The sequence below is a fragment of the Bradyrhizobium sp. INPA03-11B genome, assembly GCF_040446015.1.
GTDB classification, from domain to species: domain Bacteria; phylum Pseudomonadota; class Alphaproteobacteria; order Rhizobiales; family Xanthobacteraceae; genus Bradyrhizobium; species Bradyrhizobium macuxiense_A.
In genome coordinates, this window is sequence record NZ_JASGSR010000071.1 from 1 (window position 1) to 41,410 (window position 41,410).

36 protein-coding genes and 1 pseudogene are annotated in these 41,410 nt (G+C 65.3%); 17 read left to right on the forward strand and 20 right to left on the reverse strand.

Annotation, left to right across the window (positions count from 1 at the left end; all coding sequences use genetic code 11):
* The 4 genes and pseudogenes from QMZ05_RS26140 to QMZ05_RS26155 form a co-directional block, all read right to left on the reverse strand.
* Positions 1 to 496: pseudogene (locus QMZ05_RS26140) on the reverse strand (O-antigen ligase domain-containing protein); the annotation flags it as partial.
* Positions 497 to 645: 149 nt separating this feature from the next.
* The gene (locus tag QMZ05_RS26145) at positions 646 to 2,190 is read right to left on the reverse strand and encodes an undecaprenyl-phosphate glucose phosphotransferase (protein ID WP_353703369.1); all 1,545 of its coding nucleotides are present in this window, start codon (positions 2,188 to 2,190) and stop codon (positions 646 to 648) included.
* A gap of 115 nt (positions 2,191 to 2,305) precedes the next feature.
* A complete protein-coding gene (locus QMZ05_RS26150; RefSeq protein ID WP_353703370.1) occupies positions 2,306 to 3,445 on the reverse strand; it encodes a glycosyltransferase family 4 protein in 1,140 nt (379 codons plus the stop codon).
* A gap of 3 nt (positions 3,446 to 3,448) precedes the next feature.
* Positions 3,449 to 4,075, reverse strand: coding sequence for a polysaccharide biosynthesis/export family protein (locus QMZ05_RS26155; RefSeq protein ID WP_353703371.1), 627 nt, complete (start codon positions 4,073 to 4,075; stop codon positions 3,449 to 3,451).
* 175 nt (positions 4,076 to 4,250) lie between these two features.
* Between QMZ05_RS26155 and QMZ05_RS26160 the strand changes: the two genes are divergently transcribed.
* Complete coding sequence (locus QMZ05_RS26160; protein ID WP_353703372.1) at positions 4,251 to 6,587, forward strand: Wzz/FepE/Etk N-terminal domain-containing protein; 2,337 nt, start codon at positions 4,251 to 4,253, stop codon at positions 6,585 to 6,587.
* An 88-nt stretch (positions 6,588 to 6,675) separates the two neighbouring features.
* Here QMZ05_RS26160 and QMZ05_RS26165 read toward each other — a convergent pair whose 3' ends face one another.
* Entirely contained in the window at positions 6,676 to 8,004 is a 1,329-nt protein-coding gene (locus tag QMZ05_RS26165) for an MFS transporter (protein WP_353703373.1), read from the reverse strand.
* A 354-nt stretch (positions 8,005 to 8,358) separates the two neighbouring features.
* On the opposite strand from QMZ05_RS26165, the gene QMZ05_RS26170 reads away from it, so the two are divergent.
* Entirely contained in the window at positions 8,359 to 9,297 is a 939-nt protein-coding gene (locus QMZ05_RS26170; RefSeq protein WP_353703374.1) for a LysR family transcriptional regulator, read from the forward strand.
* An 18-nt stretch (positions 9,298 to 9,315) separates the two neighbouring features.
* On the opposite strand, the gene QMZ05_RS26175 is transcribed toward QMZ05_RS26170, so the two are convergent.
* Positions 9,316 to 10,509 carry a GNAT family N-acetyltransferase gene (locus QMZ05_RS26175; RefSeq protein WP_353703375.1) on the reverse strand — a complete coding sequence of 398 codons (1,194 nt, stop codon included), beginning with the start codon at positions 10,507 to 10,509 and terminating at the stop codon, positions 9,316 to 9,318.
* Between the two features lie 153 nt (positions 10,510 to 10,662).
* On the opposite strand from QMZ05_RS26175, the gene QMZ05_RS26180 reads away from it, so the two are divergent.
* Positions 10,663 to 11,727, forward strand: a complete 1,065-nt coding sequence (locus QMZ05_RS26180) for a polysaccharide deacetylase (RefSeq protein ID WP_353703376.1) — start codon at positions 10,663 to 10,665, stop codon at positions 11,725 to 11,727.
* 88 nt (positions 11,728 to 11,815) lie between these two features.
* On the opposite strand, the gene QMZ05_RS26185 is transcribed toward QMZ05_RS26180, so the two are convergent.
* Entirely contained in the window at positions 11,816 to 12,025 is a 210-nt protein-coding gene (locus QMZ05_RS26185) for a DUF2842 domain-containing protein (protein ID WP_074128835.1), read from the reverse strand.
* Between the two features lie 103 nt (positions 12,026 to 12,128).
* Between QMZ05_RS26185 and QMZ05_RS26190 the strand changes: the two genes are divergently transcribed.
* Positions 12,129 to 13,214: a COX15/CtaA family protein gene (locus QMZ05_RS26190; RefSeq protein ID WP_353703377.1), complete on the forward strand. Its 1,086-nt coding sequence runs from the start codon at positions 12,129 to 12,131 to the stop codon at positions 13,212 to 13,214.
* Between the two features lie 21 nt (positions 13,215 to 13,235).
* On the opposite strand, the gene nadC is transcribed toward QMZ05_RS26190, so the two are convergent.
* The 8 genes from nadC to QMZ05_RS26230 all read right to left on the reverse strand — a co-directional run bounded on the left by nadC (position 13,236) and on the right by QMZ05_RS26230 (position 21,147).
* Entirely contained in the window at positions 13,236 to 14,087 is an 852-nt protein-coding gene (gene nadC / locus QMZ05_RS26195; RefSeq protein ID WP_353703378.1) for a carboxylating nicotinate-nucleotide diphosphorylase, read from the reverse strand.
* Positions 14,084 to 15,634: an L-aspartate oxidase gene (locus QMZ05_RS26200; protein ID WP_353703379.1), complete on the reverse strand. Its 1,551-nt coding sequence runs from the start codon at positions 15,632 to 15,634 to the stop codon at positions 14,084 to 14,086. The genes nadC and QMZ05_RS26200 overlap by 4 nt, the downstream gene beginning before the upstream one ends.
* On the reverse strand, positions 15,631 to 16,617 hold the full coding sequence (gene nadA / locus QMZ05_RS26205) for a quinolinate synthase NadA (protein WP_353703380.1): 987 nt from the start codon (positions 16,615 to 16,617) through the stop codon (positions 15,631 to 15,633). Before nadA ends, QMZ05_RS26200 begins: the two co-directional genes overlap by 4 nt.
* Positions 16,618 to 16,671: 54 nt before the next feature.
* Positions 16,672 to 17,628: a hypothetical protein gene (locus tag QMZ05_RS26210; RefSeq protein ID WP_353703381.1), complete on the reverse strand. Its 957-nt coding sequence runs from the start codon at positions 17,626 to 17,628 to the stop codon at positions 16,672 to 16,674.
* A 14-nt stretch (positions 17,629 to 17,642) separates the two neighbouring features.
* Positions 17,643 to 18,047 (reverse strand): hypothetical protein, encoded by a 405-nt coding sequence (locus QMZ05_RS26215; protein WP_353703382.1) that lies wholly within the window; start codon positions 18,045 to 18,047, stop codon positions 17,643 to 17,645.
* Positions 18,048 to 18,205: 158 nt separating this feature from the next.
* Positions 18,206 to 19,486, reverse strand: a complete 1,281-nt coding sequence (locus QMZ05_RS26220) for an O-acetylhomoserine aminocarboxypropyltransferase (RefSeq protein WP_353703383.1) — start codon at positions 19,484 to 19,486, stop codon at positions 18,206 to 18,208.
* Positions 19,487 to 19,632: 146 nt separating this feature from the next.
* Complete coding sequence (locus QMZ05_RS26225; RefSeq protein ID WP_146985649.1) at positions 19,633 to 20,217, reverse strand: CoA-binding protein; 585 nt, start codon at positions 20,215 to 20,217, stop codon at positions 19,633 to 19,635.
* A gap of 102 nt (positions 20,218 to 20,319) precedes the next feature.
* Entirely contained in the window at positions 20,320 to 21,147 is an 828-nt protein-coding gene (locus QMZ05_RS26230; RefSeq protein ID WP_353703384.1) for an enoyl-CoA hydratase, read from the reverse strand.
* Between the two features lie 70 nt (positions 21,148 to 21,217).
* On the opposite strand from QMZ05_RS26230, the gene QMZ05_RS26235 reads away from it, so the two are divergent.
* The 5 genes from QMZ05_RS26235 (at position 21,218) to QMZ05_RS26255 (ending at position 24,485) form a co-directional block, all read left to right on the forward strand.
* Positions 21,218 to 21,646: a PaaI family thioesterase gene (locus QMZ05_RS26235; protein ID WP_050422551.1), complete on the forward strand. Its 429-nt coding sequence runs from the start codon at positions 21,218 to 21,220 to the stop codon at positions 21,644 to 21,646.
* A gap of 152 nt (positions 21,647 to 21,798) precedes the next feature.
* Positions 21,799 to 22,263, forward strand: coding sequence for a 50S ribosomal protein L13 (rplM, locus tag QMZ05_RS26240; protein ID WP_021079117.1), 465 nt, complete (start codon positions 21,799 to 21,801; stop codon positions 22,261 to 22,263).
* Positions 22,263 to 22,739 carry a 30S ribosomal protein S9 gene (gene rpsI / locus QMZ05_RS26245; RefSeq protein WP_028333930.1) on the forward strand — a complete coding sequence of 159 codons (477 nt, stop codon included), beginning with the start codon at positions 22,263 to 22,265 and terminating at the stop codon, positions 22,737 to 22,739. Before rplM ends, rpsI begins: the two co-directional genes overlap by 1 nt.
* A gap of 247 nt (positions 22,740 to 22,986) precedes the next feature.
* On the forward strand, positions 22,987 to 24,204 hold the full coding sequence (locus QMZ05_RS26250; RefSeq protein ID WP_353703385.1) for a GGDEF domain-containing protein: 1,218 nt from the start codon (positions 22,987 to 22,989) through the stop codon (positions 24,202 to 24,204).
* 44 nt (positions 24,205 to 24,248) lie between these two features.
* Positions 24,249 to 24,485, forward strand: coding sequence for a hypothetical protein (locus tag QMZ05_RS26255; RefSeq protein ID WP_353703386.1), 237 nt, complete (start codon positions 24,249 to 24,251; stop codon positions 24,483 to 24,485).
* Positions 24,486 to 24,619: 134 nt separating this feature from the next.
* Here the strand turns inward: QMZ05_RS26255 and QMZ05_RS26260 are convergent, their stop codons facing one another.
* Positions 24,620 to 25,768, reverse strand: coding sequence for an AI-2E family transporter (locus QMZ05_RS26260; protein ID WP_353703387.1), 1,149 nt, complete (start codon positions 25,766 to 25,768; stop codon positions 24,620 to 24,622).
* A 279-nt stretch (positions 25,769 to 26,047) separates the two neighbouring features.
* Here QMZ05_RS26260 and QMZ05_RS26265 point away from each other — a divergent pair, with 279 nt between their 5' ends.
* From QMZ05_RS26265 to QMZ05_RS26290, 6 genes are all read left to right on the forward strand, one after another.
* Positions 26,048 to 26,818 carry a gamma-glutamyl-gamma-aminobutyrate hydrolase family protein gene (locus tag QMZ05_RS26265; RefSeq protein WP_353703388.1) on the forward strand — a complete coding sequence of 257 codons (771 nt, stop codon included), beginning with the start codon at positions 26,048 to 26,050 and terminating at the stop codon, positions 26,816 to 26,818.
* 476 nt (positions 26,819 to 27,294) lie between these two features.
* On the forward strand, positions 27,295 to 29,568 hold the full coding sequence (locus QMZ05_RS26270) for a PAS domain S-box protein (protein ID WP_353703389.1): 2,274 nt from the start codon (positions 27,295 to 27,297) through the stop codon (positions 29,566 to 29,568).
* Between the two features lie 90 nt (positions 29,569 to 29,658).
* Positions 29,659 to 30,309 carry a glutathione S-transferase family protein gene (locus QMZ05_RS26275; RefSeq protein WP_353703390.1) on the forward strand — a complete coding sequence of 217 codons (651 nt, stop codon included), beginning with the start codon at positions 29,659 to 29,661 and terminating at the stop codon, positions 30,307 to 30,309.
* 87 nt (positions 30,310 to 30,396) lie between these two features.
* Positions 30,397 to 31,545 (forward strand): IS110 family transposase, encoded by a 1,149-nt coding sequence (locus QMZ05_RS26280; RefSeq protein ID WP_353703391.1) that lies wholly within the window; start codon positions 30,397 to 30,399, stop codon positions 31,543 to 31,545.
* A gap of 441 nt (positions 31,546 to 31,986) precedes the next feature.
* Positions 31,987 to 33,045 carry a dipeptidase gene (locus QMZ05_RS26285; protein WP_353703392.1) on the forward strand — a complete coding sequence of 353 codons (1,059 nt, stop codon included), beginning with the start codon at positions 31,987 to 31,989 and terminating at the stop codon, positions 33,043 to 33,045.
* Between the two features lie 102 nt (positions 33,046 to 33,147).
* Positions 33,148 to 34,215, forward strand: a complete 1,068-nt coding sequence (locus QMZ05_RS26290; protein WP_353703393.1) for an extracellular solute-binding protein — start codon at positions 33,148 to 33,150, stop codon at positions 34,213 to 34,215.
* 219 nt (positions 34,216 to 34,434) lie between these two features.
* Here QMZ05_RS26290 and QMZ05_RS26295 read toward each other — a convergent pair whose 3' ends face one another.
* Together QMZ05_RS26295 and QMZ05_RS26300 are read right to left on the reverse strand one after the other, a co-directional pair.
* On the reverse strand, positions 34,435 to 35,664 hold the full coding sequence (locus tag QMZ05_RS26295) for an ABC transporter substrate-binding protein (RefSeq protein WP_353703394.1): 1,230 nt from the start codon (positions 35,662 to 35,664) through the stop codon (positions 34,435 to 34,437).
* Between the two features lie 186 nt (positions 35,665 to 35,850).
* Positions 35,851 to 36,828: a helix-turn-helix domain-containing protein gene (locus QMZ05_RS26300; RefSeq protein WP_353703395.1), complete on the reverse strand. Its 978-nt coding sequence runs from the start codon at positions 36,826 to 36,828 to the stop codon at positions 35,851 to 35,853.
* Positions 36,829 to 36,980: 152 nt separating this feature from the next.
* Here QMZ05_RS26300 and QMZ05_RS26305 point away from each other — a divergent pair, with 152 nt between their 5' ends.
* Positions 36,981 to 37,244, forward strand: a complete 264-nt coding sequence (locus QMZ05_RS26305; RefSeq protein WP_146985659.1) for a tautomerase family protein — start codon at positions 36,981 to 36,983, stop codon at positions 37,242 to 37,244.
* Positions 37,245 to 37,423: 179 nt separating this feature from the next.
* Here QMZ05_RS26305 and glnA read toward each other — a convergent pair whose 3' ends face one another.
* Together glnA and QMZ05_RS26315 are read right to left on the reverse strand one after the other, a co-directional pair.
* Complete coding sequence (glnA, locus tag QMZ05_RS26310; RefSeq protein WP_074127279.1) at positions 37,424 to 38,833, reverse strand: type I glutamate--ammonia ligase; 1,410 nt, start codon at positions 38,831 to 38,833, stop codon at positions 37,424 to 37,426.
* Positions 38,834 to 38,983: 150 nt separating this feature from the next.
* Positions 38,984 to 39,322 (reverse strand): P-II family nitrogen regulator, encoded by a 339-nt coding sequence (locus QMZ05_RS26315; protein ID WP_011441447.1) that lies wholly within the window; start codon positions 39,320 to 39,322, stop codon positions 38,984 to 38,986.
* Positions 39,323 to 39,677: 355 nt separating this feature from the next.
* On the opposite strand from QMZ05_RS26315, the gene QMZ05_RS26320 reads away from it, so the two are divergent.
* A complete protein-coding gene (locus tag QMZ05_RS26320; protein WP_353703396.1) occupies positions 39,678 to 41,177 on the forward strand; it encodes an NAD(P)H-hydrate dehydratase in 1,500 nt (499 codons plus the stop codon).
* Positions 41,178 to 41,410 lie beyond the last annotated feature (233 nt).

Consider the following 41,410-nt stretch of genomic DNA (forward strand, 5'->3'; position numbering starts at 1 on the left):
AGGTGCCGCGGGCGCGATCATACAGCGTCAGCAGGTCGTAGCCGCCGGGCACCAGATGGAAGTAGCCGGCGATACCCGCGAGCGAGGCGATCATCGCGCCGACGATCAGGCCGCGGCGCAGCATGTCGAGCCGCGCCTCGGTGTCTTCCGACATCACCATCGCGAAGAAGATGACGGTGACGGCCATGTACCAGGAGGTGAGGACCCAGTTCACCACCTCCGGCTTGTCGAGGAACGGCACCGCGCCGATGCTGTAGCCGACATTGAGCACGATCAGCGTGAACAGCAGCGGCATGAACACCAGCTGCATGCGCAGGCCCGTGGCGAAGAACAGCACGCAGGCGGTCAGCGTAACCAGTTCATACGGGCTCGGCTCGATGAACACGATGGCGATCGACGCGCCGGCGAGCCATACCAGCGCCCGCTGCAGCGCCAGCACGCCCGGCGGCGCCGATGTCAGCGATTGGGACGTCCCGGCTGTCGCCGCATAGGCCATCGGATACTCACGCAACGCGATACAAACACTGGCTCCGTCCCTCCGTCATTGCGAGAAGCGAAGCGACGAAGCAATCCATCTATCCCCGAGCTGCAGCGTGGATTGCTTCGCTGCGCTCGCAATGACGCGCGGTCCGATTCCCGCCAATCTCAGTACGCGTTCTCGTTCTTTGTAATCAGCGAGAACGGGGTCTTGAGCAGGATGTAGAGATCGAACAGCACCGACCAGTTCTCGATGTAGTAGAGGTCGTATTCGACACGCTTCTGGATCTTCTCGTCGGTGTCGACCTCGCCGCGCCAGCCGTTGATCTGCGCCCAGCCGGTGATGCCGGGCTTGACGCGGTGGCGGGCGAAGTAGCCGTCGACGGCCTCGTCGAACAGGCGGTTCTCCAGCTTGCTCTGCACGGCGTGCGGGCGCGGGCCGACCAGCGAGAGATTGCCCTTGAGCACGACGTTGAACAGCTGCGGCAATTCGTCGAGCGAAGTCTTGCGGATGAAGCGGCCGACGCGGGTGACGCGCGGATCGTTCTTGGTCACGACCTTGGAGGCGGTCGGATCGGCCTGGTGGTGGTAGAGCGAGCGGAACTTGTAGACGTCGATCCGCTCATTGTTGAAGCCGAAGCGCTTCTGGCGGAACAGCACCGGGCCGGGGCTGTCGAGCTTCACCGCGAGTGCCACCAGTCCCAGCACCGGGAGCGCCGCAAGCAGCGCGAGGCCGCCGACCACGCGGTCGAACAGCCATTTCAGCACCAGGTCCCAGTCGGTGATCGGCGCCTCGAACACGTCAAGCGTCGGCACCTTGCCGACATAGGAATAGGAGCGGGGCCGGAAGCGCAGCTTGTTGGTATGGGCCGACAGGCGGATATCGACCGGCAGCACCCACAGCTTCTTCAGCATTTCCAGGATGCGGGTCTCGGCCGAGATCGGCAGCGCGAACAGCACGAGGTCGACGCGGGTGCGGCGGGCGAACTCGACGATATCGTCGACCTTGCCGAGCTTCGGCGAGCCGGCACAGGTCTCCATGGCGCGGGCGTCGTTGCGATCGTCGAACACGCCGAGCAGGTGGATGTCGGTGTCGTCGTCGGCGTTCAGCGCCTCGATCAGCTTCTCGCCGTTCTGGTCGGCGCCGACGATGATGGTGCGGCGGTCAAGCCGGCCGTCATGCGCCCAGGCCCGCACCATCGAGCGCAGCGCCAGCCGTTCCGCGATCAGGACCGCAAGGCCGACGCAGAAGAACGACGACAGCCAGACCCGCGACACCTCGCCGCCGAGCTTGACCAGGAAGGAGACGCCGATGAACAGCAGGAACACGAAGGCCCATGACGAGATCATCCGCGTCATCTGGCGGAGCTGGCCACGGAAGATCTGCACCTGGTAGATGTCGGCGGACTGGAAGCAGACCACGGCCGCGGCCGACATGCCGAGGATCGAGGTGATGTATCCCCAATGGATGCCGCCGCCGGCGAGCGGCCTGACATAAGCCAAATAGAGCCCGACGCCGACGAGGCTCAGCAGCACGAAATCGGCGAGGCGAACCACGCCCGCGATCACGACCGGCGAGTAGGCGCCGCGAACTTTCTGATTGGTAACGGCGAGTGCGGCCGGCGACAGGCGGCGGCGGCGTTCGACCTGCGGCTGAGCAGCCGTCGCAGACGCAGCGGCATCCAGCATCGAGCGTGCGTTAAACGGTTCCACGAGTCCACGTCCATTCCTGCGCCTGCAGATGGGCATCCGCGCGCAGCAGCGAAATTCCCCCGGACGTGACTTAAGGGGACAAATCGGAAGAAACGGTTACGTGTGCAAGAAGTGGTTAACGTTTGGCAAATGCATCGCGATAGCCGGCCAGCACGCCTTCGACCATCGCGCTCTGCGAGAAATGTTCGGAAATCCGCTCGCGCAGTTTTTGCGCGCGCGTGGCGGTCGCGGCGGGATTGTCGAGCGCCGCCTTGATGGCATCGGCCATCGCAGCGGCATTGCTCGGTGCGAACAGGGCGTCGCTGTGGGTATCGAAGATCTCGGGGATGCCGCCGACATTGGCGGCGATCATCGGAATTCCCGCAGCGCCGGCTTCGATCACCACATAGGGCATCGAATCGCCGCGCGAGGGGACGACCAGCAGGCTGCCTTTGGAGAAGCCGAAGCGCGCCTTGACGTGCCCGATGAAGCGGACGGCATCGCCGAGCGACAGCCGCTTGACCTGCTCCTTGAGCCGTTCGAACTCTTCGCCGTCGCCGCCGAGCGTCAGCGTCACCGGCTTGCCGTCGGCGCGCAGCTTGGCGACCGCGTCGATCAGCAGATCGGCACCCTTGATGCGGCGGAATTCGCCGACATAGGCGACGTCGGTGGCGTCGTCGGCCTTGGCAACCGGTTCGAATTCCTCCGAGGTGACGCCGTTGAAGACGCAGCGGACGAGGCCTGAGGGCTTGCCGACGGTGCGCTGATAGGTGTCACGGGCGAACGCGCTCTCGAACAGGAACAGGTCGGTGCTGTTCATCAGCGTGCGCTCGAGCTGGCTATAGAAGCGGCCCTTCCAGGTGTCGAGCGGGTAGTGCAGCGAGCCGCCATGCGGCGTGTAGACCCTGATCACCTTGTTCGAGCGCCGCCGCAGCCGGACATAGGCGCCGGCCTTGGCGCCATGGCCGTGCACGACATCGGGTTGCAGCTTGCGGATCAGACCGGCGATATGCGCCCAGACCATGAAGTCGGCAAAGCGCGGCTCGCGGCGGATCGCGACCCGGTGGACGCCGAGCTTGAGGCGCGGCTCGATCTCGGCGAGCACCGCGTCAGCGCGCGTGCCGCCGGTCAGGCTGTCGGCGACGATGCCGACATGGTGGCCGCGCTCGATCTGGCCGTTGGCGACGTCGAGGATGTGACGGATGATGCCGCCGACCGGGGCACGGACGACATGCAGGATGCGGAGCGGCTGGTCCTGATTGTGATCCTGCGCCATCGATCAGAACCAGCGTTCGCCGACGAACACGGTGTCGCCGGGACCGATCGGCGTGCCCAAGGGAGCGACGAAGCGGCCGGCGCGCGATGCATCGGTGTGGGTGAGGGTGACCTCGTCGCGCCGGGCGCGCGGCGAGAAGCCGCCGGCGATCGCCACCGCGCTCTCGACAGTCATGTTGGGCACATAGGGATATTGGCCGGGGGCTTGGACTTCACCGAGAATGAAGAACGGCCGGTAGGATTCGATCTCGACCGCCACCGACGGCTCGCGGATGAAGCCGTTGCGCAGCCGTGCGGTGATCTCGGCGGCGAGCCTGGCAGGCGTGCGGCCGCGCGCTGGCACCGAGCCGATCAGCGGCATCGTGATCGCGCCGGCCGCATCGATCGCATAGGAGTTGGTGAGGCCTTCCTGGCCATAGACCACGACGCGGAGCTTATCGCCGGGGCCGAGATTATAGGCCTCGCGCGTCGGCGCGGGCTCGGCATAGGTGACCGGCCCGGCAAAGGAGGGCTGCCCGTACGCCATCGAATCGAGGGCCGGGTCGCCGGCAATCGGCGAGGTCCGGCCCATGCAGCCCGACAGCGCGAGCGCAGCAATCAGACAAACAAGGGGAGCGCGCAAATCGCGCATGTGAGGAATCCCACGAAATTACCGGCCCCGATTAACGGCACTCGTGGTTAACAAAGCATGACGGAACGGTGGTGGCAGCCGCATCCGTCAACCGCGCCGATTAACCCGGCAGCAACCTTAATGGACTGTAATCGCCCGCATTGAGGTGGAATCGCGGCGTCCGCGGGAGTTCGTTATGCGTTTTGCATTCTGGCGTAGAGGCAACGAAAAGGCCGCCGTGCAGCGGGCGCTGCCGAAGTCTGCGCCCGTCGCCGACGAGGCCGTTGCGAAGACAGCTTTGCCGATGTCAGCTCCTGACGAGTCGGCGCGTGCGGCGCCGGCAACCGATCTCCATCTGCATGTGCTCGGGCGCGCGCTGTCGCGCAAGCGAAGCTGGATCGTCGTGCCGACCGTGCTGGTGTTCGCTCTGTCGCTCGCTGCCGTCAACGTCGTGACGCCGCGCTACAAGTCGGAAGCGCGAATCCTGATCGACAATCGTGAGAACGCCTTCCTGCGCCCGAACGGCGAGCGCGACCTCGAACGCACCTCGCTCGATGCCGAGGCCGTGACGAGCCAGGTGCAGCTCGTGATGTCGCGCGATCTCGCGCGCGACATCATCAAGAAGAACAAGCTCGCCGAGCGTCCGGAGTTCGATCCGGTGCTGCGTGGCTTCTCCCCGGTGAAGTCGCTGCTGGCGCTGTTCGGCATCGGCCGCGATCCGTTCAGCCTGACGCCGGAAGAGCGGGTGCTCGACGCCTTCTATGAGCGCTTCCAGGCCTATGCGGTCGACAAGTCGCGCGTCATCGTGATCGAATTCCAGTCGGAGGATCCTGATCTCGCCGCCCGCGTCGCCAACTCGATCGCGGACGGCTATCTCGTGCTGCAGCAGGCGGCACGGCAGGATCAGGCCAAGTCTGCCAGCACATGGTTGCTGGGCGAGATCGACAAGCTGCGCACCAAGGTCGCCGACGCGGATTCGCGTGTCGAGGAGTTCCGCTCCAAGTCGAGCCTGTTCGTCGGTACCAACAACATCCCGCTGTCCAACCAGCAGATGGGCGAGCTGAACACGCAGCTCAACAACGCCCGTGCGCTGAAGGCGGATGCCGAGACCAAGGCGCGGCTGATCCGCGAGATGCTTCAGAGCGGCAAGCCGATCGAGGCTTCGGAAGTGCTCAATTCCGAGCTGATCCGCAGGCTCGCCGAACAGCGCGGCACGCTGCGCGCCCAGCTCGCCGAGCAGTCGTCGACGCTGCTCGACAACCACCCGCGCATCAAGGAATTGAAGGCGCAGATCTCCGATCTCGACCGACAGTTGCGCGAGGAGGCCGGCAAGATCTCGCGCTCGCTCGACAATGATGCCCGCGTCGCCGATGGACGTGTTCAGGCATTGCAAGCGAGCCTGGACCAGTCGAAGAAGCAGGCCGCATCGAGCAATGGTCAGGATGTGCAGCTGCGCGGGCTGGAGCGTGAAGCCAAGGCGCAGCGCGATCTGCTGGAAGCCTATCTCGCCAAGTATCGCGAGGCGACCGCCCGCGAGAACATCGAGGCGGCGCCGACCGACGGCCGCATCATCTCGCGCGCCACGGTCTCCAACACGCCGGCCTATCCGAAGAAGCTGCCGATCGTGCTGATCGCGACGCTGGCGACGCTGTTGCTATCGTCCGGCATCATCATCACCGGCGAATTGCTGCGCATCTCCGCGCCCGGCGCGGTGGGCCGCGCCTTCGCGCCGGCCGCCGCAGCGATTAGGCGCCGCGAACCGGTCATGGAGACCGCAGCCATGGACGCGCCGGCGCCGAGGCTGCCGCCTGAACCCGAGCTCGCATCGCCGCTCGCCCCGAGCCTTGCGCCGGAGCCCGAACTGTCGCCGGAGCCCGCAAGGGCCTACGAGCCCGTCATCGGCGAGCCGCAGCCTGCGCCCGCCCAAACGGTCGACGAGATCGGTGCGCTGGCCGAGCGTCTCGTCGCGGCCGGTCCCGCCGCCCACAAGGTCACGGTGCTCGGCCCGGCCACTGGCGAGAGCGTCACGTGGACCGCGCTGACGCTGGCCCGTCTGATGGCGCGCCAGGCCAAGGTTGTGGTGATCGACCTCGTCGCATCCTCGCCGGTGCTGACGGCGGCGACCGTCGATCCCGCAGCGCCCGGCCTGGCCGAGCTGATGCAGGGCGAGGCCACGTTCGCTCAGATCATCACCAAGGATCGGCAGTCGCGGGTGCAGATCGTCAACGCCGGGCGTCCGGGGTTCGATCGCGCGCACCTGCAATCGCCGCGGCTCGCGCTTGCGATCGACGCGCTGCTCCGGGTCTACGACCACGTGTTGCTCGACGCCGGCTCCGCCGTCGACCTGCCGGCCGAATTGCTGACCGCGAAGGCGCAGGCCATCGTCGTGCCGGATGCCGGAATGGCGCAGGATGCCCGCCGCTCGATGGTCGATCAGCTCAGGGCCGTCGGCTTCTCCGAAGTGACGATGCTGAGCAAACCCTGCTCGCCATCGGAAGCGGCTGTGACGAGCCCGCGGGTTGTCGCGGCCTGAACCAGATATCAAAAGCGCGATGAGATCAGATTGATCGTCATCGCGCTTTCGTTTCGGAAAGCCGCTGCACGCCTTTCCAGGTGACGCTTCAATGCGCCAGCATCGGCTCGCGTGCGGCTCGCTCCAGCACCGGATCGATCCGCAGCCGGATCGTGACGAGGGCGCCGATCAAGCCGACCACCGCGAGCAGCAGCAGACCTGCGGTGAAGCCGCCGGTCAGGTCCTTCAGGTAGCCCATGGCGAACGGGCCTGCGAAGCCCGAAAGATTGCCGAGCGAGTTGATCGCCGCGATGCCTGCTGCGGCCGAAGCGCCGTTCAGGATGCTGGCCGGCATCGGCCAGAACATCGGCGGCACCGCCGAAACCCCGATCTGCGCGAGGCAGAGCAGGCCGACGATCAGCACCGGACTTGAGACGAGGCCGGCCAGCCCGATGCCGACGGCTGCGAGCACCAGCGCGCCGGCGACGTGGTAGCGCCGCTCGCCGGTCTTGTCGGAATGCCGGCCGAGCAGCACCATGCCGACCGCGCCGAACACGAAGGGCAGGGCTGCGATCAGGCCGGTCTGGGTGTCTGTGACGCCAAAGGCCTTGATGATGGTGGGCAGGAAGAACGCGACGCCGTAGCTGGCGGCGTTGAGGCAGAAATAGACGAGGGCGCAGGCGAGGACGCGCGAATCGGTGAGCGACTGCATGACCGAGATGTGCTCCACGGCTTCCTTCTTCTGCCGCTCGATCTCGAGGGTGGTCTGCACCCACTTGATCTCGTCGGGCTGCAACCAGCTCGCCTGACGCGGGAAGTCGGGCAGCATGGCCAGCACGGCGAAGCCGACCAGGACCGACGGCAGCGCTTCGCAGATGAACAGCCATTGCCACCCGGTCAGGCCGGCGCCCGACAGGTTGAGCAGCAGGCCCGAGATCGGCGCCCCGATAATGCTCGAGATCGGGATCGCCAGCATGAACAGGCTGATGACGCGGGCGCGATAGATCGTCGGGAACCAGAGCGTCAGATAGAAGATGATGCCGGGGAAGAAGCCGGCCTCGCAGGCGCCGAGCAGCAGGCGAAGGAAGTAGAAGATCCACTCGCTCGAGAGGCCGCTCGCCGCCGACATCTGCGGGATGAACGCGAATGCCGCCGAGACGATGCCCCAGCTGATCATGATGCGGGCGATCCAGCGCCGCGCGCCGAACCGCTCCAGCAGGATGTTGGAGGGGACTTCGAAGAAGAAGTAGCCGACGAAGAACAGGCCGGCACCGAGCCCGTAGGCGGCCTCGCTGAGGCCGAGCGCCGTGTTCATGTGCAGCTTGGCGAAGCCGACATTGACGCGATCGAGATAGGCCACGAAGTAACACAGGATGAGGAACGGAATCAGCCGTCGCATCATCTTTCCGACCGCGCGCTTCTCGACATCGTCGCTCATCGTTCCCATCCCTTTCCGTTTTCGATTCGGCAAACGCTGACTGCGCTGTCCGGGGTGACGTCTGGTGCACCCGCAGCGGTCCGTTGCCTTGCCCTTGCAAGTCGCCTTGTAAGTCGCCTTGCAATCCTTGCATTCATTGTTGTGTAATCAACGGCCGCGTGACTAATGGCATTTGGGAATGGAGCCACGGCGAAACTGTCATGATGCACCGCGGTATAAGCGCGGGAACCCAGAGCGTTTTCAGCGAAGTGGAAACCGGTTCGCTTAAGGAAAACGCGTCAAAACAGTATCTGGAGCCCCGTTCCGAGTAGTCGGAACGGAACAGGCTCTGGCCGGGCAGGATGGTAGCGGGCCGTGATCAATAATCTGAAATTGCGCCAGTTGCGCCTGCTGGTGGCGCTCGACAGCGAGCGCAAGCTGCAGCTGGCGGCCGAGCGGCTGAATATTACCCAATCGGCGGCATCGAAGATGCTGGCCGAGATCGAGGCCGTGGCGCGGGTTCCGCTGTTCGAGCGGACGGCGCGCGGCGTCGAGCCGACCGCCTATGGCTCGATTCTGATCCGTGGCGGCCGGAGTGTGCTCGCGGACCTTGACCGGGTCACCAATGAGTTCGCCGGCTACAGGTCCGGCGAGCTCGGTACGGTGTCGGTCGGGACGGTCGCCAAGCCCAGCATCGACCTCGTCGTCGACGTCATGCAGTACCTTGGCGAGAAACTGCACCGGGTGAACATTTCGCTCGACGTCAGCACCAGTCCGCCGCTCGTTGCGCGTCTTCTAGCGCTTGAGCTCGACTTCGTCGTGGCGCGAATTCCGGCCGGCGTCGATTCCGGACAGTTCGACTATCACGAGATCGGCGCCGAGCAGGCCGGCTTGCTGGTTCGTGCCGAGCATCCGCTGGCCGGTCTCGACAGTGTCAGTCTCGAAGATACGGTCGACCTGCAATGGATCATCCAGCCGCGGGAATCCTTCATGCGCCAGGGGCTGGAGCGGCTGTTCTACAGCCGAGGCATTGCGCCGCCCCAGCGCATCATCAACACCGAGTCGTTCTTCGCGTCGATTGGAATTGCGGCGGGCATCGATGCGATCGTGCCGGTGCCGCTCTTGATCTTCGATCTGCTCGATCCGCAGCGCTTCAAGATGCTTCGCATCCGCGACCAGCTGATGCTCGAGAGCTACGGGCTGATCAAGCTGCGCAAGCGAGCATTGTCGCCTGCCGCGACGCTGGTGTTCGATGCGATGATGCGGCTTGGCGTCGCGAGCGGCCGCGCGGCGCCGGATAGCTCGTCCGCGTAGCGTCGCCCGCGGTCGTGCTCAGCGGAACATGCTGCGCAGGTTCTGTGCGATCTCGAACAGCGCGGGATTTTGCTTCACGGCGCGCTTGGCGCGGCTGATGGCCGACAGCGCGGTGGCCGCCGGCTTGCCGCGCAGGCTGAGCGGAATAAAGCTGTCGACGATCGCTTCGTCGTCCTTGCAGAACAGCCGCTTGTACTCGTCCGAGCCGATGCCGAGGTCGAGGGCGCGATAGTTCAGGCCGGCATGGCGATCGATGATGTCGCGCATCAGGATCAGGCCGGGGCTGAACTTGGAATTGGCCGACATCGTGTAGGTGTTGAACATCATCGAGAAGCGATGACCGTCGGACACGCCGGCGAAGATCGCGATCACTTCCTCGTCGCACTCCAGCGCGTGGATGTCGATCGCATAGCCCTTGCCGTCGGCGCGCGGCGCGAGGCAGGCGGTGCGGATGAACTGCTCGATGCCCGGCTCGGCGAACACGTTGGGCAGCTTCTGCTCCGCCATGCGCTGCGGCTTGACGCCGAAGAACCAGTCGAGCAGGCGGCAGACGTCGGCGCTGTTATCAGCGACATGATAGCGGTAGCCCGGCAGCGCCTGCAGCTTGCGCTCCTTGCCCTTGAGGCGGCGGCGGAACGAATTGCTGATCAGCGAAGCCGGTGCCGCGCCGGGCTCGATGACCAGCAGCGGGCAGTCGTTCACCGAAGCCTGATGCGGCAGCAACACCATCGGATTGGGCTGCTCCTGCCAGCGCAGCGGCTGCTGACACAGCATGAGCGCGTCGACGCGGGACCGCTCGGCGATCGAGCCGATCAGGGCCGTGATGTCGGTTTCGGTCGCGTTGGCGGCGAAGTCGCGGTCGTACAGCGCCATGTTGAAGGTCGCGTGCTTGCCGCCCATGAAGCTTGCGCAATTGGCGCCCAGGCGCTGCTCGACGGCGAGCGGCAACAGCAGCAACGGACGGCGTTCGCTGTCATGGGCCACGACGATGAAGGGCCGCAGACCTTCGCGCTCGCCGACCTGGCGTTGCCAGGAGGCAAGGAAGTCGAAGCGCTGATAGGGCGTGTAGCTGTGTTGCGGTGTCTCGAGACTGCGCCAGGTTGCCTCGGCCGCAGTGAGGTCGTGAAAGATGTCGACGCCGGCGACGCGGATTGCGTTCGGCCATGTTCGCGCGCCAGCCGTCTGGCCTTCAATTGCCGCCGCCATGGTCATCTCGGAACCTAAATTTTTTAAGGTATTAATTTACAGGTCTCGGCTGCGGCCGACCTTCGCAGGGAAATGTCAACAAAGAGTAATAACAATGCCCTCGGGATGTGCTTGGCGGCGTGTGGGAACCGCCGGACGGGCAAGGACGGGTAGCGGATCTTGGCGCCGGACAATCGGATTTTGCGGCGGGCTCGGGCCGAACTCGCCTATTTCAGTGGTGCCTTCAGGTTGCGGGAACGCGAGGCCGGCGGCGCCGGAGTGATCTTGCGCTTCGCGCGCGTCCGTCCCACCCAGCGTGGCCGCTTCCAACCGCTGAAATCCCAGGAGATCACGCCGGCCTTCCTTGATCGCACGATCCGCGGGCTGAAGCGCTGGAAGTACGACATCGTCGGGATCGACGAGGCCTGCCGCCGCGCGGTGACCATGCCGCAGCGCCGCCGCTTTGCCTGCCTCAGCTTCGACGGTGCCAGCAAGGACATCGTCACGCATGCCTATCCCGTGCTCGCCAGGCATGGCGTCCCGTTCACGCTCTATCTGCCGACCGCTCTTCCGGACGGCGTGGGTGCGGCGTGGTGGCTGGTGCTCGAGGACATCATCGCGCGCGAGGGCCGCATCAGCCTTGTCATCGACGGCCGGGAAAGGCATTTCGTGGTCTCGGCCCTGTCGGACAAATACGAGCTGTTCGATTTTCTGTCCGGCTGGCTGCGCAAGCTGTCGCCGCCTGATCTGTCCTATGCGGTGAACGATCTCGCGCGGCGCTATTCGGCCGACGCTGCGCAATTGTCACGCAGCGCGTCGCTCGACTGGCAGGATCTGGCGAAGCTTGCCGCGGATCCGAACGTGACGTTCGGCAGCGCCACGGTGAACTATTCCGTCCTGTCGAGCCTCAGGGATGCCGACGCGCAGCGCGAGATGGCGATGGGAAAGGCGGTGGCCGAGAGCGCGCTGCGGCGGCCGGTCAAGCATTTCGCCTATCCCTTCGGGGACCGCGACGCGTTCGCCCGTCCGCATGTCGTAATGGCGGAGGAGGCTGGCTTTGCCAGCGCGGTGTCGACCATCTCCGGCATTGTCGAGGCACAGGGACGCACCAACCTCTATGCGCTGCCCCGGATCGCGTGGGACGGCCGCGTGCGCTCGCTGCGGATCATGCGGGTGCTGCTGTCGGGCGTGATGTTCGCGCCGGTTCGGCCGACGCGCCACGCGCGCGACCAAAGCGGGATCTAAAGCGGGATCTAACGCGCGATGAGATCGCGCTTTAGGTTTTCTGTCGGAGCATAATCTTTCGGAAAACCGCTTCGCACTTTTCCGGATCCTAGACGCGGTCGGGCCGCGACATCCAAGCGACGATCGGCATCGCCGGCAGCACCCAGCCGAGGCCGGCGACGACGTAGAAGATCGCCTGCAGCAGGCCGGAATTGGCAAGCCACGGCGTCTGGGCGACCGTCATGCCGAGCAGCGACCACACCACGACCAGGATGAGCAGGAAGATGGTTCCGAGCAGTTTGCGGGTGCGTATGGCCATGGCTTGTATGTGTAACTCGTGATCCAGAGCGTCTTCAGCGGCGCTTGCGCCGCGGGCGCGCCGGACTATAAGGGGCTCGAAAATCCAATCAAGTCAGGGCGAAATGGCCGGTATTTCCGCAAAGACATCGCAGCTCCGCGCCGTCAGGGTATGGCTTGTCGCGGTCGCCGCCCTGATCGCGCTGATGGTCCTCGTTGGCGGCGCCACGCGGCTGACAGAATCTGGCCTGTCGATCGTCGAATGGAAGCCGGTGACCGGTGCGCTGCCGCCGCTGACCGAGGCGCAGTGGACCCAGGCCTTCGAGGGCTACCGGAAGATTCCGCAATATCGCGAGCTCAACGCCGGGATGACGCTCGCCGAGTTCAAGACGATCTTCTGGTGGGAGTGGAGCCACCGGCTGCTCGGCCGGGTGATCGGCGCCGCCTATCTGCTGCCGTTCCTGTATTTCCTGTGGCGCGGCGCTGTCAGCGGCGAGCTTGGCCGGCGGCTCTGGGTGATCTTCGGCCTCGGCGCGCTGCAGGGCGGCGTCGGCTGGTGGATGGTGGCGTCCGGCCTCTCGGAGCGTGTCGAGGTGTCGCAGTATCGGCTGGCGACGCATCTGGTGCTGGCGCTTCTGATCTTCGCAGCGATCGTCTGGACGCTGCGGCGGCTGACGGACCGCCCAATGGTGATCGCACCGCTCAGGCTGAAGATCACCAGCGCGGTGCTGCTCGTGCTCACCTTCGTCCAGCTCTATTTCGGAGCACTGGTCGCCGGCCTGCGCGCGGGCAGGGTTTACAACACCTGGCCCGACATCGATGGCGGCTTCATCCCGTCGGCCGACCGTCTCTGGTTCGAGACGCCGTGGTGGCGCAACCTGTTCGACAACACGCTGACGGTGCAGTTCGAGCATCGCATGACCGCGTATCTCTTGTTTGCGCTGGCGATCGCGCATGCGATCGATGCCGTGCGCACGCGCGCCGGCGGTGGCGTGATCGCGGGCGCCTGGTGGCTGGTTGCGGCGATCACGTTGCAGGCGACGCTCGGCATCCTGACGCTGCTGCATCAGGTGCCGATCGATCTGGCGCTGACGCACCAGGCGGTCGCGATCGTCGTGCTGACACTCGCGGTGCTGCAGGCTGAGCGCTTCGCGAAGCGGCGCATCGAACAGGGCAAGCCGAACCTCGTTCCGGCCGGCCAGCCCGGTTGATGTATCGACCCGGTTGATCGATCAGGACAGATAGTCGAGCCCGATATCGAGCGTGGCCGAGCTGTGGGTCACCCAGCCGACCGAGATCAGGTCGACGCCGGTGGCGGCAATCGCCGCGGCGGTCGCAGCCGTGATGCGGCCGGAGGCTTCGGTAATCGCCTTGCCGCGCGCCATCTGAACCGCTTGGCCGAGCTGCTCGGTCGTCATGTTGTCGAGCAGCACCGCGTCGACGCCGAGCGCCAGCGCTTCCTCGAGCTGCGACAGCGTGTCGACCTCGACCTCGATCTTGACCAGATGACCGGTATTGGCCTTGGCGCGCTCGATCGCGGTGCGGATGCCGCCGGCGAGCGCGATGTGGTTGTCCTTGATCAGCACGGCATCGTCGAGCCCGAAGCGGTGATTGCCGCCGCCGCCGGCGCGCACCGCATATTTCTCCAGCGCCCGCAGTCCCGGCGTGGTCTTGCGGGTGCAGACGATCTGCGCGCGCGTGCCCGCGACGGCCTTGACCAGCGTGGCGGTCGCGGTGGCGACGCCGCTGAGATGGCAGAGGAAATTCAGCGCGGTGCGCTCCGCGGTGAGCAGGCTGCGGGCCGGGCCGTCGATGATCGCGATCACCTGGTCGGGCTCGACCGCGCTGCCGTCGGGCCGTTCGGCGCGCAGCTCGACGGAAGGCGACACCGTCTGGAAGGCTGACCGCGCGACGTCGAGTCCGGCGATCACGCCGGGCTGCCGCGCCCGCATCACGAGCCGCGATTGCTGGCTCGCCGGGACGATCGCGTCTGCCGTGATGTCGCCGGCGCGGCCGAGATCCTCGCGCAGGGCGGTCTGCACGATCGGCTCGTACAGCAGCGGCAACAGGGGATTGAGGGTCATGACAGGGCACTCCTGGCTGAAAGCTCGGATTCAACGATGTCGCGCGCGGCGGCGAGCGCCTCGGCACGGGCGAGGGACGATGGGGCTGCCGACAAAGCGGTTTGCGGGAAATCGGTGCGGAAATGGCCGCCCCGGCTTTCCTCGCGCCTGATTGCCGCGACGGCGATCATCAAGCCGACCAGTGCCGGGTCGGACGCTGCACCGTGGTTGCGCGCGAGCGGATAGAGGCTCCGGATTGCGCGTGCGATGCCGTCGCGGCCGCGCAGCACGCCGAGCCCCTGGCTGAGGATCGGCCGCACCGCGGAGGGATCGGAGGCCGGCGGCGTCGTCTCGTCGCGCAGCATCGCGCGTGGGCCTGCGCTGACGCTTTCGATGCTCTCGGCGACCCAGCGCGCGCAGACGATCGCCTCCATCAACGAATTGCTGGCGAGCCGGTTGGCGCCGTGCAACCCAGTGCGCGCGGCCTCGCCGCAGGCCCACAGGCCCTGCACCGTGCTGCGGCCAAAGCCGTCAACCGCGATGCCGCCCATGTGGTAGTGAACCGCCGGCCGGATCGGGATCGGATCATGGGCGGGATCGATGCCGGCCATCTTGCAGAACGCAGAGATCACCGGATAGCGCTCGGCGAAATCCGCGCCCGGATGCTGGCGCGCGTCGAGGAAGGTGCGATGCCCCGCGGTGCGGTGGCGCCAGACGGCGCGCGCGACGATGTCGCGCGGCGCAAGCTCGGCGCCGGGTTGACCGGCCATGAAGCGCTGCCCGGTTTCGTCGATCAGGATCGCGCCGTCGCCGCGGATTGCCTCGGTTAATAGCGGCATCGGCCGCGATGGCCCGTCGAAGGCGGTCGGATGAAACTGGACGAATTCGATGTCCGATAGGTTTGCGCCGGCATGCGCGGCGAGCGCGAGCCCCTGGCCGAAACAGCCGCCTGGGTTGGTGCTGTCGGCGAACAGCCCGCCGATGCCGCCGGTTGCGATCACCACGCGGTTGGTCGCGATCGTCAGCGCGCCGCGGTCGCTCGCCGCGAGCACGCCCCTGACTGCATTGTCCTCGACCAGCAGCCGGCGCGCCTCGACGCCCTCGAGCAAGGTGATCGACGGCGTCTGACGCACCGCGGCGATCAGCGCGCGCATGATCTCGCGGCCGGTGCCGTCGCCGGTGGCGTGCACGATGCGGTTGCGGCCATGCGCGGCCTCGAGCCCGAGGCGCCAGCTGCCGTCGGCGCGGCGGTCGAAGGCGACGCCGAGCTCGGCCAGGTGCTCCACGGCGGCCGGCGCGGCGTGGACGATCCGGGATGCTGCCGCCGCGTCGCAAAGGCCGGCGCCGGCCGCGAGCGTATCGGCGAGATGCAGGGCAGGGCTGTCATCGGCGCCGACCGGCGCGGCGAGGCCGCCTTGCGCCCACATGCTGGAGGCTTCGGCACCGAGCGGCGATTTCGACAGCAGGACGACCGGCTCGGGCGCGAGTTGCAGCGCGGTCATCAGCCCCGCGGCGCCGCCGCCGATGATCACAGGGCGGCCGTGGAGATCGGAGAGATCGATGCTCATATCGCCAGCATCCTTGCAACGCTGCGGCGCGCGCGCTCGGCGATCGCGGGATCGATCGTGACCTCGTGCTGGTTGGTCTCCAGCGCGTGGCGGATGTTCTTCAGCGTGATCCGCTTCATGTGCGGGCAGAGATTGCAGGGACGGACGAAGTCGACATCGGGATTCCGCGCCGCGATGTTGTCGCTCATCGAGCATTCGGTCAGCAGCACGACGCGCGGCGGACGCTTGGTCTCGACGAAGGACTGCATCGCTGCGGTCGAACCTGCGAAGTCCGCTTCGGCGACGACGTCGGGCGGGCATTCCGGATGCGCCAGGACGGTGACGTCGGGATAATTCTCGCGCAGCTGGCGCACGTCATCGGCGGTGAACAGCTCGTGCACCTCGCAATGGCCTTTCCAGGCGATGATCTTCTTGCTGCTCTGCTTGGCGATGTTCTGCGCCAGATATTCGTCCGGCAGCATGATGACGCGCTCGGCGTCGAGTGACTCCACCACCTTGAGCGCATTGCCCGAGGTGCAGCAGATGTCGGACTCCGCTTTCACTGCGGTCGACGTGTTGACATAGGCGACCACAGGTGCATCCGGATAGCGCGCGCGCATCAGCCGCACGTCCTCGGCCGTGATGGAATCCGCCAGCGAGCAGCCTGCCTTGAGATCGGGGATCAGCACGGTCTTGGCTGGATTGAGCAGCTTCGCCGTCTCGGCCATGAAGTGCACGCCCGCGAGCACGATGACATCGGCGTCGACCTTGGTCGCTTCGCGCGCGAGCAGGAGGCTGTCGCCGACGATATCGGCGACGCCGTGGAAGATCTCCGGCGTCTGATAATTGTGCGCGAGCACCACCGCATTGCGGCGGCGTTTCAGCTCCAGGATCGCGTCGACGTCCTCGGCGAAGGTCGCCCATTCGAATGGCGGGATGACGCGTTTGACGCGCTCATAGAGCGGCGCGGTGCGGGTGAGCAGATCGGTATCGAGCAAGGCCATTTATACTCTCCGTGAGCATAAGATGGCTTATACTTATCCTGAGCATAAGGCGTGTCAAGTGCGCGAAAGCGGAAGCTTGGTGCCGGCGACGGCCCGTTCGGCCAATACGGCATGGCGGAAGCGGAACAGCTTGGCCGGCCGTCCGACGGTATCGGCGGCCATTGCGCCAGTCTCTTCAACGAGTTCCTGCTGCTCGATGAGCCGGCGGAAGTTCTGCTTGTGGACCAGCCGGCCTGCGAGCGCCTCAACACTGCGTTGCAGTTGCAGCAGGGTGAACTCGGCCGGCATCAGCTCGAATACCACCGGACGGTATTTGATCTTGGCGCGCAGCCGCGCGATCCCGGTCGCGAGGATGCGGCGATGATCGGCCGTCATCGGTTTGCCAGGTACGCCCGGCACCTCGCGGCCGTGCACGCGCGCGGCTTCCGGGATCAGCGACGCCTCCCAGAGCAGCTCATAGCGCTGCAACACGAGTTCTTCGTTCCAGTCGCGATCGTCGAGGCCGAAGGTGATCGCGCAGCGCTGCCAGCGCTCGCGCTGCAGCGTCGGTGACGACGCTGCCTTCGCCCACGCTTTCAGTTTCGGCGCGATCGACTTGGCAGTGAAGCCCGGCGCACCGGCGCGATGATCCTCCCAGGGGAAGTAGTCGTACCAACCGGACCAATGCGCCTCGAAACTTTCACCGACCTTGTCCTCGCGGGTCAGGCCGAGATAGCTGATCGAGACGCTGTGTGGCGACTTGGCGTCGCCGGACCGGCCGCGATCGGCGAAGGTGTAGAGCTGCTCGACATAGCCGAGCGGGTGGCCGGTCTGCGCCTCGACCCAGGCCCGCAGCGCAGTCTGCAGCGAGCGATGGGTGAACTCGAACGGGCCGCTCGGCAGCGCGGAGCCGCCGGCGATGGTCATGATCTTGGGCGTGCCGTCGGTGACGGCGACCAGCACCGCGACGAGGTCGGCGGTGACGGCATTGCCCGAAGCCGGTGCGCTGGATTTCTGCGGCGATCTGGCCACGCGTTCGTTCCGGGCTAGCAGTAGCCGTAGACGCCGCAGGCGTAGGGCAGGCGGTCCCAATAGGTCACATAGGCGCCGCCGTAGTATGGGCCGAGATAGCTGTAGGAGCGGTGGTCGCCGTAATAGCCCGGCAGCGCCGCCGATCCGGGCAGAAGCGGTTCGCCAGGCGGGAACACGATGTACGGCTCTGAATTCAGCGGGATCACCTTGGGCTCGACGACCACAAGCTGGCGGCCGCGCCGCACATAGGTCGGCCCTGTGATTGACGTGCGGTAGGCGTAGTGCCGGCGCGGCAGGCCCGCCGGCAGCTGGCGCGCAGCCTTCACGGTGGCGCTCTTCGGAGGGACGGGGCCGTCGGCAGCATCAGCAGGCGACATCGCAAACAGTGCGATCGCGAGCGGCAATATCGAGCGCAGCATCAATGGTCTCCCGAATCATCCGGAGCCTATCACTGCCACTTTAAGCCGGATTGAACGTTAACGAGAGACCCGTCGGAATTAAGCGTTAACGGGCGGGTCTGCCGCGTTGGGAGAGCATCCGGAGCGGATGCAGGGCACCGCTCCGGAACGCGCGCGGATCAGGCGCGCAGGGCCTGGTCGAGGTCGGCGATCAGGTCTTCCTTGTCCTCGATGCCGATCGAGAGCCGCACCACCTCGGGCGCCGCGCCCGACTTCACCTTGGCGGCGTCGTCGAGCTGGCTGTGGGTGGTGGAGGCCGGGTGGATCACCAGTGAGCGGGTGTCGCCGACATTGGCGAGATGCGAGAACAGCCTCAGATTCGACACCAGGTTGACGCCCGCGTCGTAGCCGCCCTTGAGGCTGAAGGTGAACACCGCGCCGGCGCCCCTCGGCGCGTATTTGCGCTGCAGGGCGTTGTATCTGTCGCCGGGCAGGCCGGCATAGTTCACCGCGGACACGGCCGGATGGGTGGAGAGGAATTCCGCCACCGCCTTGGCGTTGTCGCAGTGCTTCTGCATGCGCAGCGGCAGCGTCTCGATGCCGGTCAGGATCATGAAGGCGTTGAACGGCGACAGCGCGGGGCCAAGGTCGCGCAGGCCGAGCACGCGGCAGGCGATCGCGAAGGCGAAATTGCCGAACGTCTCCTGGATCCGGATGCCGTGATATTCGGGGCGCGGCTCGCTCAGCATCGGATATTTGTTGTCCTTCGACCAGTCGAAGGTGCCGGCGTCGACGATGATGCCGCCGAGCGAGTTGCCGTGACCGCCGAGGAACTTGGTCAGCGAGTGCACGACGATGTCGGCACCGTGGTCGATCGGCTTGATCAGGTAGGGCGAGGCCAGCGTGTTGTCGACGATCAGCGGCACGCCGGCCTTGCGCGCAACGGCGGCGATCGCCTCGATGTCGGTGATGCTGCCGGCGGGATTGGCGATCGACTCGATGAAGATCGCCTTGGTGTGCGGCGTCACCGCGCGCTCAAAACTTTCGATCTCGTCGGGATCGGCCCAGGCCACGTTCCAGCCGAACGCCTTGAAGGCGTGGGTGAACTGGTTGATCGAGCCGCCATAGAGCTTGCGCGCCGCAATGATCTCGTCGCCGGGCTTCAACAGCTGCTGCAGCACGACGAGCTGCGCCGCGTGACCGGAGGCGACAGCGAGGGCCGCGGTGCCGCCTTCGAGCGCTGCGACGCGCTCCTCTAGCACGGCGTTGGTCGGGTTGCCGATGCGGGTATAGATGTTGCCGAACGCCTGCAGGCCGAACAGTGACGCGGCGTGGTCGGCATCGTTGAAGACGAATGACGTGGTCTGGTAGATCGGCGTCGCCCGCGCGCCGGTGGTGGGATCAGGCTGTGCGCCGGCGTGCACGGCGAGGGTGGAAAATCCCGGAAGGCGATCGGTCATTCTTTGGATCCTGTTGTGGCCTGGTCGAAACGCGCGGCATGCTGATGGCGGTAGCGCCCGGCGTCAAGCGAGTTGGCGCGCACGCCACGGTTTGAAACGGGCATGCTGCCTGTACGGATGATCGCGACGATTATTCCGCCGAAACGTCAGGTCGTCTCGGTTTTGTTTTTCGCAGCGCGGTCGGATGCCGCAGTCTGGCCGCCGCCGAAGCTCGTGCGGTTGAGCGACAGCCGCATGCCCTGGGTCGGGATCGGCGCGCGCTTGGAGCTCAGGGTGCGCGAGTTGACGCCCATCCAGGAGATCTCCGACGACAGCCGGCCATACTCGATCTTGGGGCAGCGGTTCATCACCACCTTGAGGCCCGCCGCTTCCGCCTTCTCGGCCGCGGCATCGTCGCGTGCGCCAAGCTGCATCCAGATCACCTTCGGCGGCGGCGACAGTTTCAGTGCCTCCTCGACGACGGGCATGATGTGGCTCGAATTGCGGAAGATGTCGATCATGTCGATGGGGCGGCCGATGTCGGCGAGCGAGGCGACGAACGGCTTGCCCATCAGCTCCTTACCGACATGGCCGGGGTTGACCGGGATCATGTCGTAGCCGCGCTGCGCCAGATATTTGAAGGCGAAATAGCTCGGTCGCACATTGACCGGCGAGGCACCGACCATCGCGATCGATTTGACGTTGTTCAGGATGCTGCGGATGTAATTGTCGTCGTAGGCGTCGTGATTCATTGCTCATCTATTTCAGTTGCGTCATCGCGAGGAGAGAAGCGACGAAGCAATCCATACTTTGTGGCGCGATGGATTGCTTCGCTTCGCTCGCAATGACGGAAGTCATCTATCCTGCCACTTCGGATCGCGCTTCTCGATGAAGGCGCCGATGCCTTCCTCGGCGTCGCGCGCCATCATGTTTTCGGTCATCACCTCAGCAGCGAAGCGATAGGCGTCCGCGAGGTTCATCTCGGCCTGACGATAGAATGCCTCCTTGCCGAGCTTGACGGTGTAGGCCGATTTCAGCGCGACTTTCTCGGCCAGCGCGATCGCGGCATCGCGCTCGGTGCCTGCTGATACCACGCGGTTGACGAGGCCGATGCTCTGCGCCGTTGCCGCGGAGACCGGCTCACCGGTCAGCAGCATCTCCATCGCCTGCTTGCGCGAAACGTTGCGCGAAAGCGCCACCATCGGCGTCGAGCAGAACAGCCCGATGTCGACGCCCGGCGTCGCAAACGCTGCCGCGTCGGAGGCGACCGCGAGGTCGCAGCTTGCGACGAGCTGGCAACCGGCTGCGGTCGCGATACCCTGGACGGAGGCGACCACCGGCTTCGGCAAATGCACGATCGCCTGCATCATCGCGCTGCAGGCGTTCATGATCTCAGCAAAATAGGCGCGGCCGCGGTCGGCGTCGGTACGGCGCGCGGTGAGCTCCTTGAGGTCATGGCCGGCGCAGAACGCCGGGCCATTGGCGGCGAGCACGACGGCACGGATGCTCCTGTCGCCGCCGATATCGTTCAGCGCAGCGTGCAGCTCGCCGATCAGCCCTTCGGAAAGGCTGTTGCGCGCCGCGGGGCGATTGAGCGTCAGTAGCGCGATACTGCCAACGCTCTCGCGCAGCAGGATCGGCTGATGTTGCGGCGCTTCCGCGCGGGCGGCCTGGGCGGACATGACGAAATTCCTCTATCGTGTCTGTGACAATTTAATGTAACAGGCAGACTGAAGCGAGGGCAGGGATCGCATGGCGATTGCGAAAATGAGCGTGGCTGAGCTGGAGGAGTTCCTGCGCAGGGAATTTCCGCAGGCGTTCACCTACGACGACATCAGGATCGAAAGCGCCGACGGTGAGACGGCCCTGCTGCGCCAGGCTTTCAGCGAGCGCATGCTGCGGCCGGGCGGCACGGTGTCGGGACCGACCCTGATGGGACTCGCGGATTTCGCCATGTACGTGGTGCTGCTGTCGGCGATCGGGCCGATCGGCCTTGCCGTCACCACCAATCTCAACATCAACTTCCTGCGCAAGGGCCAGCCGGGGCAGGACGTGCTCGCGGTGGCCAAGCTGCTCAAGCTCGGCAAGCGGCTTGCGGTTGGCGAGGTGAACCTGCTGTCCGGCACCTCTCCGGACCCGATCGCCCATGTCACGGCGACCTATTCCATTCCAAATCAATAGGCTTTTTCGCGGTATTATTGCACCATATTTGTAAGCTGCTGTTTTTGCTGATGTAATTTCGGTGCGTCGACGTTGACGCGCGCCCGCGGCTTCTCTAGAAAGCCGCCAGTTCGGCGCATACGGCGCCGATTTCTTTTTCACGGATTTCACACATGAGCACGTTCTCGGCCAAGCCCGCCGAAGTGACGAAGAAGTGGGTCGTGATCGACGCCAAGGGTCTGGTGGTCGGTCGTCTCGCCACCCTCGTCGCGATGCGCCTGCGCGGCAAACACCTGCCCACCTACACCCCGCATGTCGATTGCGGCGACAACGTCATCATCGTCAACGCCGCGCATGTGGTGCTGACCGGCCGCAAGCGCGACCAGAAGACCTACTACAAGCACACCGGCTTCATCGGTGGCATCAAGGAGCGCACCGCGAAGCAGATCCTCGAGGGTCGCTTCCCCGAGCGCGTCGTCGAGAAGGCGATCGAGCGCATGATCCCGCGCGGTCCGCTCGGCCGTATGCAGATGGGCAATCTGCGCGTCTATCCGGGTGCCGAGCATCCGCATGAAGCCCAGAGCCCCGAGAAGGTCGATATCGCTTCCCTGAACCGCAAGAACACGAGGGCCGCATAATGTCCGATACGTTGCAGTCCCTCGACCAGCTCTCGCAGGTCAAGCCGGCCGCGCCCGACGCGCCGAAGTACGTCAAGAAGGTCGACAAGTACAACCGTGCCTACGCCACCGGCAAGCGCAAGGACGCGGTCGCCCGCGTCTGGGTCAAGCCGGGCTCCGGCAAGATCTCGGTCAACACCCGCGAGTTCGAAGTCTACTTCGCCCGCCCGGTGCTGCGCATGATGATCCAGCAGCCGCTGGTCGCGGCCGCCCGTAACGGCCAGTACGATGTGATCTGCACCGTCGCCGGCGGCGGTCTCTCCGGCCAGGCCGGTGCGGTTCGTCACGGCATCTCGAAGGCGCTGACCAACTTCGAGCCCGAGCTGCGCGGCGTCCTCAAGAAGGGCGGCTTCCTGACCCGCGACAGCCGCTCGGTCGAGCGTAAGAAGTACGGCAAGGCCAAGGCCCGCAAGTCCTTCCAGTTCTCGAAGCGCTAATTCGAGTTCTAAAATTCGCGGCAATTGCCGCGTGCATCGAGTTGCAAAGGGCGCCGCGAGGCGCCCTTTTTGCTGCGCCCAACGGTGCGAGCTTCGACGCGAATTAGCGCAGTTTTTCATGAAAACTTGCGTGTGCGTGCAAACGAAATTGGAACTCGGGCCTTCTAGCGTGCGGTCTCGCACTGGCGCTGCATCACCGTATTAATTGCGCCTGCGGACGTTGCATCACACCGGGCTGGGGTGACTTATGTCGTTCGATCCATCGACGCTTTATCTGTTCGCCACCATGGTCGCGGGCATGCTCGGCGCCATGCTCTGGCTGTTTGGCAGGCAGGAGAAAATTCCCGCGCTGAAATGGTGGGGCACCGCCTATCTGCTCGGCGCGGCCTCGGTCGCGCTCTGGACGGTCGGCAGCTCGACGCTCGATCCCATGGTCATGCTGGGCCTCAATGCGATCGGCTTCGCTGCCTGCGGCATGGTCTGGAATGCCGCGCGGATTTTCCATGGCCGCAAGGCGAACCTGCCGGGCCTCGTGCTTGGCCCGATCGCGTGGATTGGCGCCATGACGACGGCGACGGATCCGGCGATGCGCCTGACGATCGGCGCCGGGATCGTCGCGATCTACGCCGCGCTGACCGCCTCCGAGCTCTGGAGCGAGCGCCGCCGTGCGATGCAACGGCGCTGGATTGCGATTGCCATCCCGGTCGCACATGGCTGTGTCCTGATGCTCCCGATCCTGGTCGGCGACCTCATGCGGCTGAACGGCCAGAACTTCGTCAGCAGCTTCTGGGTCACGCTGTTCTCGATCGAGCTCGTGCTGTACGCGATCGGCACGGTGTTCGTGATCTTCATGATGGTGTCGGACCGCGCGGTGGCCGTGCACAAGACCGCTGCCTCGATCGATCCCCTGAGCGGCATGCTCAACCGCCGCGGCTTCTCCGAAGCCTGCGTGCGCGTGATCGAGCGCGAAGCCGACGGCGGCCGGCCGGTCACGGTGATGATCTTCGACATCGATCACTTCAAGTCGATCAACGACCGCTTCGGTCATCCCGCAGGCGACGAGATCCTGAAACTGTTCTCCGCAGTGGTGGTCAACAATCTCAGGATCAGCGATCTGTCCGGCCGGATCGGCGGTGAGGAATTCGCAGCGCTGCTGCCGTGCTCGCTGGAGGAGGGCGTGCTGGTCGCCGAGCGCGTGCGCGAGGCGTTCGAGAACAGCAACATCACCTGCGAGGATGGCGCGGTCGACACCACGGTCAGCATCGGCGTCGCCGGCGGACCCGCCGGGACCGAGCTCGAGGTGCTGCTGGCCGCGGCCGACACCGCGCTCTATCAGGCCAAGCGCGGCGGTCGCAACCGTGTCGAGGCGGCAGAGGAATTGCCGCTCTCGCTGGAGAATTGGCGGCGCAAGACTGCGGGCCTGCCGGCATCGGCGCGGCAAAAGCCGGTGAACGCCGGCGCGTGAGCGCGGTAACGACTGGTTAACCATTCGATCCCATGCTTTCGGGCATGGAGTCGATCCGCACCCGCAACCCGCAGTCAGCCCTGATGTCGCTCGAAGCCGACGCGGTTTCGGCGCGCAGCGGCTTCGCCTGCCTGTTCTCGGACTCCGATGAGTACGAGACCGCGCTGATCGCCGAACGGCGCGCGCAGGGGCGATATGAGCAGCGGAAGCATCACTGGCCGATCGCGATGCTGCTCGGCGTGATGCTGATGGTGCTGGGGACGGTGCTGCTGTTCGCCTGAGGCCACCGTCGTCATTGCGAGGAGCGGTCGCGACGAAGCAATCCATGCTTCCGCGTATGCCGCGCGATGGATTGCTCGCAATGACGGGGATGGAGCATGCACGCGCAGTCCATCATCGTCATCCCGGGGCGAGATCAGGCTGCCTTCGCGGGCGCCTGGTCCTCCGCCTTGAAGTGATCGATCATCACCTTGGCGATCGCCATCAGCGGCAGCGCCAGCGCGAGCCCCCAGATGCCGAACACGACGCCGAGCAGGATCTGGAACGCGAACAGCGTCGCCGGCGGGATGTCGAGCGCTTGGCGCTGGATGATCGGGGTCAGCACGTAGCTCTCCAGGGCGTGGACGCCGAGGAACAGGATGAAGGCCGACAGCGCCGCGATCCACCCCGTCGCAAGGCTCGCCAGCACTACGATCAGCCCGCCGAGGATCGCGCCGACGGTCGGGATGAAGGCGAGCAGGCCGGCCTGGATGCCGAGGATGAACGAGCTCGGAATGCCGATGATGGCAAGCCCGATCCAGGTGACGAGGAATACCGCGGCCATCGTGATGATCTGCGCGATCAGCCAGCGCTCCAGCGTCTCGCCGATGCGGTCGACGATGACGGTCGCCTGCGCGCGGTATTTGGCCGGCGCGATGAACAATAGTCCGGCGCGGTAGATGCTCGGCTGGGCCGCGAAGGCGAGCCCAAGGAACAGCACGATGAAGAAATTGCCGACGACGCTGACGGTGCCGAGCAACACTTTCAGCGTCTGACTGATGATGGCGCCGCCGCTGGAGGCCAGCGCGCCGGCGCCGGGGATGCCGTGGGACTGCGAGGCTGCCGGCGTCGTTGTCGTCGTGGTAGTTGGCACAGCTGTGCCTTCCGGCTTCGCCTCACCGGCCGCGTTGGTGAAATCGAGATAGCTGGTATCGACACCGTGCTGCTCGAGGAACTCCTTGACGCTGCCGAGCTGCGATTTGATCGTGTTGCTCAGCACCGTGGCCTGCTGCGCGATGGTGGTGCCGCCGAGGAACACGATGCCGGACAGCAGTCCGGCCAGCGCCAGGCAGACGACCGCAAGCCGCAACGCATGCGGCAGCCCGGTCAGCCGGCCGAGCTGGGTCGTCATCGCATTCAGGCCGACGCCGAGCAGCATGCCCGAAAACAGCAGGAACAGGGTCGCGGCAAAATGCCAGGCGAAGGTCAACAGGGCCGCGAACAGCACGGCGCCGATGCCGCCGACGGCGATCGCCCACGCCATGTCGTTGCGGGCCTGCAGGCGATTGTCAGCCGGGTCTGTCACGGGTGATTCCCCCTTCGCGACGGTCTGCGAGCAGTCTTTGGCGAAAATCCCGCCCGGGATCAAGCTGCCGGGACCGTGCCGGTTTGCCGCTGACGCGCCGCCGCGCCGGGGCGTGACCGGAGGGCGCCCGGCCGGATTGGGAGCCTCCGGGGAGCTAGTCTGTGCAGGACTGCAAGCCCCCCTGTGCAGAACTAGGTAGTTGATCCCTGGGGAACTCGAAGGCATGATCGTCTCCGCAACGTCGCAAACTTAGAAGAATCATTGCGCGAGACTTCAATAATGAGACGGCCCGTGGTCGGCGTGATCGGAAACGCCCATCGCATCGAAAATCGTTTCACGGTCCAGATGGTCGGAGAGCGCAACCTTCGCGCGGTTACCGAGGTGTCGGGCGCCGTGCCCCTGATGTTCGCGGGCAGCCCCGAAATCACCGAGGTCGGCGCCTTGCTCGACGTGGTCGACGGCGTCGTGTTGACCGGGGCCCGCGCCAACGTTCATCCGACCCGCTTCAACACCGAACCCTGTGCCGCGCACGAGCCCTATGACATCCACCGCGACGATGTCGCGCTGGCGCTATCGGAGGCCTGCGTCGCGCGCGGCGTGCCGATCTTCGGCATCTGCCGCGGCTTGCAGGAGATGAATGTCGCGTTCGGCGGCTCGCTGCATCCGGAGATCCGCGAAATTCCGGGCCGCATGAACCATCGGATGCCGCGGCTGGAGAACGGCGAGATCCATCCCGATCCGACCGTTGTGTTCGCCGACCGTCACGACGTCGCGCTAACGCCGGGGGGCGCGTTCGCGAAAATCCTCGGCCGCGAGACCATTCGCGTCAATTCGCTGCACGGCCAGGGCATCCTCGAGCCCGGCAAGCGCGTCGTGATCGAGGGCATCGCCGAGGACGGCACGATCGAGGCGATCCGCATCGCGGACGCCGCCGGCTTTGCGCTCGGCGTGCAATGGCACGCCGAATACGATCCGCAGCGCAATCCGATCAATCGCGCGCTGTTCGAAGCCTTCGGCGACGCGCTGCGGGAGCGGCGCCGGGCGGCGTAGGGGGCTCCACGCGGCCCTGTCGTCGCTGCGAAAGCAGGGACCCATACGCCGCGGCGGCTCTTGCGAACGGGACTCGTTGTTCCACCATCACGCGACTAGCGGTGTCGGGTCCCTGCTTTCGTGTTCGCAGGGACGACACTGAGTTTGTTTCGCCGTCACTGGTCAAGCATCCGCAACATGAACTCCCGACTTGTTGTCTTCCGTTCCGCCGCTCTGCGAACAGAGGGCGCCGGGAAAGCCGGATCCCGATCATACCCATGGGCCCGCGCCTCGAGCCGACTGCCCTCCGTACTAATACGGATACGAAAGTGGCGGATTGCGGCGCCGGACTCGGCTAAGCAACTGGGTGCAAGCCACCCGATATTGCCCCGGCGCTGACAATACCTTTCCGACTCCTGTTTCCTTTTCCATTTTCCGGTGCAACTGCTCACGATGAGTTGGTCGGGATGAATTTGTCGGGCCGTCTGGCGGTCGGGATGATGCTTCCCGTCGTCACACTCCTGCTCACACTGGGCTTCATCCATGGCGTCACCTGGCCGGGCATGGCGCTCGCTGGCGGCGCGGTTGCGGTGGTGTTGATGACTGCTGAGCTGATTGCGAGATCGCTGTCCAGGACGCCCGCCCAGTTGGTGCGGGCGGCGGAAGCGCTGTCGCGCGGCCAGCAGGTCCAAGCGTCCCCGGCCGGCAATGACGAGGCCGCCCAGCTCGCCGCGACGCTTGCCGAACTGTCGGCGCAGTTGGGCAGCCGGCAGCACCTGCTGGAGAAGACCGTCGAGAGCATCCGCGATCCGGTGGTGGTCGCCGATGAGCACGCGATGATCGTGATCGTCAACGCGGCGGCGCGGCGGCTGTACCGCGTCGAGCCCGGTTTCGACACCCTGACCGGCGTTCGCACCTTCAAGAACTATTATGCCGACGGCACGACCGAGATGCCAATCGCGGACACGCCGATGGCACGTGCGCTGCGCGGCGAAGACATAGACGATTGCGAACTGATCGTGAAACCCCTGCCGCCGGGGCCGGCCGTCTGTCTTGTTGTCAACGCGCGGCCGCTGCGTGACGATGCCGGCAATCTGCGCGGCGCTGTCATCGTGCTGCACGATGTCACCGCGCAGCGTCAGGCGCATCAGGCGCTGGTCGAAAGCGAGCAGATGGCGCAGGCCATCGTCAGGACCGCGCTCGACGCCTTCGTGCAGACCGACCAGGACGGCATCATCCTCGACTGGAGCCCGCAGGCCGAGACGTTGACCGGCTGGACGCGGTCCGAGGCGGTCGGTTGTCGCGTCGTCGAACTGGTGTTTCCGGAGGAGCTTCGCGTCGCGCACCGGCAGCGCATCACCCGCTTCCTGCAGGAGGCCGCGGGCGGCGGCATGGGCATGCGCTACGAGACCGCGTCCTTACATCGCGACGGTCACCGCTTTCAGGTCGAGGTGTCGCTCAATGCTCTGCGCCGCGGCGATGGCTGGATCATCAACTCCTTTGTCAGGGACGTCACCCAGCGCCGCTTCGCCGAGGAGCAATTGATCCAGGCGCAGAAGACGGAATCGCTCGGGCGGTTGACCGGCGGCATCGCGCACGACTTCAACAACATGCTGACGGTGATCACCGGCACGGTCGAGATCCTTGCCGACGGGGTCAAGGACAACCCGCAGCTTGCCGCCATCGCCAAGCTGATCAGCGATGCGGCCGATCGCGGCGCTCAGCTCACCTCGAGCCTCCTGGCCTTCGCGCGCAAGCAGCCGTTGCAGCCCGCCGAGACCGACGTCAACGACCTGATTGGCGAGGTGGTCCGGCTGTTGTCGCAGACGCTGGGGTCGCAGACCGAGATCAGGACGGAACTCAACCGCGGCGCCTGGCTCGCCTTTGTCGACCGCAGCCAGCTCGGCGCGGCGCTGGTCAATCTCGCCATCAATGCGCGCGATGCGATGCCTGAAGGCGGCACGCTGACGTTTGCGACCCGCAACATCCAGCTCGGCATTCCCGACGCCGTGGCGCACGGCGTCGAGCGCGCCGGCGACCATCTCGTGATCGAGGTCGCCGATACCGGCTCCGGAATTTCGCCGTCGCATCTGGAGAAGATCTTCGATCCGTTCTTCTCCACCAAGGAGATCGGGCAGGGCACCGGGCTCGGGCTCAGCATGGTGTTCGGCTTCGTCAAGCAGAGCGGCGGCGGCATCGAGGTCAGGAGCGAGCAGGGACTGGGCACCGTCTTCAGGATCTATCTGCCCAAGGCAGACGGCTCCGCGCAGCGCGCGGCCGAGGAGGACGATCAGCCGTTCAGGGGCGGCGACGAAACCGTCCTGTGCGTCGAGGACGACCCCACGATCCGCGACTACGTCACGGGCCAGCTCGAAAGCCTCGGCTACAAGGTGCTGGCCGCGGCAAACGCCGACGCCGCGCTAGAGATCGTCAACCGCGGCACCGCGTTCGATCTCCTGTTCACCGACATCGTGATGCCCGGCAGCATGAACGGCCGGCAATTGGCCGATACGCTGATGGCCGGGCGGCCGGCGCTGCGGGTGCTGTTCACCTCGGGCTACAGCGACGGCGCGTTGCCGGCACAACAGGGGCGGGGCGGCCACGGCATTCCGCTGCTGACCAAGCCGTATCGGCGCAGCGAACTGGCGCGGATGCTGCGGCGCTGCCTGGATCTACAGGTCGACTTCCAGGGCGACCCGGTTCCGCAGCCGTACTCCGTGCAGCCCGATCTCGAACGCTTCCTGCGCGAGAACCCGCCGGAAAAGAGCTAGGATGGCGATGTGCTGACAAGCGCGGGCGGGCGCTGAACATCGCGCACCGAGATCCACAACCAGCTGCGAGTTCGCCGGGGAGAAATCTGCATGACCATCACGATTACCGCCTTTGAGCGGTCGCCCGACGGCGGCAAGGGACTGGCGCGGGATACGCGGGTTCGGTGGGCGCTCGAAGAGGTCGCGCAACCCTACGCGGTTCGCCTGGTTTCGTTTGCTGCGATGAAGGAGCCCGCCCATCTGGCGCTTCATCCGTTCGGCCAGATACCGACCTATCAAGAAGGTGATCTCGTCTTGTTCGAGACGGGGGCGATCGTGCTCCACCTCGCCGAGTGCCATGCTGGTTTGCTGCCCGATGACGCCAATGCCCGGGCGCGCGCGATCGCATGGATGTTTGCTGCGCTCAACACGGTGGAACCGCCGATCCTCGAATTCGCGACTGCGAGGCTGTTCGAGCGCGACAAGCCGTGGCACGAGGCGCGCCTGCCGCTGGTCGAGGACCGGGTCCGGCAGCGGCTGGACCAGCTGTCGGATCGTCTGGGCGATGCCGACTGGCTCGACGGTACGTTCAGCGCCGGCGATCTGATGATGGTGTCGGTGCTGCTGCGCCTGAAGCCGTCAGGCATGCTCGACGGACATCCGAAGCTTGCGGCCTACGTCGCCCGCGGCGAAGCGCGGCCCGCCTACAAGCGGGCTTTCGCGGCTCAGTTGGCGGTCAATAATCCGCCAGTCGCCGGCTGACTGAGGCGGTCCGTAGATTCCATGGGGCGGTGAGCGGGCCCTGTCCGGTAGGTTTGGGTTTCCACACTCGAACCATCGGAGCGTCTGATGCAAGCATCGACCAAGAGCCCGCCCACCACCGGCCATAGTGGCACAATTTTCGTTGCGATCGAACTGAGCCAGAAGACCTGGTTGGTGACGCTACACAGTCCGGATCGTGACCGGACATCACGTCACAAGCTCGAGGGAGGTGATCACATCGAGCTTCTGGCCCTGATCGAGAAGGTGAAGGCGCGTGCGGCCGAGAAGCTAGGGTCGGCACCGCGTGTGGTGAGCTGCTATGAGGCCGGCTATGACGGCTTTTGGCTACACAGGCTTTTGGAGGCGGCCGGGATCATGAACTTCGTGTTCGACGCGGCGAGCATCGCGGTGGAGCAGCGAGCGCGACGGGCGAAGACGGACCGGATCGATGGCGAGCTGCTGCTGCGGACCTTGATGGCCTATTTGCGGGGCGAGCCGCGGGTGGTCCGGATCGTCCGGGTGCCGAGCCTGGAAGCGGAGGATGCCCGGCGCGCCAGCCGCGAACGCGATCGGCTGGTCACGGAACAGACCGCCCATACCAACCGGATCAAGGCGCTGCTGCGCCTTCACGGGATGGCGGTCGGCAACCCGCGACGGCGCGACTGGCTGGCCTGGCTCGCGCAACAGCGCGACTGGCAAGGACAGCCGCTGCCGCCTCATCTGTTGGCCGAAGTGAAGCGCGAGCACGCGCGGCTGACGTTGATACGCGACCAGCTTGCGACGCTGGAAGAGGCCCAGACGACGCGGACCGTTCCGGCTCCGGCCCCGATGGGAGAGCGGCGAGACCTGTTGCTCCGCATCAAGGCGCTCGGCCCAGCCTTCACCGGGACGCTGGTGAACGAGCTGTTCTACAAGGATTTCTGCAACCGCCGCGAGGTTGCTAGCTATTGCGGATTGACCCCGAGCCCGTGGCGCAGCGGCGGCATTGATCGCGAGCAAGGCATCAGCAAGGCCGGCAATCGACGCGCCCGCCAGAAGGCGATCGAGCTGGCGTGGCTCTGGCTCCGCCACCAGGGCGATAGCGCGCTCAGCCGCTGGTTTCACACCCGGACCACCAACGCCGGCAAGCGCGCCAAACGCATCGCCATCGTCGCATTGGCGCGCAAGCTGATCGTGGCGCTGTGGCGCTATCTCACCACCGGCCTCATTCCCGAGCAGGCAACCATGAAGGCATAAAACAAACCACGCCACCACGCGGCGCGGCTCGCCGCGCTCGTGCAGGATGGATGATGACCGGGCCATCCTAGGGCCTCAACCGCCGTTTCGTAGATGGGTCTCATCCTCGCCAGGCTTCCTCGCCGCAAGCATGCGGAAGGTGGGTACGGATCAAACAATCCGACCGGATATGAGGTGATGCAGTGAGCTGCAGAAATCTTCGGAAGCCAATCCCTGCCACGAGCCCACATGGCGCGCTGCGCTTCGCATGGCTCCGCGCGCCACCCTCTCACCACGCAACCCTAGCCCAGATCCAAACCACAGCCTTGACTCGCAAACCCCCATATGAGGATGGGTAGAGCGCACCGAAACCCATCAACCTGCCATCCGCGAGGCGAGATGATGGGTATCGCTTCGCTCCACCCATCCTACTTGACGCAAGTTCGGCGAGAGGAATGCACAGTGCAGGAAGGCGGCAAGGTTGCGATCTTCGATGGCCACAATGACGCGGCTCAGCACCTCGCCGAGTATCGGGAAGGCGGTCGGGACTTTCTCGTGCGCTCCGAGGAGGGCCATCTCGATCTGCCGCGCGCCCGTGAAGGCGGCATGGTTGGCGGCCTGTTCGCGATGTATGCCAAAGCGGAGCATCCGCGACAGGGCGATTTCACGCGAACCGCCGACGGCTACGAGGTGCGCCTTGCCGAGCCGCTCGATGCGGCCTATGCGCGCCGCACCATCGATGCCCAGCTGAGCGCGCTGGAGGCCATGGTGGCCCGCGCCGACGGAAAGATCCGACAAGCGACGACCGTGGATGAGATCGAGGCGGCGCGCCGGGACGCGGTGTTTTCGATCGTGCTGCATCTCGAGGGCGCCGAAGCGATCGATGCCGACCTGGACGGGCTGGCGAGGCTCTACGCCCGCGGGCTGCGGTCGCTCGGCCCGGTCTGGAGCCGGCCCAACAGCTTCGGCCATGGCGTGCCGTTCGCCTATCCGCGCTCGCCGGACACCGGGCCCGGTCTGACGGACGCCGGGAAGGCGCTGGTGAGGGCCTGCAATGAACTCGGAATCATGGTCGATGCAGCCCACCTCAACGAGCGCGGTTTCTGGGATCTGGTGGCACTCAGCAGGGCTCCGATCGTGGTCACTCACGCCTGCGCGCATGCGATCTGCCCCGCGACCCGCAACCTGACCGACCGGCAGCTCGACGCGGTCAAGGCATCCGGCGGCGTCGTGGGCTTCAATTTCAGTGTGTCCGAGGTGCGCCCGGACGGGCGCAGCGATCCCGACGCGCCGATCGAGACGGTCGCCAATCATCTCGGCTACCTGGTCGAGCGGATGGGTGAGGATCACGTGGCGCTCGGATCGGACTTCGACGGTGCGGTGATGCCGCATCCGCTCAGGGACGCAAGCCAGCTCCAGAGCCTGATCCAGGCGTTGCGCGGGCGCGGTTTCGACGATGCCGCGCTGCGCAAGATCGCTTTTGACAACTGGATGCGGGTGTTGCGCCAAAGCTGGAGGTGAGCAGTCGGCAGGATGGGTATCGCTTCGCTCCACCCATCCGACGCGCTATGCTCCCATCACAATGGCGCGGCCGGTCAACGGCCCGATCTCAGGGAGCATGGAATGCAGGACCGCAAATGGTCGAGACGCGACTGGCTCAAGGTGACGGCGGCCACCGCCGCCGGCATGGTGTTCGCCGAACCGTTGCGCGCGGCGGCGCCGCCGGCCGAGGCCGTGACGCCGGAGCTGATCGCGGCGGCCAAGAAGGAAGGCAAGATCTCGTTCTACAGCGCGCTGGAACTGAACACGGCGGAGCGTCTCGCGCGCGATTTCGAGCAGAAATATCCCGGGATCAGCGTCCGCGTCGAGCGCTCCGGTGCCGAGCGCATCTTCCAGCGCATCGCCCAGGAACAGGGCAGTGGCATCCATGCCGTCGACGTCGCCAACTCGACTGATCCCGCGCATTACCTCGACTGGAAGAAGAACGACTGGCTCGCGGCCTACATCCCGGAAGATGTCGCAAAGCATTTCCCGGCCGACCAGATCGATCCCGACGGCACCTCGGCGACGTCCTGCGCCTGGTTCGAGGTGATCGGTTACAACACCGAGCAGGTGAAGCGCGAGGAGGCGCCGAAGAGCTACGCCGATCTGCTCGATCCCCGGTGGCGCGGCAAGATCGTCAAGGCGCATCCGAGCTACTCCGGCGCGATCATGACCGCGACCTTCGTGCTGGCGCGCGATCTCGGCTGGCCGTATCTGGAGAAGCTGTCGCAGCAGCGCGTGATGCAGGTGCAGTCGGCCGCCGACCCGCCGAAGAAGATCCTGCTCGGCGAGCGCGCCGTCATGGCCGACGGCAACGACTACAACCTCGTGCTGGCCAAGGATCAGGGCAAGCCGGTCGAGGTGGTCTATCCGGCCGAGGGCGCGCCGTTGATCATCGTGCCGAGCGGCATCTTCAAGAGCGCGCCGAACCCGCACGCGGCGCGGCTGTTCCAGAGCTATTTCTTCAGCGCCGAAACCCAGCAGATGCTGGCCGACGAATTCGCACACCGCTCGTTCCACGCCAAGGTGAAGGAGAAGGCCGGCCACGTGCCGCTCGACAAGCTGAAGATGCTGAAGGCAGATCCGGCCCAGGTGCAGGCGCAGAGCGAGGAGATCAAGGCAAGGTACGCGAAGCTGTTCCGGGTGTGAGTGGTCTGTCCTTGCCGCGGGAATTTGGCTTTGAGGCAGCCCTCTCCACGTCATTGCGAGCGAAGCGAAGCAATCCATCTCTCCGCGTACGCGGATGCATGGATTGCTTCGTCGCGGAGTTTATCATCGGGCCGGCCAAAGGCCGGACCCGTTGGCTCCTCGCAATGACGGCGATAGTGCTCGGACCACCCAGGCAGCGCAGCGAGTGGCCACGGCCGGCTACCCTCCCACTTCCGCGCTGAGCATGGGTCCGAACAGCTCCCAGCGCTCGCCCTTCAGTCTTCTGAGTTGCATCTGCTTGATCGGTGCGAAATCGATCGAGCTGGTGTTCATCGTGATTCCCGGCAGCAGGTTGTTGGTCCGGAAGGCCTTCAGGTTGGCGGCCTGTTTCATCACGTTCGCGCGCGTGAGATCGTCGCCGCACTGCTTCAGCACCTGAACCAGCGTTTGCGCCACATTGTAGCCCGTCACCACCAGGCCATCGGCCCGATTGCCTTCGGGGAAGTATTTCGCGAGATATTCGTCGAACGCCTTCATGCCGGGGTCGTCCTTCCATTGCGGATCGAGCGGATCCATCAGGTAGGCCACCGAAATGATGCCTTGTGCATTTTCAAAGCCGGCGGGCTGGATCACAGCACCGATCGAGGAGCCGACCGAGTTGAGAATGTGCAGCGGCTTCCAGCCGATCTCGGCCGTCTTCTTGATGGCCTGTGCCGCGAATTTCGGCGTGGCAATGTCGACGAATACATCGGCATTCATCGATTTCATCTTGACGATATGCGTGTCGATGGTCGGTTCGGCCACCTCGTACGCATCCTCGGTCACGATCATCGACGCCGCCTTGTCACCGAGGCCGTCCTTCAGGCCCTTGAGGTAGTCCTTTCCATAATCGTCGTTCTGGTAGAGCACGGCGATCCTGCCATGCGGCTTTTCCTTCAGGATGTGCTTGGCGTAGATTCGGCCCTCGGCCTGATAGCTGGGCTGCCAGCCCATGGTCCACGGATAATTCTGCGGATCATTCCACTTGGTCGCACCGGTCTGGATGAACAGCTGCGGCACCTTCTTGGTGTTCATGTATTTCTGAATGGCGCCGTTGGATGCGGTGCCGAGGGCGGCGAAGATCAGCAGGACCTCGTCGCTTTCGACGAGCTTACGGGCCTGCTCGACCGTTTTCGGCGGACTGTAGCTGTCGTCGTAGGAGATGAAATTGATCTTGCGGCCGTTGATTCCTCCCTCGGCATTGATCTTGCGGAAGTAGGCCGCCTGGGCCCGGCCGCTGGTGCCGTAGGCCGATGCCGGCCCGCTATAGGGCATGATGTTGCCGATCTTGATTTCAGTATCGCTTGCGCCGGTGTCGTATGTCTTCTGGGCAGATGCGCCGCCTGCACCGGCGGCGAGGATGATGATGGCGGTCGAAAGCGCCGCCATTCGACGTGCGACGAAAGACATCTCGTTTCTCCCAAAAATGCAAAAATGAATGTGTCTGTCTTATCGAAGGCCGCTTCCGGATCCTTGTTGGCAGTGAACACCCGGCTCCGGATCTTGTCGATTCCGAAGCACAGGCTCGCGCGCCGTTTCGCATCACTTCATTGGGTCGTCAGCATTGCTGACCGTAGTCTTCCGGAATTGCTGCGATTACGCCGCACGCATCGATCGCTGCGCGCGATAGGCCTGCGGCGATGTCAGCGTCAGCTTGCGAAAGGCTTTTCGAAAGCTGCTCTCGTCCTCATAGCCGGTGGCGCGGGCGATCGCCTTGATCGGTTGCGCCGTGGTCTCCAGCAGCGTGCGGGCGTGCTCGACGCGGCGCCGCGTGATGAAGGCCTGCGGTGGCTCGTGGGTCAATTCGCGGAAGCGGCGGTTCAGCGTGCGCTCGCTCAGGCCCAGTGCCTGGGCGAGGCCGCGCACCGTAATCGGCGCCTTGCCAGTGCGGCGCACCAGCATGTCCGCCTTGATCAGCAGCGGGTCCTGGGCGAGCATGTAGCCGAGCGGCATGAAGATCGCCTGCGTGCGCTGCGCGGTGTCGATCACCGCATAGTCGGCGCAGACCTTTGCGACCTCAGCGCCTTCGACCAGCTCGATCAGCCGCAGCAGCAGGTCGACCCATGACATCGGTCCGGCGGCGCAGACCAGGCGGTCGGCCTGGGTGATGACGGCATCGCTGGCGAGGTCGACCCTGGGATGGCGACGGCGCAGCTCGCTCTGCAGCCACCAGGTGATGGTGGCGCGGCGGCCGTCGAGCAGGCCGGCATTGGCGAGCAGCAGCACGCCGCTGCAGAAGGCGCCGATCAAGCGGCCGCTCGCATGTTGCTGGCGCAGCCAGGCGCCGGCACGGTCATATTGCGGTTGCAGGCGCTCGGCGGTGAGATGATCGACCAGGCTGCCCGGCACGATGATCGCGTCGAATGCCGTCCGCTTGCTGATGGCGCCATCGACGGCAAGCAGCTTGCCGCCGCCGGCGCGCACCGCCTTGCCGTCGAGCGAAAGCGTCTGCCAGCTGAAACGCGCCTTGCCGCCGCGCAGCTGCATCACATGGTTGCCGAGCGTGAGGATGTCGGCGATGCCGGCGACCGCCGATTGCATGCAGCCTTCCAGCGCGAGGATCGCGAGCTTCATGGGATCTCCAGGCGTTGCCATCATCCTACCCGATCGGCGCGATCAGGCCATGGCGGATATTGCCCGATCTCTGTCTGATCGGCCACTGCCTGATCGGGCCATGCCGGTCCATCTTCGCTGCGCTGTCACAACCTCAGCAATGGAGAGAGACCATGCCTTACGTCACCATTTCCACCGTCCGCGGCATCTTCGATGTCGCCCAGAAGAAGGCGCTGCTGGAGCGCGTCACCGATCTCATGGTTGAGGTCGAGGGGCAGGGCGACCCGGACTTCCGCCGCAACGTCTGGGTCAAGATCGAGGAGGGCGAGCCGGCGAGCTGGTCGCTCGGCGGCATGATGCCGACGCCTGACATGATCGCGGGCAAATTCGGCGCGCTCGATTCCGGCGGCCGGCGGGTTGCGAAGGCGAAGGTGTAAGCGAGGAAGAGGCGCTTTCACCACATCGTCATTGCGAGCGAAGCGAAGCAATCCATCTCTCCGCATGCGCGGACGTATGGATTGCTTCGTCGCTTCGCTCCTCGCAATGACGGATACCTCAAAAAACAAAAGGCGCTTCCATCGGAAGCGCCTTTCGCATTCGTGAGGTGCTGCAAAGCTTACAGCGAGTAGTACATCTCGAACTCGACCGGGTGCGGGGTCATTTCGAAACGGGCGACCTCGGTCATCTTGAGCTCGATGTAGGCGTCGATGAAGTCGTCGTCGAACACGCCGCCGTTCTTGAGGAACGCGCGATCCTTGTCGAGGCTCTCGAGCGCTTCGCGCAAGCTACCGCAGACGGTCGGGATCTGCTTCAGCTCTTCCTTCGGCAGGTCGTAGAGGTCCTTGTCCATCGCCGGACCCGGATCGATCTTGTTCTTGATGCCGTCGAGGCCGGCCATCAGCATCGCGGCGAAGCCGAGATAGGGGTTGGCCATCGGGTCGGGGAAACGCACCTCGACGCGCTTGGCCTTCGGGTTCGCGGTGTAGGGGATGCGGCAGGCCGCCGAACGGTTGCGCGCGGAGTAGGCGAGCAGCACCGGGGCCTCATAGCCCGGGACCAGACGCTTGTAGGAGTTGGTCGACGGGTTGGTGAAGGCGTTGATCGCCTTGGCGTGCTTGATGACACCGCCGATGTAGTGCAGGCAGGTCTCCGACAGGTCGGCATATTTGTTGCCGGCGAAGGTCGGCTTGCCTTCCTTCCAGATCGACTGGTGGACGTGCATGCCCGAGCCGTTGTCGCCATAGACCGGCTTCGGCATGAAGGTGGCGGTCTTGCCGTAGATGTGCGCGACCTGGTGGATGCAGTACTTGTAGATCTGCATATGGTCGGCCATCAGCGTCAGCGTGTCGAACTTCATGCCGAGTTCGTGCTGGGCCGAAGCGACTTCATGGTGATGCTTCTCGACCTTGACGCCCATCTTGGCCATCGCCCCGAGCATCTCGGAGCGCATGTCCTGCACCGAGTCCTGCGGCGGCACCGGGAAGTAGCCGGCCTTGGTGCGGATGCGGTGGCCGAGGTTGCCGCCCTCATATTCGGTCGAGGAGTTGATCGGCAGCTCGGAGGAGTCGAGGCGGAAGCCGGTGTTGTAGGGGTCGGCCGAGTAGCGCACGTCGTCGAACACGAAGAATTCGGCCTCGGGGCCGACGAACACGGTGTCGCCCACGCCCATCGACTTCACCATCGCCTCGGCCTTCTTGGCGATGCCGCGGGGATCGCGGTTGTAGGGTTCGCCGGTGGTCGGCTCGAGCACGTCGCAGGTGATGACCATGGTGGTCTCGGCGAAGAACGGGTCGATCGTCGCGGTGACCGGGTCGGGCATCAGGCACATGTCGGATTCGTTGATCGCCTTCCAGCCGGCGATCGACGAGCCGTCGAACATCGTGCCCTCGGCGAAGATGTCATCGTCGATCATGCTGACGTCGAAGGTAACGTGCTGCCACTTGCCGCGCGGATCGGTGAAGCGCAGGTCGACGTATTTGACGTCGTTGTCCTTGATCGATTTCAGGACGTCTTTGGCGGTCTTCATGAATACCCCTTATGGATGTGCGGGTGTGTTTCCGGCGGTGGGCGACGTTATTCCCGCTTTTGGCGGGTTCGTGTGACTACTCAAACGAAATCAGGCTGCCGAAGCAGCCTTTTTTCTCATTTGCGTCAGAAATTCCGGATAGCACCGCCCTCAAATAGCGTCCAGCCCGGATTCGCCGGTCCGGATGCGGATGGCTTCCTCGATGTTGGAGACGAAGATCTTGCCGTCGCCGATCCGGCCGGTCTGGGCGGCGCGGCGGATCGCGTCGATCGCCTTCTCGACCAGGTCATCGCCGATCACGATCTCGATCTTCACCTTGGGCAGGAAGTCGACGATGTATTCCGCACCGCGATAAAGCTCGGCATGGCCCTTCTGGCGGCCAAATCCCTTGGCCTCGGTCACGGTGATGCCTTGCAGTCCGACTTCCTGGAGCGCTTCTTTCACCTCGTCGAGCTTGAAGGGCTTGATGATGGCTTCAATCTTCTTCACTGAGCGCCTCCCGGGCATTGCAGATTGCAGGGTCGAGTTCGATGCGCGGTGGGGCGCAGTTTGGTTGGTCTTAAGCCTTCCGGCCGGTGGCCGGAAACACGCGCAATGGTCGCATCGAGCGCCCTTGTACGCGGCTTCCTCAAAAGCAGGGTCTATGCCAAGTTGTTAAGGTCCCCGATTTCGGAATGTTATCAGCCTTTTAACAGGCAGTCGGCTGATATCGAACCAGATGGGCTATGATATCCAAGCCTAACAAATAGGCAAATAGATCAATCCATATGCAGTCGGCCAGTAGAAACCCCGCGAACGTCACAGGAATTGCCTCTCGAAAAGGCGAAGCGATTGAGGATTCGGCATGGACGTTCTGACCACCACCGAGATGGAGCGTGCCGACCGGCTGACCATCGCAGCCGGCACGCCGGGCTTCGCGCTGATGATGAGCGCGGGCCAGGCCGTCGCGGAGGCCGCGATGGACCTGGTCGAGGAGGGGCCGATCGTCGTGGTCGCCGGCCGCGGCAACAATGGCGGCGATGGCTTTGTCGCCGCCGCCGAGCTTGCCGCGCGCGGCCGCGAGGTCTCGGTGATCCTGCTCTGTGAGCGCGACAGCCTGCAGGGCGATGCGGCGCTGGCGGCGAAGGGCTGGAAGTACCCGGTGCTGCCGTTCAACCCGCAGGCGCTCGGCAAGCCGGCGCTGATCATCGATGCGCTGTTCGGCGCTGGCCTCAACCGCCCGGTGAAGGGCGACCCGCTGGAGATGATCGCGGCTATCAACGCCAACGGTACGCCGGTGCTGGCGGTCGACCTGCCGAGCGGCATCAACGGCACCACAGGCGCTGTCATGGGCGCGGCCGTGCAGGCGACGGAGACTGTCACCTTCTTCCGCAAGAAGCCCGCGCATCTGCTGCTGCCGGGCCGGATGTATTGCGGCCGGGTCCGCGTCGCCGATATCGGCATCGACGCGCAGGTGCTCGACGAGATCAAGCCGCTGACCGCGGAGAACGTGCCGCAGGCCTGGCGCTGGTCGTTTCCGGTGCCGCGGATCGATGGCCACAAATATGCGAGAGGGCATGCCGTCGTGGTCTCGGGCGATCTCGCCTCGACCGGGGCGGCACGGCTTGCCGCGCGGGCGGCGCTGCGCGCCGGCGCCGGCCTCGTGACGCTGGCCTCGCCGCGCGATGCGCTTGCCGTCAACGCGGCGGCGGTGACCGCGGTGATGGTGCGCGCGGTCGATAACCCGATCCAGTTCGCCGAACTGCTCGACGACAAGCGGCTCAATGCCTGCGTGATCGGCCCCGGCGCGGGTGTCAGCGCGCGCACCCGCGACTTCGTTCACACCGCACTCACTGCGCAGCGGCACCTGGTGCTCGACGCCGATGCGCTGACCAGCTTTGCCGGCACGCCGGACCGCCTGTTCGAGGCGATCAAGGCGAGCGACGGGCTCGGGGTGGTGCTGACCCCGCATGAGGGCGAGTTTCCGCGGCTGTTCAGCGATATCTCCAACAAGCATCCCGGCCGCTCCAAGCTCGAGCGCGTGCGCGCGGCGGCCGAGCGCTCCGGCGCGGTGGTGCTGCTGAAGGGCGCCGACACGGTGATCGCATCTCCGGATGGCCGCGCCACCGTCGCCGCCAACGCGCCGCCGTGGCTTGCCACCGCCGGCGCCGGCGACGTGCTGTCAGGCATCATCGCGGGCTTCCTAGCCCAGGGCGTCGCGGCCTTCGAGGCGGCCAGCATCGGCGTGTGGCTGCACGGCGAAGGCGCCAGCGAGGCGGGGCCCGGCCTGATCGCCGAGGATCTGACCGAGGTGCTGCCGGCCGTGTTCCGCCGTCTCTATGACGAGTTCGGCATTGAATATTAGGCCGCTCGCGCTCGCCGACATGGACACCGCGGCGTACGTGCATCGCGCGGCGTTCGATCACAAGCGCGATGCGATCAGGTTGAATCGTCATCGCGCTCGAGCCCTTTGTTTGCACATGATCCTTCCGGGAAAGCGTCTCGCACTTTTCCGGATCATGCTCTAGGTGGTGTGGACAGTTACCGCATCCATAGGACGATAGCAGCAAGAGTGACGACGGCGAGGTAATTTCTAGC

Coding starts and splice junctions, on each gene's coding strand:
- QMZ05_RS26150 (WP_353703370.1), bottom strand. CDS start 3,445: ATGGCGCAGGATCACAATCAGGACCAGCCGCTCCGCATCCTGCATGTC.
- QMZ05_RS26155 (WP_353703371.1), bottom strand. CDS start 4,075: ATGCGCGATTTGCGCGCTCCCCTTGTTTGTCTGATTGCTGCGCTCGCG.
- QMZ05_RS26160 (WP_353703372.1), top strand. CDS start 4,251: ATGCGTTTTGCATTCTGGCGTAGAGGCAACGAAAAGGCCGCCGTGCAG.
- QMZ05_RS26165 (WP_353703373.1), bottom strand. CDS start 8,004: ATGAGCGACGATGTCGAGAAGCGCGCGGTCGGAAAGATGATGCGACGG.
- QMZ05_RS26175 (WP_353703375.1), bottom strand. CDS start 10,509: ATGACCATGGCGGCGGCAATTGAAGGCCAGACGGCTGGCGCGCGAACA.
- QMZ05_RS26185 (WP_074128835.1), bottom strand. CDS start 12,025: ATGGCCATACGCACCCGCAAACTGCTCGGAACCATCTTCCTGCTCATC.
- QMZ05_RS26190 (WP_353703377.1), top strand. CDS start 12,129: ATGGCCGGTATTTCCGCAAAGACATCGCAGCTCCGCGCCGTCAGGGTA.
- nadC (WP_353703378.1), bottom strand. CDS start 14,087: ATGACCCTCAATCCCCTGTTGCCGCTGCTGTACGAGCCGATCGTGCAG.
- QMZ05_RS26200 (WP_353703379.1), bottom strand. CDS start 15,634: ATGAGCATCGATCTCTCCGATCTCCACGGCCGCCCTGTGATCATCGGC.
- nadA (WP_353703380.1), bottom strand. CDS start 16,617: ATGGCCTTGCTCGATACCGATCTGCTCACCCGCACCGCGCCGCTCTAT.
- QMZ05_RS26215 (WP_353703382.1), bottom strand. CDS start 18,047: ATGCTGCGCTCGATATTGCCGCTCGCGATCGCACTGTTTGCGATGTCG.
- QMZ05_RS26220 (WP_353703383.1), bottom strand. CDS start 19,486: ATGACCGATCGCCTTCCGGGATTTTCCACCCTCGCCGTGCACGCCGGC.
- QMZ05_RS26225 (WP_146985649.1), bottom strand. CDS start 20,217: ATGAATCACGACGCCTACGACGACAATTACATCCGCAGCATCCTGAAC.
- QMZ05_RS26230 (WP_353703384.1), bottom strand. CDS start 21,147: ATGTCCGCCCAGGCCGCCCGCGCGGAAGCGCCGCAACATCAGCCGATC.
- QMZ05_RS26235 (WP_050422551.1), top strand. CDS start 21,218: ATGGCGATTGCGAAAATGAGCGTGGCTGAGCTGGAGGAGTTCCTGCGC.
- rplM (WP_021079117.1), top strand. CDS start 21,799: ATGAGCACGTTCTCGGCCAAGCCCGCCGAAGTGACGAAGAAGTGGGTC.
- rpsI (WP_028333930.1), top strand. CDS start 22,263: ATGTCCGATACGTTGCAGTCCCTCGACCAGCTCTCGCAGGTCAAGCCG.
- QMZ05_RS26250 (WP_353703385.1), top strand. CDS start 22,987: ATGTCGTTCGATCCATCGACGCTTTATCTGTTCGCCACCATGGTCGCG.
- QMZ05_RS26255 (WP_353703386.1), top strand. CDS start 24,249: ATGGAGTCGATCCGCACCCGCAACCCGCAGTCAGCCCTGATGTCGCTC.
- QMZ05_RS26265 (WP_353703388.1), top strand. CDS start 26,048: ATGAGACGGCCCGTGGTCGGCGTGATCGGAAACGCCCATCGCATCGAA.
- QMZ05_RS26270 (WP_353703389.1), top strand. CDS start 27,295: ATGATGCTTCCCGTCGTCACACTCCTGCTCACACTGGGCTTCATCCAT.
- QMZ05_RS26275 (WP_353703390.1), top strand. CDS start 29,659: ATGACCATCACGATTACCGCCTTTGAGCGGTCGCCCGACGGCGGCAAG.
- QMZ05_RS26280 (WP_353703391.1), top strand. CDS start 30,397: ATGCAAGCATCGACCAAGAGCCCGCCCACCACCGGCCATAGTGGCACA.
- QMZ05_RS26290 (WP_353703393.1), top strand. CDS start 33,148: ATGCAGGACCGCAAATGGTCGAGACGCGACTGGCTCAAGGTGACGGCG.
- QMZ05_RS26295 (WP_353703394.1), bottom strand. CDS start 35,664: ATGTCTTTCGTCGCACGTCGAATGGCGGCGCTTTCGACCGCCATCATC.
- QMZ05_RS26300 (WP_353703395.1), bottom strand. CDS start 36,828: ATGAAGCTCGCGATCCTCGCGCTGGAAGGCTGCATGCAATCGGCGGTC.
- QMZ05_RS26305 (WP_146985659.1), top strand. CDS start 36,981: ATGCCTTACGTCACCATTTCCACCGTCCGCGGCATCTTCGATGTCGCC.
- glnA (WP_074127279.1), bottom strand. CDS start 38,833: ATGAAGACCGCCAAAGACGTCCTGAAATCGATCAAGGACAACGACGTC.
- QMZ05_RS26320 (WP_353703396.1), top strand. CDS start 39,678: ATGGACGTTCTGACCACCACCGAGATGGAGCGTGCCGACCGGCTGACC.